Here is a 55,294-nt window from a genome sequence, read left to right as displayed (position 1 = left end):
TGCCCGTGTTCTTGGTCAGCCAGACACGCGGATCGCTGATGCCCGACCGCTCGGCGTCGGTCAGGCCGTACCACCGCCGGTAGGTCTCGGTGACGGCTTCTTCGGCCGTCGTCCCGGCGCCCAGCATCCAGCGAGCGACGTCGATCAGATGCTGTCGCTCGTCCAGCAGCTCCGCGAGCGGTGTCGTGTCACCGGTTCCACCCATGAGGTGTCCTTCCTCTACCGGCACCACAACGCCACCACCGCGGTCGGCTGGCCGTGCCCTCGGCAGAGCAGACCGCACAAGCACGGATCATGTGACAACAGGAGACCGCGACAGAGGCGGAAACGGAGGCGGAAACGGAGGTGGAGGCGTGACGGAGGCGGAGGCGGAGAGGGCGGCGCAGGTGGAGAGGGCGGCGGAGACGAAAGGACGATACAACCGTGTGACACCATGAGATGTCGCCGACCGCACGCGACCTCGTCCCACCGACGAAAGGGTTCACCATGCCCGCGATCCTGATCCACGGCGTTCCCGACACCCACCATGTGTGGGACGGTGTGCGCCGTCGTCTGACCAGATCCGACGTGGAAGCCTGGGACCTGCCCGGCTTCGGCGCCGAGCGCCCCGCCGGCTTCGGCTCCACCAAGGAGGAGTACGTCGACTGGCTCGTGCGGCGACTGGAGCGGGTCGGTGAGCCGGTGGACCTGGTCGGGCACGACTGGGGTTGCATCCTCACCCTCCGCGTCGCCTCCCTGCGCCCCGACCTCGTCCGCACCTGGGCCGGAGGCAACGGGCCGGTCAACGCCGGGTACGTCTGGCACCCGCTGGCCAGGATCTGGCAGGACCGGGTCGAGGGCGACCGGTACATGGCCGAACTGCGCGCCGAGCCCTTCGCCGAGGAAGTGGCGGCCGGCTTCGACGTACCCCTCCACCTGGCCAGGGAGATGGCGAGCCGCGTGGACGAGCCGATGAAGGACGCGGTGCTCAGGCTGTACAGGTCGGCGCTCACCATGGGAGCGGAGTGGGAGCCGGAGCTGTCCTCGGTGTCCGCGCCGTGCGTCGTCTTCTGGGGAGCCCGGGACCCCGCCTGCCAGATCGAGTTCGGACGCCGGCTGGGTGACTCCCTGCACTCCAGCGAGGTGGTCGAGATGGACTGCAACCACTGGCCGGTGCTCCAGCGCCCGGCGGAGGTCGCGGAGATCCTGGAGAAGCACTGGAGCGCGCACGCCGTCGCCTGAGGGCCGGGCGGGGACGCCGGGACCGGTCCCGGCGCTGTCACACGGGGCGGTGCCGGCCGGTCTTGAAGGGTGAAACCAAGAGAAACAGAGGACACCGTGCGTGAGATCCTGATCGTGGGCGGCGGATACGCGGGCTTCTACACCGCGTGGGGCCTGGAGAAGAAGTTGCGGCGGGACGAGGCACGGGTCACCGTCGTCGACCCGCGCCCCTACATGACGTACCAGCCGTTCCTTCCCGAGGTGGTCGCCGGGTCGGTGGAGGCCCGTCATGCCGCGGTCTCGCTCCGACGGCACCTGCACCGCACCCGCCTGATCGCGGGTTCGGTCACCGAGATCCGCGACAGCGCGCACACGGTGACGGTCCGGCCGCAGTCCGGGCCGGAGTTCGACCTGCACTACGACATCCTGGTGATGACCGCGGGAGCCGTCACACGCACCTTCCCGATCCCGGGACTGAGTGACCAGGCGTACGGGCTCAAGCACGTCGAGGAGGCCGTGGCGATCCGCGACCGGCTGCTCACCTCCTTCGACCGCGCGGCGACCCTGCCCCACGGGCCCGAACGCCGTCGGCTGCTCACCGCCACCGTCGTCGGTGGCGGCTTCTCCGGGGTCGAGGGTTTCGGTGAACTGCTGAGCCTGGCCTCCGCGTTGCTCAAGCACTATCCCGAGATCGGGGCGGAGGAACTCGCCTTCCACCTGGTCGAGGCACGGGGGCGCATCCTGCCCGAAGTCACCGACCGGCCGGGGGAGTGGGTGGTGCGCTCGCTGGAGAAGCGTGGCGCGCGGGTGCATCTGAACACCCAGCTCGTCTCCGCGAAGGACGGCCGCGTGGTGCTGTCGGACGGAACGGAGTACGACTCGGAGCTGCTCGTGTGGACCGCGGGCAACGCCGCCAACCCGATCGTGCACAACCACACCGACCTCCCCGTCGACGCACGAGGTCTGCTGATGGTGCGCGCGGATCTCCGCGTCGGGACGGAGAACGAGGTCGTGGCGGACGTGTGGGCGGCCGGTGACGACGCCTCCGTGCCCGATCTCGCCGCCGGCCGGCCGGACGCCCGGACGGTGCCCAACGCCCAGCACGCCGTCCGTCAGGGCAAGCTGCTGGCGAAGAACATCCTGGCGTCACTGCGCGGCCGGCCCGTCAAGGACTACGTGCACCACAGTCTCGGCGTGGTGGCCACCCTCGGGCTGGGCCGTGGCATCTTCCAGTACCGGCGTCTGGTCATCAAGGGGTTCCCGGCGTGGCTGATGCACCGTGGCTACCACGTGCTGGCCGTACCGAGCTGGGAGCGGAAGGCACGGGTGTTCGCCGTCTGGGTGACCGCCGCCTTCTTCGGCCGCGACGTCATCTCCCTCGCCTCGGTCCAGCACCCGAGGGAGGCCTTCGTCTCCAGCGGTGACCCACGGCGAGGCGAGAAGTCCGCGGACGCGGACGCCGTCGCCGGATGACTCCCAACGGGCTCCGTGGACCCCGGGGAGACCGCAGGGCGGCTCAGCGCTTGGCGGCGCGGTACAGACCCCGGCCCACCCGGCGGACGCGGGACTGGCCGACCAGACGGTCGAGCGTGCTCCGGACCGCGTTGATGCTGCCGCTGTCGGTGTCGCGGCCCAGTGCGGACGCCACATCCCTGGCACGGACGTCGGTGTTTCCGGCGTCCGCGAAGTAGGCCAGGATCTGTTCGGTCAGCTTGCCGTACGACTTCGAGCCGTCGGCGTCACCGGCGCCGGAGGCGTCCTCCGCGCGGTTCCCGTCACCGTCAGCGGCACCGTCCTCCGCCTCGTCGGCGGACGGCACGGGTGCGGGTGCCACCGTCGCCGGCGCCTCCGCGACCACGTCCGCCGGACGGGCCGCGGGGGCCGGGGGAACGGACTCCGGCATGAGGGCCTGAAGGGCACCGAGGGCCCGTTGCACGGAGTCGAAGTGAGCGGTGACCGCGGCCAGTTCCCGCTCCAGTGCCTGCTTCTGGATCTCCAGCCGAACCAGGTCCTCCTGGAGGCCCTCGGCGGTGATCTCGATGTTGCGAGCCTTGGGGGTCACGGAGACCATGCGTTCCTCTCGTTCTCACCCCTCGTTCCGGCGGGGCCGCCCGATGCGGGCTCCGTCACTCGGCCCGGCACCGGGGGCAGGATACCCGTACTGGCGGGAAACGGCCCACGTCGGGCGACGAGCGCGGCGGACCGGCGGCGCGACGACCACGGTGTCCGTCGCGACGCGCCACCGGGCCCGCCCGTCCGCTGTGTCAGGCACTGCCCCGCTTAGAGCGGTCGGGCCCGGTGCCGCTCTTTGCGCTCCTCGGGCGTCTCGCCGTCGGTGGGCCCGGTCGCCGGGCGCTGCAGTCGCCGCAGGGTCTCGGAGACCGCGTCGATGCGTGCGTCCACCGAGTCGATCGCCTCTCGGAGCAGGCTCAACCGCCCTTCGAGCAGGGCGGCCTCCGCCGCCAGCGACGCGGTGGCGGCGGCGGGATCGGTCTGCCGGTCAGTGCTTCGGGACATCCCTCGTCCTTCCTCAGCTCGTGCCGTCGGCTCGGGAACCGTCGACATCGCATTGACCGGACAGTGACGAGCGCTGTGACAGCCCGGTGCGAGGCCCGCGCGTCACCGCGGTGTGCAGCCGGACCCGGGGCGGCCGGCGGGTCCGACGACACAGGCTCCCGCGGCTGCGGCGCGCGTCATGTGGGGCATGCCGATTCCTTCCCGGAAGCGGGTGTGCGAGAGGCCGCCACGGGTAGGAGGCCCGCAAAACCTGTCCGTGCGACACCACACGCTGTACTGCCCCGGACGCAACGTCGGGCAGAGTGTGACCGTGTGAAGGCTTGTGGTGTTGTGTGGGTGGGAGGTTTCCGCGCGGCCCCGGGGACATGGATGCGGCCGTTGCGGTGCCGCGGGTAACGTGGCGATGCGCGCGATGCGGGAACCGCATGCGGGAGGCGAGTCGTCACAAGGACGGGTCGTTCAGGATGAGGAGACGGTATGGAGCCAGTGGTTGACACCATGCCGATCGGGGAGCTGCTCGACGAGCGGCGTCACCTGCTGGACGTCGCGCACTGGATGCTGGGCAGCGGCGTCGTCGCCGAGCACGTCACCGATGAGGCGTACCGGGAGTGGTACGCGCTCTCCGAGCGCCAGCGGGACGGCATAGGCGCCCCGCGGGCCTGGCTGACCCGTGTCGTGGGCAGCATCTCCCTGGCACGGCTGGCCCTGTCCGATCGTGACCGGGGCCCCCAGGGTCCCGAGGGAAGCCATGGAGCCTCCGGTCCGGCTCTGGAAGACGATCTCGACGCGCTGTGGGCCGGGGCGTTGGACGCGCTCACACCCGCCGAGCGGGCGGCCCTCGTACTCAACGAGGCACTCGGCGGCGCGGCCGGAGAAGCCGTGGGCACCGCGGGACCGGCACGCCGGGACCGGCCGGGACCGGTGGACACCGAACCGTTCGACAGAGCCCGGCACAGCCTCCGGGCCAGGGCCGCACGTCCCACGCCACCGCGCGTCGAGGACGAACTGGTCGACGCCGTACGGCAGGCGTGCGCCGACGAGGACGCGGACCGTCTGGCCACGCTGCTGGACCCCGACGCCGTCGCGTTCTACGACGGCGGAGGCAAGATCCGCACACTGACACGGCCCGTCGTCGGCGGCCCACGGGTCGCCCGGAGTCTCCTGACCCTGCTGGCCCGGCACCCGCGCACCACTGTGCACACCCGCCCCGTCAACGGGCGCACGGGTCTGGTCGCACGCTACGACGGCCAGGTCGCCGCCGTGATCTGCCTCGACCTGGCCGGCTCGCGCGTCGTACAGGTGTGGGCCGTCCTCAATCCCGACAAGTTGCGCTCCTGGAACCGCCCTCGCGCCTGACCTGCCCCGTCCCACGCCCGGCACAACGCGTCAGCGGCCCGCTCAGACGCAGAGGGCCGCCACGGACCGGTGACGGGTGCGGGACTGCAGGAAAGCGGCGATCTTGGCCGGGTTGAAGACCCACATCACCTGGTGAATGCCGCGGGACGTGGCCGCGACCGTCATGAAGGTGGCGGGCCGGCCGTCCCGGTGGATCAGGATGCCGCCGCGCCCGTTGGCCTCGACCGGTTCGGCCTCGACCGTGGGCCAGAACCGCGGGTGCGCGGTGGACAGGTTCGCCACGCGGGCACGGCCCAGGACGGGCACCCGCGCCGCTCCCCTGATGCCGTTGCCGTCGGACAGACTGACCGCGTTCGGGGTGAGCAATGCCTCCAGTCCGGCGACGTCGCCCTGCCGGGCGGCGGCGACGAACGTCTGGAGCAGCGTCCGGTGCTCGGCCGCGTCGACGCTGTCCCGCTGGTCCTCGGTGAGGTGTTTGCGGGCCCGGCTCACGATCTTGCGGACATTGACGGGGCTGAGACCCAGGATGCGCGCGATGTCGGGGTAGGCGTAGTCGAAGGCCTCCCTCAGGACGTAGGCGGCGCGCTCGGTCGGGGAGAGCTTCTGCAGCACCAGGAGCAGGGCGAGTTCCAGTGCCTCCGCCCGCTCGGCACCGACCTCCGGGTCGTTGCTGGTGTCGACGGGCTCCGGCAGCCACGGACCGATGTACGTCTCTCGGCGGACGCGGGCGGACTGGGCCACGTTGATGGCCAGCCGGGTGGTGGTGCTCGACAGGAACGCCACGGGGCTGATCACGAGGGTGCGGTCGGTGCGCTGCCAGCGCAGCCACACTTCCTGGACGACGTCCTCGGCCTCCACCGCACTGCCCAGCACGCGGTAGGCGATGCCGAAGAGGCGGGGCCGGAGTTCGACGAAGACGGAAACGGCCTCGCTCAGGCCGCCTGCCACGGGGGTCGCCTCTGAATGCATGATCCCGGGTCTCCGTTTCTCTGTTGCCGGTGTGTGCGGAGGCGGTCGGACGACCCTTCGTCGTGACCGCCGGAGCGCTGGCCCGGCGTACTGAGGGATCGGCAGGGCGCGGTGCTCACCTTCGCTCCGTACGACCGGCGGTGCCGACGTTTCGTTACACCTGTGCGCGGACTTCTTTACGGATCTTGCGGACCGGTGCACGGCCCTGCCCGGAGGCGGTCTCGCCGCGCCGGCGCACGGCACGGCGGGATGTCACATTCGCACCGACCGTCCGGTCTTCCAGAGAAAGCGGCGCTGCGCGACCCGAATTATTCCCGCAATACCTTGTTCGACGAGCCACCCCCCCCGAACCGGTATCCGTTTCTCATACAGGAGACAATTCATGGACTGGCGTGTAAGGGGCCTCTGCCTGACCGAGGACCCGGATCTCTTCTTCCCGATCGGCGGTCTCAACAGCGGGCCGGCGGCGATACAGACGGACGAGGCGAAAGCGGTCTGCCGTCATTGCCCCGTCACCCGGCAGTGCCTGGCCTGGGCCGTCGACGTCGGGCCGGTCGAGGGGATCTGGGGAGGCACCACGGAAGGGGAGCGTCGCGCCCTGCGACGGCGCGCTGTGCGCGCGTCGCGCGCGACGGAGAGCGCCGCCTGAGCGGCCTGCCGACGCGCGGGCGTCGGACGCGGCACACCGATGGGGTGGGTTGTCCGGAGACCGATGCGATGTGTCGTCCGGAGACCGGTGCGGGTGAGCGGGGCTGCTCCACAGCCGGGGCCACCACCGCCCACCCGCATCGGTGTCCGTCAGGCCGCCGCCTCCTGCTCCGTCCGGATGGCCGAGATGTCCAGGGTCAGCGTCACCTTGTCGCTGATGAGCACACCTCCCGTGTCGAGCGGTGTGTTCCAGGCCAGCCCCCAGTCCGAACGCCGCAGGGTGGCGGAGCCCGCGAAGCCGACTCGGTGGTTGCCGAAGGCGTCGTCACCGGCCCCGCCGAAGACGACGTCGATGTCCAGGGGCAGTTCGATGTCCTTGATGCGCAGGCTGCCCGTGAGGCGGAACTCGTCGTCGCCGAGCGGGACGATGCCGGTGGAGTGGAAGGTCATCAGGGGAAACGTCGCGGAGTCGAAGAAGTCGGGCCCCGCGAGGTGGGCGTCGCGGTCCGCCGCGCCCGTGTCCATGCTGTCGGTCTGCACACTCACGTACGCCTTGGAACGGGACGGGTCGGAGCCGTCCAGTACGAGCAGGCCCTCGAACCGGTCGAACCGGCCGCGCACATTGGTGATCATGGCGTGCCGGACGGAGAAGCCGATCGTGCTGTGGACCGGGTCGATGGTGTAGGCACCGGTCGCGGCCGGGTGCGCACCGAGGACCGGGGGAGTGGCGTGGTCGCGTTGGATCATGATGGTGGGTCGGCTTTCTGTGACGAGAGGGGCCTGCCGCGCCGCGGTGCGGACGACAGGCCCCCTGTGGTGGGTGCGGACCCCGCTCAGGGACCCGCCCCCGACGACTCAGCGCTGCTGCGCGAGCCAGTCGGCGAACCGGGTCTCGGCGATGTGCGCGTCCGGGCCGGGGAGCAGCGTGGTCTCCTCCAGTTCCGCGCCGAAGTACGGGGCGTGCACATCGGTCACGACCTGGCGCGGGTCCTTCTTGGCGGCCAGCCCCTTGCGGATCAGCTCGTCGAGCTGGAACTCCTCGGGGCCGGCGACCTCCACCACCCCGCCCACCGGGGTGCCGACCGCGGTACGGCCGACGGCGGCGGCCACGTCGTCGGAGAAGATGGGCCGGATCTTGACCGGGGCCAGCCGGACGGTGTCACCGTCGGTCGCCGCCTCGGCGATGCCCTTCATGAACTCGAAGAACTGCGTGGCGTGCACGATCGAGTACGGGATGCCCGAGTCCTTGATCAGACGCTCCTGCGCCTGCTTGGCGCGGAAGTAGCCGCTGTCCTGGAGCCGCTCCGTGCCGACCACGGAGAGCGCCACGTGGTGGGTCACACCGGCGTTCGCCTCCGCCTTGAGGAGGTTGGTGGTGGCGGTGCGGAAGAACTCCATGACGGCGTCGTCCTCGAAGGAGGGCGAGTTGGAGACGTCGATCACGACCGAGGCGCCGGTCAGGACCTCGGCCAGGCCCTCGCCCGTGAGCGTGTTGACACCGGTGTTGGGAGCGGCCGGCACCGCCTCGTGACCGTGCTCGTTGAGCTTGGCGACCAGCTTGGAACCGATCAGTCCGGTACCGCCGATGACTACGATCTTCATGTGAATATCCTTTCGAGATGTGCGTTGTCGCCTGCACCAGACAAGACCGAATGCTCACCCGCTCTGTGACAAGGCGAACCGATTCATCGGTGTTCTGGCGTTTCTGGCGCTGCCGGAGTTCAGGTGTTCCGGCTTTTCCGGTGATCGGAAGCCTTTTACTCGACGAGCTTTCCGTCGGTGGACACGTCCGCCATGAGGGAAGCGATCTCGTCCGGGACATCGGGAATGCGCTCGTGGGTGATTCCGGTCGTCGGCGACCAGACCAGGTTGACGCGGAAGGCGGGGTCCATCTCGGGGAAGTCGCTGCGGTTGTGGCAACCACGGGTCTCCCGGCGTTCCAGTGCCGCTTCGAGGGTGGCGCGGGCCGCCAGGGCGGCCGACTTGAGGTCGAAGGCGTGGGCGAGGTCCTGGAAACCGGCGATGTCGGGATGGACACCGACGTTCTGCATGCGCTTCTCGACGGCGTCCAGCTCCGCCAGGCCGGCGCGCAGACCCTCTTCGTCCCGGACGACGCCGGCGTGCTCGGTCATGGTGTTGCGGATCGCGCGCTGGAGCGCCCGGACGTTCTCGGGGCCGTCGGCGGCCAGCAGCTCGTCGACCTCGGCGCGTGCCTCGGCCACGGCGGTCGCGGACCGGGGCTGCGCGGTGAGGGACTCCGAGTAGGCCGCCGCGGCCCGGCCGGTGATACGGCCGTAGACGAGGAGTTCGATCAGGCTGTTGCCGCCGAGGCGGTTGGCGCCGTGCAGACCGCTGGCGGCCTCGCCGATGGCGTACAGACCGCGGACGTCGGTGCTGTGGTCCTCGGGACGGACCCAGACGCCGCCCATCGAGTAGTGGGCCGTCGGGGCCACCTCGATGGGTTCACGGGTGATGTCGAGCATCTGCAGGTCGAGGAGCGTCTGGTAGACCCGGGGCAGCCGGTTCATGATCGTCTGGCGGGGCAGGTGGGAGACGTCGAGCCAGACCCCGCCGTTCGCGGTTCCCCGGCCCTCCTTGATCTCGGTGTACGAGGCGAGGGCCACCCGGTCGCGCGTGGACAGTTCCATGCGCTCGGGGTCGTAGCGGTTCATGTACCGCTCGCCGAGGGCGTTGCGCAGGATGCCGCCCTCACCGCGGGCGGCCTCGCTGACCAGGGTGCCCGCGGCGTTCTCCGGTTCGATGATGCCGGACGGGTGGAACTGCACCAGCTCGGGGTCGCGCAGGCGGGCCCCGGCCTCGACGGCCAGGCGGAAGGAGTCGCCGGTGTTCTCGTCCCGGCGCGACGAGGTCCGCCGCCAGATGCGCGTGTGCCCGCCGGCCGCGAGGATCACGGCGTCCGCGTGGACGAGGTGTCGGGTGCCGTTGGTCAGGTCGAAGCCGTAGGCCCCGAAGACGGCACCCTCGTGGACCAGCAGACGCGTGATGTACACGCTGTCGAGTACCGGGATGTCCAGCTGGACCGCGCGCCGGATCAGGGTGCGCTGGATCTCCAGGCCGGTGTAGTCGCCGGCGAAGGCGGTACGGCGGAACTTGTGGGCGCCGAAGAAGCGCTGCGAGATCCGGCCGTCCCCTTCACGGGCGAAGGCCATGCCGTACCGCTCCAGGTCGTCGATGCCCAGGGCCGCGCCCTGGGTGACGATCTCCGCCGTACGGGGGTCGCCGAGCAGATAGCTCTCCTTGAGGGTGTCCGCGGCGTGCTGCTGCCAGGAGTCCTCGGGGTCCATCGTGGCCAGGGCCGCGTTGATGCCGCCGGCCGCCAGGGACGTGTGGGTGTCCTCCTTGGGACGCTTGCCGACGGCGATGACGTCGACGCCGGCCTCGGCCAGCTCGATCGCCGCCCGCAGGCCGGAACCGCCGGTACCGATCACCAGCACCGTGGTGGAAAGACGTTGTTCGGTGAGAGGCACGCTTGCTCCCGTCGCTCAGGGTGGTCACTGACTAGGACCACGTCGGGCGGCGGTTTGTGACATCGGCGGCGCACGCGTGTCACACCGTGCCGGGGTCCCCGGTCATCTGGACGAACCTGACGACCGTGCGACAAGGCGCCGGGGGATGTCCGACGGCCGAAGAGGAGAAGACGGATGACGTACGTCATCGCACAGCCCTGCGTCGACATCAAGGACCGGGCGTGTGTCACCGAATGCCCCGTGGACTGCATCTACGAGGGCGCGCGCACGCTCTACATCAACCCGGCGGAGTGCGTCGACTGCCATGCGTGCGAACCCGTCTGCCCGGTGGAGGCGATCTTCCACGAGGACGATCTGCCGGGGCACTGGTCGCACTACCTCGCCGTCAACGCGGAGTACTTCGACGAGGCGGCTTCCCCGTCGCGCGCAGGGCGTGACACGGTCGGCGACCACCCGGCGGTCGAGGCACTGCCCCCGCAGAGCGGGCCGCACAAGAAGGAGATCTCCTTCTTCACCGTCCGCAAGGAGGAAGCGGCCGACGCGGATCTGTGGTTCCCCTCCTGACCGGCCGCCGCCACCGAGCGTGCCCGGTCAGGAGGCGAGTGTGATGGTGGTGGGCGTCCCTCTCCACGCCATGCGCGCGTAGGGGCACAACGCGTCGGCCCTCCCGATCAGCTCGTCGGCCGTCGCGGGATCGACACCGGGCCACCGCACCACCAGATCGACGCGCAGCAGATAGCCGCCGTCCTCCGGGTCCCGGCCGAAGGCGACGGTCGCCACGACGGAGATCGCCGCGGGGTCCAGCGCCTCCTGCCGGGCCAACAGGCTGAGCGCGCCGTGGAAGCAGGCGGCGAAACCGGCCGCGAAGAGCTGCTCGGGGTTGGTTCCCCGGCCGTCACCGCCCAGCTCGGCCGGCATCCGCAGATCGAGGTCCAAGGCTCCGTCGGCCGAGCGTGCGTGGCCGGAGGTCCGCCCGTGCGAGGCCGCACCACCGTGGACGGTCACCGTGGTGGTGTAGATGGGCGAGAACTCCTCCCCGTCGAAATCCTTCTCGGTCGACAGGGTGGGCAACTTGATCCGCTCGGTCATGGCAGGGCTCCGGTGTCGTCGTGGTACGCGGTCCCGGCAGACGTCCGGGACGACTGGATGACCGGCGAGCGACCGTTGTTGTGACGCCTGCCCGTCGGCGCCGGAGGACCCCCGACTCCAGGTCAGTCCCGCAGGGAAGCCACGTAGGGCGCCAGTTTGGCCGGGTTCATCACCCACATGAGCCGGTCGATGCCGTCCGCCGAGATGTCGGCGGTCAGCAGGGCGACGGCCTCCTCGCCGGAGAGGACCAGGACGGCCGGCCGTCCGTTCGCCTCGACCCACCGGACCTGCGACTGCGGCCAGAAGCGCGGAGCGAAGGCCACGAGGTAGTGCGAGACGTGCGGCAGCCCGATGACCGGAATCCTCGACGCGCCGCGGATCCCGTTGCCGTCCGTGTAGCTGACGACGTCGGCGGTGAGCACGTCCTCCAGGCCCGCCAGGTCGCCCGTCCGCGCCGCGGAGAGGAAGACCTCCAGCAGCCGCCGATGGGCTGTCGGGGTAACGGCCTCCTTGCGCTCGGCGGCCAGGTGCTTGCGGCCGCGGCTCACCAGTTGACGGGTGTTGGCCTCGCTGGTCTCCAGGATCTCGGCGATCCGTCCGTAGGGGTAGTCGAACGCCTCCCGGAGCACGTAGGCGGCGCGCTCCACGGGGTTCAGCTTCTCCAGGAGCAGCAGGACCGCCATCTCCAGGGCCTCGGCCCGCTCCGCGCCCAGGTGCGGATCCTGCGTGGTGTCGACGGGCTCGGGAAGCCAGGGGCCGACGTAGGACTCCCGGCGCACCCGCGCGGACTGGGCCACGTTGATCGCCAGCCTCGTGGCGACGGTGGTCAGGAAGGCGGTCGGTTCGTGCACCTTCGAACGGTCGGTGCTCTGCCACCGCAGCCAGGCCTCCTGCACGATGTCCTCGGCCTCCGCCGCGCTGCCCAGGACCCGGTACGCGATACCGAAGAGCTGCGGGCGCGCCGAGAGGAAGTCCTTCGTCGCCTGGTCAAGGGTGCCGGGTGGGGCGCCAGCGTGCATGGAACATCCCTTCTGGCTTCGTGCTCCCCATGCTACAAGCGGGCGCGGAGGGGCGCGTCGGCGGAGGGGCGCACGCGCGCGCATGGATCCCACAGGTGGCACACGGTGGCAACGGGCCACCGTCCGACATGCACGGTCGTCGGCGCCCGGCCCCGCTGACGTGCCCTGTCACGGATCGATCGCGCACCCGGTCAGGACAGCGAACCGCCAGGGACCGGAAGGGGCACACCGTGTCGGACAGGACGCCGGCTCTCGATGCCGTGCACGGCATGCTGACGCTGTTGTTCGCCGCAGTGGCCCTGCACGTGCTGTGGCGCGGTGTCCGGTCACCGGGTGCGGGCCGCCGTGACCGCCTGGATCTCCTCCTGCACTTCACCATGGCGGCGGCCATGGCGGCGATGCCCTGGAGTCTCGGCCCGCCTCTGTCCGACCGGGCCGCCACGGTGTTCTTCACCGCCGCCGCGCTGTGGTTCCTGCTGACCGCCCGTACCGCGGAGCTGTTCACCGACCGGCTGACGCCCGCCGTCGGCATGGCGGCGATGGCCTGGATGTCGCGGCCCCCGTCCGGCGCCGTCCCGGTCTCCGCCGCCGCCCGGGAGACCGTGGCCGCCGCGGGCGTCCCGGCCGCGCACCACACCGCGGCCCACGGCCATGCCGCCGACGCCTCGACGACGGCGACCCTGGTCACCGTCGTACTGACCGTGTATCTCCTCGGCTGTGCCCTGCGGTCGTTGACGCGCCCCATGCCCGCACTGCGGACCGCCACGGACCACGCGCACCGCGCCGCCGCCACGAACCCGTACGGGCACGTGCGCGACGGCGCGATGGCGCTGGGGACGGCCGTGATGCTGCTGCTGCCGCACTGACCCGGCCGTCACTCGATCCCGACCACGGCCTTGCCGCGCATCAGGAAGTCCGACAGGTAGCCGTCGTGGGGCACTCCCGGAGCCATCCAGTACGTCGGGTGGTCACCGGCGTACACGTTGGCGATGGAGGGTTCCGCCACCAGCGTGTCGAGCAGCGCACGGTCGCGGGAGAGGACCGAGAGCACGAGTGTCCCGCGCAGCGGGGCGATCCCGTCCGAGCGGCTCCAGGGCGCCACCCACACGCACGGGAAGGGGAGTTCGGTGCCCACCTGCGGGGCACCGGCGGCGGCGACCTGGTGGACGGCCGGCCGCAGGACGGCGCTTCCGTCCCCGAGGTCGTCGACGACGCCGTCACCGCCGAGCCAGGCGCGGGTCCCCGCCGCCACCGACCTCAGGTAGGAGTCGACGGCCAGGGCCCGGTCCAGCGGGCACACCGGGAGAACCGCCCGGGTGTCCTGGGGCGGCAGACCGGGGAGTTGGGACAGGCGCGCCGCGAGGGCCTCCGCGAGCGGTGCCGGGTCGCCCTCGACGAGGACGGCGGTGGCGTTGACGCACGCGGTGCCGGCCTCGTCGGCGACGGAGGCGACGATCGTGTCCAGGTGCTCCCGCCAGTCCGTGTCCGCCGTGACGAGGATCTTCGTCCGGCCGGGCCCCTGGGGCAGCACACGGGCGTCGTGGGCGTATCCGGCGACGACGTCGTCACCGCCGTACACCACCGCACGGTCGGCGCCGCGGATCAGCGTCCGCGCGGTCCGGTGGTCCGTGGGCAGCAGCGCCAGCCGGTCCTGGCCGACGCCCGCCCGGCGCAGCGCGCCGACCAGGCGGTGCGGGGTGAACGGCTCGCGCCGCGACGGCCGTACGGCCACGCGGTAGCCGAGGGCCAGCGCCTCCAGCCACAGCCGGTGGACCCCCGGATGATTGCCGGACGCGTTGACGGCGAACACCTCGCCCCGGCGGGCCCACACGGCGTGCCCGGCCCCGAGGGAGGGGTCCAGGCGCTGCCGGACCGTGCCGCGCGGTCTGCCCTGCTCGGCGGAGGCACGGGCGCGGGTGACGAACCTCGCCGTGCCGCGGGTCGCGTCGCGCACCACGGTCAGCGGGGTACCGGAGGTGCGGCTGACCAGGTACTCGTACTCGCGCACGCCCAGCCCGCCGACGGTGCCGGTGGCGAACTCCTCGGCGGCCGCTTCCAGCAGCGCGTCCAGGCCGTCCGGCGGGACCGGCCCGGCCTTGCGCAGTGCGGCCAGCGCCCGGTCGACGTACACCGGCGGCACCAGGCTCAGCCGCGCCACCTCGGCACCGGACACATCCGTGACGATGTCCGGGACGCGGGTGCGGTAGGGACCGCGGGGGCCGAGGGCGTCCAGGTACACCGGCTCGGCGGCATCGGCGGCGGCCATCAGTACACGCCCTCGATCACGGTCTCGCCCCGCACCGTGGGCACCGGTGCCACGTCCGCCACGGCGTCGCCGGCGTGACCGCCCGCGGGCCGGACGCGCACGGCCGTGTCGCGCTCGGCGTTGTGGGGGATGAGCATCGACTTGCTGACGTGGCTGACGATCACCTGGCCGCGCTCGCCGACCGCGACGGGTTCCCCGGTGGCGGGGTCGACGACCGACAGGAACACGTACGGCGACACCGGGTCGAAGACACAGGGCTGCGAGGCGTCGAGACCGGCGCGTTCGAGCAGCGCGGTGAGCATCATGGTGTTGCCGTACATGCCGATCAGCGGCACCTCGGGGAAGACCTCCGTGGCCAGCAGGTGACGGGTGTCGGGGTCCATGTGGGTGCCGCCCCAGACGATCGCCCGGACCGAACCGTTGATCCGTTCCAGGAGGTCCTCCTCGCGGGCGAAGCGCTCCAGCAGGGGCGTGGTGGCGGCCAGGACACCGATGTCCTGGGTCAGCAGGATCCGCCGGCACTGTTCGACGAGGTGGTCGGTGTAGGACTCGACCTCGTCGGCGCGGCCCGTGGCGATCAGCTTCCGCACCCACCGGGGGTCCATGTCGATGCTCAGTCCCGGGCCGCCCAGCGAGGCCGCCGCCCGTTGCAGCACGTCCCCCACCAGATGCGGACCCGTGGGCGCCACGGTCAGCCACTGGGCGCCGACGGGCAGCCCGTGCTCCCGCAGACGCATGTCGACCTGTGCGGTGCTGTGCCGCATCCAGTCGTCGAGCTGGACGACCCGCTTGGGCGCCCCGGTCGTCCCGCCGCTGTCGAAGACGTTGAGCAGCCGGGCGTCGCCGCCGTAACCCCGGGGGATCAGGTCCGCCACCGGGACCTGGCGCAGTTCGTCGCTCAGGTCGGGGAAGAGCGCCAGGTCGTCCACGCCCTTGACGTCCCGCCGCGGATCGAAGGCGAGCCGTTCGGCCCGGTCCAGCCAGTAGCGGGAGCCGGTCTCCGGGTCGAAGTGCCAGCGCACGGCGGCGCGCACGAACTCGTCCGGATCGACGCCGTCGGACGGTCCGGCGTCCAGGACGGCGGGGGAGTCGTACGTCATGATCGGTCCTTCCTCGGCACGGGCCCGTGCGGCGCGTGCGGCTGGCGGGAATGGCGACGAGGGGCGCACGGGCGCCCGGTCATCGGCTGAACAGTTCGAAGGCGACGGCGGGAGCGCCGTCGAACCGTGCGCGGTGGACGCCGGTGCTCTCGCCCAGGAAGCGGCGCGCGTACGTCTCGGGGTCCTCCCCGGTCAGGGCTTCGAGGTAGGTCCGGTGCCGCAGCAGGGACTGGACACCCTGTTCGAAGCCCGGCTCGGCGGACACCGCGTGGGACGGCGCCGGTGAGTTGGCGACGGCCACCCAGCGGACGCCGTTCCAGGGCGGCAGCCCCTGTTCGGCCAGTTCCGGGAAGATCCAGCGGTTGCCCGCGTCCGCCGCCGCGTCCAGCACGGCGCGCCCCACCGCCACGTGGTCCGGGGTGTTCCAGGCCCCGGCGGCCCAGGTGTCCCGGTGGTTCAGTGTGATCACCAGCTCGGGCCGGTGACGCCGTACGGCGGCGGCGATGTCGCGGCGCAGGGAGACGCCGTACTCGATCACACCGTCCCGGTGGTCCAGGAACTCCACCGCGCGGACACCGACCGCCGCGGCGGCGGCCCGCTGTTCCGCCTCCCGCAGGGGGCCGGCCCGTCCGGGATCCAGGGTGTCGATGCCGGCCTCGCCCCGGGTGGCGAGCAGGTACGTGACCTCCCTGCCGTCGGCCACCCAGGAGGCCACGGCCGCCGAGCACCCGTACTCGAGGTCGTCGGGGTGGGCCACCACGGCCAGGGCGCGCCGCCAGTCGTCGGGCATCGGGCGCAGCGGCGCGGGAGCGCTGCCGGTCACGCCTGGTCTCCCGTCGGCCGCACGTGCGGGGGAAGCAGGCTCTCCAGCGGGACCGAGGGGTCGGCGAGGGCGGCGTCGTCCGTCTCCGCGCCCGACTCGATCAGGGCGCGGATCGTCCCGATCACGTCCCACAGATTGACGCTCATCCCCGCCAGCACCCGGTTGCCGGACATCCAGAACGCCAGGAACCGCCGCTCCTCGCGCGACCCGCGGAAGACGACGCGGTCGTAGCCGCCCGGTTCGGCGTACCCGGTGTACTCCATGCCGAGGTCGTACTGGTCGGTGTAGAAGTACGGCAGCCGGTCGTACACCGCGTCCTGGCCGAGCATGCTCAGCGCGGCGGTACGGGGCTGGTGCAGCGCGTTGGCCCAGTGCTCCACGCGCAGGTGCCGGCCGAGCCGGGGGTGGTAGGCGTTGGCGACGTCACCGGCGGCGTGGACACCGGCGGCGGAGGTCCGCAGACGGGCGTCGGTCACGATGCCGTTGCGCACGTCGAGACCCGCCTCCTCGGCCAGGCGGACGTTGGGCGTGATGCCGACCCCCACGACCACGGCGTCCGCGGGCAGGTGGGTGCCGTCGGCCAGCCGGACCCCGTCGACGCGGCCCCCGGTGCCGGTGACGGCCTCGATCCGGGCGTGGGGACGCAGGTCCACACCGTGATCCCGGTGCAGACCGGCGAAGACCTCGGCCGCCTCCCGGCCCAGGACCTTCAGCAGGGGCAGCTCACCGCGCTCCAGCACGGTCACCTCCGCACCGGCCGCCCGGGCCGCCGCCGCCGTCTCCAGCCCGATCCATCCGCCGCCGACCACGACGATCCGGGCGCCCTCGGTGAACGCCTCCTTGAGGCGCTCGCTGTCGCCCACGCGCCGCAGGTACAGCACGCCCTCCAGGTCCGCGCCCGGCACCGACAGGCGGCGCGGCGAGGAACCGGTGGCCAGCAGCAGACCGGCGTAGGGCACGCGACGGCCGTCGTCCAGCGTCACCGCCCGGCCGTGCGCGTCGATGGACGTCACACTCGTGCCCAGGAGCAGATCGACGTCGTGCTCCCGGTACCAGCTCTCGGGGTGCACGTGGATGGACTCGCGGTCCTCCTTGCCCAGCAGGTAGCCCTTGGACAGCGGCGGCCGGATGTACGGCCGTTCCCGCTCGTCCCCGATGACGACGAGCGGCCCGTCGTGGCCGTGCTCGCGCAGTTCCTCCGCGGCCTTGCCGGCGGCCAGGCCGCCCCCGACGATCACGAACGTCTTCGCACGCGGCATGAGATCCCCGTCCAATTCTGTGAGGCGCACACGGACCGAGTGGTCCGGTCACCCTTCAGACCGGGCGCGGACACGCGTTGTGACACGGTGGCACGGGCCTACCCGGCCCCTGTGCTCCGGGAGTTCGCCGCCCGCCCCGCCCGCCGGTTCACCGGCGGGCCGGCCGCGTCACGGCAAGAACACGCGGATCGTCGTGCCTCGCCGTCGGGACGAAGCCGTGCCGCGCCAGGTCGTCGGTGAGCCGCGTGCGCGAGGCGGGCCACATCCAGAAGGACTCCGTGTGCTCCCGCAGCACATGCCGTCCGCTGCGCACCCAGTAGTCGACACGGGTGTGGATGCGGTATCCCGCCGCGGACATCGTCATGCGTCCCCCGTACACGTGCGCGCCCACCCGCTGCTCCGGCAGGCGGTGCACGATGTCGCGAGGGGGCAGCAGCGCGGGCGGCGGTTCCAGCAGGAGCGTGCCTCCGGGGGCCAGGGCCGCGTGGATCGCGGGCCACAGCGCGTCCCGCGCGGCCGGGGGAAGACAGGCGACCGTGTTGTGGCACACGGCCACGTCCGCGGCCGCGTACAGCGCCGCCTCGTCCAGGGCGTACGGGTGCACGGTCACCCGCTCGCGCTGCCGCGCGGGCAGGGTGGCGAGGCGGGTGAGCAGGGAGGTGCGCATGGCTCGGGCGGGCTCCACCGCGTGCACGTCGGCCGCGGACTCGGCCAGGCTCATCAGCGTGACCCGGCCGGTCCCGGCACCGATGTCCAGCACACCGAGACGGGCTCGCGCGACATGCCGGCCGTAGAGGTCGCGGACGCGTGCCGCGTCCCGGTCGGCCTGAAGGATGTCGTAGAACTCGGCGGTTACGGCGTAGGAGTCCGGGTCCGGCCGGGACACCGGTGCTCCGGTGATGACGGGGTGCATGTCCAGCTAGACAACGTGTGAGCCAGGCCTGTGACAGCGGGTGCCCCGCGAGGGACCCGTACCGAACGGGCCCGAGGTGAGGCCCGTCACGGGGGCGGACTGTCACAAGTGCGTGGCACACGCAGTCAGTTCTCCGGTTCCGACTCGCGGAACCCGGAGGGAAAGCAGAACACGCCGTCATGACCGTGAGAACCCCGCAGGTATGGCTGCCCGCCCAGTTCGCCGAGCTCACCGGCCTGCCACCGGGACTGGAGTACGTCCGCTGGGACGGCCGTTCGGCCTTCCCGTCGGACCCGTCGGAGGTGGAGTTCTACGCCCCGCCGCTGACCAAGGACATCGATGTCATCGGCAGCCCCCTGCCCCGCATGACACGTCTGCGTGCGGTGCAGGCCCTGAGTTCCGGCACGGACGAACTGCGCGCGGAGCTGGACCGGCTGCCTCGTCCGGTGACCCTGTGCAACGCGGGCGCGGCCCCCGCTCCGAGCACGGCCGAGCTGGCCCTCACCCTGATCCTCGCCTCGCTGCGGGGCATACCGGAGGCGGTCCGCGCCCAGGACGGCGGGGCGTGGAGACCGGAGGTCTTCCCGTCCCTGTACGGGCGGTCCGTGCTCGTCGTCGGCTACGGCGCCGTCGGCTCCGCGCTGGAGGAGCTTCTGGTGCCCTTCGGATGTGCGGTGACCCGTGTCGCCGGGGCGGACCGGGACGCGCCCCGGGGCTCCGTCCGCTCCGCCGCACACCTGCCCCGGCTCGTGGGCGACGCCGATGTCGTCGTGCTGTCCGTCCCGCTGACCCCGCAGACCCGTCAGCTCTTCGACGCGGGCATGCTGGCCCGCATGAAGGACGGCGCCCTGCTCGTCAACGTGGCACGCGGGGCCGTAGTCGACACCGACGCCCTGCTCAAGGAGACCCACGAGGGCAGGCTGCGGGCCGCGCTCGACGTGACCGACCCCGAGCCGCTCCCGCCGGGGCATCCGCTGCGAGAGACACCCGGCGTGCTGATCACGCCGCACGTCGGCGCGTTCACGTCGTCCCTGTGGCCACGTCTCGAACAGCTCATCCGGCACCAGTTGAGCCGCTTCGCCGCAGGTGAGGAGCTGGAGAACGTCGTGTCCCGCTGACGCCCGGGCCCGGGCGTCAGCCACGCCGGGGCCGACCCGCCGCCGTCCTGCCCGGCGGCACCGCGCATGTCACACCCGCACCGGCTCGCCGGTCATGGTGACGACAGCAGTACACGAATCATGCCGAACAGCACAGCGTCGGACGAGTCGGATTCGTCGCGCCATTCGTGTGCCGACGGTCTTCCCGGCGGGCGATCCGCGGGGGCGTCCCCCCACCCCCACCACGGCCGCCCGGCGGTCGAAAGCCCTCGCGCCGCGCCAGTGCCGCGGATCCACGGCGGAGCGCGCCACAGCGGCGCCGGTGAGCCGCGGGTGACGCAGAAACGAAGGGTGAAGAGATGGGCCACGACAGCCGGCCGGTGGAGCCGGAGCAGGAGCGCACGGGGGAGAGGCTCGCCCGATGGACGGACAGCCGACTGGGGCGCCGCCCCGTCGCGCGCTCCGTCCGGCGCCTGGTCTTCCCCGACCACTGGTCGTTCATGCTCGGCGAGATCGCGCTCTACAGTTTCGTGATCCTGCTGATCACCGGTGTCTATCTGAGCTTCTACTTCCACCCCTCCTCCGACCTCGTGGTCTACCAGGGCGACTACGCCCCCTTGCGCGGGCAGTGGGTGTCCGAGGCCTTCGACTCGACCCTGCACATCTCCTTCGACGTCCGCGGCGGCCTGCTCGTCCGCCAGGCCCACCACTGGGCGGCCCTGGTCTTCGTCGCCGCCGTCCTCGTCCACCTGCTGCGGGTCTTCTTCACCGGCGCGTTCCGCAAGCCGCGGGAGCTGAACTGGGTGCTGGGGTTCGGACTGCTCGTCCTGGCGATGTTCGGGGGCCTGACCGGCTACGACCTGCCGGGCGACCTGCTGTCCGGCACCGGCCTCCAAGTGGTGAACGGCACGATCCTGTCGATTCCCGTCGTCGGGACCTATCTGTCGTTCTTCCTCTTCGGCGGTGAGTTCCCCGGCGACGACCTGATCGCCCGCTTCAACACCCTGCACGTCCTGGTCATCCCCGCGCTCATGGTCGTCCTCATCGCCGGCTACGTGCTCCTGGCCCTGCGCCACCGGCCCGCGCAGTACCCCGGACCCGGCCGTACCCGCGACAACGTCGTCGGCCTTCCGGCCAAGGTGTACGCCGTGAAGGCCGCGGGCTACTTCTTCCTCGTGGCCGGCGTGGTCTTCTTCATGGCCGCCGTCGCCGAGATCAACCCCGTCTGGGACTACGGGCCCTTCCGTCCCGACCAGGTCTCCGCCGGGTCCCAGCCCGACTGGTACATGGGCGTCGCCGACGGACTGCTGCGCGTCATGCCCGGCTGGGAGATCGACTTCTGGGGCCACACCCTGGCGCTGGACAACTTGCTGCCGCTGCTGGCCGGGACGCTGCTCTTCCTGGCCATGGGGGCCTATCCGTTCCTGGAGGCCTGGGCGACGGACGACGACAGCGAGCACCACCTGCTGGACCGCCCCCGCAACCGCCCGGTACGCACCGCCCTCGGCGTGGCCTGGCTCAGTGTCTACGCGGTGGCCCTGATCGGTGCCGCCAACGACATCATCGCCACCCGCCTGCACATGTCCGTCAACGACGTGACCTGGGCCGTGCGCGTCGGCCTCTTCGTCGTCCCGGTCCTGGCCTTCGTCGTCACCAAGCGCGTGGCGCTGGCACTGCAGCGCAGGGACCGCGACCTGGTGCTGCACGGCCGGGAGACCGGCGTCGTCAAGCGCCTGCCGCACGGCGAGTACGTCGAGGTCCACGAGCCCCTCGACCCGGCCCGACTGCACACCCTGACCTCGCACGAGCAGCACCGGCCCCTGGACGCCGTACCCCCGCGCGACGGCGACGGTGCCGTGGCTCGGGGCACACAGCGCCTGCGCACCGGGCTCAGCGGCTTCCTCTACGGCCCCGGCACGCAGATCCCCAAGCCCACGGCGACCGAGCACGAAGAGATCACCGGTCGGCACGGGTCCTGAACCGCGAGGCGACACAAGGGCGGAGAATGTCTTCACACCATGTCACGCATGTGGTGGGTCTCCGGTCTCAAAGGTGAAAAGGCGACACAACGTGCCGCGAACACCGATCACGATCCCGCCCGAAAGGCATGCGACATGAACCGCACCTCCCGCACCTCCCGCACCAGCCGGATCCACACGACGATGACCGTCCTGGCCGGCGCCGGTGTCGCCGCCGGTCTGCTCGCCACCACGATCGCCCCGGCCTCCGCCGACAAGGGCGGCCCCGCCGACCGCGGCGACAAGCCCACCGTCGTCCTGGTCCACGGTGCGTTCGCCGACTCCACGAGCTGGAACGGCGTCATCGACAGACTCCGGCACGACGGCTACCCGGTCGTCGCCGTCGCCAACCCGCTGCGCTCCCTGAGCGGCGACTCCGCCTACCTCAAGGACGTCCTGGCCGGAATCGAAGGCCCCGTCGTGCTCGCCGGTCACTCCTACGGCGGTTCGGTCATCAGCAACGCCGCCACCGGCAACAAGAACGTCAAGGCGCTGGTGTACCTCGCCGCCTTCCTCCCCGCGAAGGGCGAGAGCGCGGTCGACCTGTCAGGGCGGTTCCCCGGCAGCACCCTCGGTGACGCGCTGCGCCCCGTGCCGGTGACGAACGCCGACGGTTCCCCCGGCACCGACCTCTACATCCAGAACGACAAGTTTCGCCATCAGTTCGCGGCCGACGTGCCGCGCAACAAGACCGACCTCATGACCGTCACCCAACGACCGGTCACCGAGGCGGCCCTGGGCGAGGGAGCGGCCGAACCGGCCTGGAAGACCATTCCCTCCTGGGTCCTGGTCGCCACCCAGGACCGCAACATCCCGGCCGCCGCCCAGGAGTTCATGGCCCGGCGGGCCGGTGCCCACACCACGGAGGTGCGATCGTCCCACGCGGTCAGCGTCTCGCAGCCGGGAAAGGTCACCGGCGTCATCGAGGACGCCGCCCGTTCGGTGCGCTGAGAGCGCACCGGTGATCGAAGGGCCGGTGGTTCGCCACCGGCCCTTTCCCGACCCCGCGCCGTGTGCGTGTCGCGCACCGGTTCCCGGCCGCCCAAGGACTGACTCATGCGCCGCGAACCGCGGATCATCCCGATAGGCCCCGGTCAGGTCGCCCGCACCGTGGCGATGCACCGCCGCTGCTCGCCGCAGACCCTGTGGAGCCGCTACCACCGGGCGATGGCCGACCCCCGCACGTATGTGCCCACTCTGCTGTCCCGCCCCGGATCGGTACATCTGGCGGCTCTGGGCGCCACCGGCCGCATCGTCGCCGTGGGCCACCTGATGCCGGATCACACGGCGGCCGAGGCGGCGCTGCTGGTCGAGGACTCCTGGCAGGGCCGCGGACTCGGGACCCGTCTGCTCCAGCACCTGGGCGAGCACGCGCGGGTCGGCGGCTGGACGACGCTCTACGGCCTCTTCCTGGCCGGCGACGAGCGGATCGACGCCATGCTGCGCCACGCGCCCGTTCCGGTACAGCGCACGGAGGAGGGCGGCGCCGTCACCGCACGGGTCCAGGTCCACGACTTGACGGCCCACGCGTCCGTATCCCGTCAGTGACGCGTGCCGGCACCCTCACACACCGCGTCCGCGGCCACCGCCGCCAAGGGAAAAGCCGGTGCGGGCATCGCCCGCACCGGCTTTCCTCGTTCACGCAGCGGCGTCGGGGTACAGGTCGTCCTCGAACGCCGCCGACTCCAGGAGCGCCTTGACCGCCGCCAGGTAGCGGGCCGCGTCCGCCCCGTCCACCAGCCGGTGGTCGTACGACAGCGACAGGTGCACCAGGTCCCGGACGCCGATGACCTCCTCGTCACCGACGCGCACGACCCCCGGCCTCCTGACCGTGGCGCCCACGCCGAGGATCGCGGCCTGGTTCGGCGGCACGATGACCGTGTCGAACAGCGCACCGCGCGAACCGGTGTTGGAGATCGTGAAGGTCGCGCCCGACACGTCGTCCGGGGTCAGGTGACCACCGCGGGCCCGGTCGGCGACGTCGTGGACGGCCCGGGCGAGCCCGGCGACGGTGAGGTCACCGGCCGCCTTGACGACCGGGGTCATCAGACCGGCCTCCGTGTCGACCGCGATCCCGATGTTCTCGGTGTCGAAGTAGGTGATGGTCCCCTCGTCCTCGTTGATGCGGGCGTTGACCACCGGATGCGCCTTCAGCGCCTGGGCGGCTGCCTTGACGAAGAAGGGCATGGGGGAGAGCTTGAGGCCCTCGCGGGCCAGGAAGCCGTCCTTCGCCCGGTTCCGCAGGCGCATCAGCCGGGTGACGTCGGCCTCGACCGTCGAGGTGAGCTGCGCCTGCTCCAGCAGCGCCTTCTTGAGGTTGTTGCCGATGGCCCGGCGGATACGGGTCATCGCGACCGTGCGGCCGCGGAGCGAGGACGCGTCCTCCGCCGGGGCGGCGCGCACCGGCGCGGGAGCGGGCGCCGACGCGGGCGGAGTCGCGGGCGCCGTCGCGGGCGCGGGGGGAGCCGGAACAACGGACGCGGCAGGCGGGACGAAAGGCTCGGCCGGAGCAGGAGCAGGAGCAGGAGCAGGAGCAGGGGCCGGGGCCGGGGCCGGGGCCGGGGCCGGGGCCGGAGCCGATGCCGGTGCCGCCGACGCGGGCGGGGCCGCGGGGGCGGTGTCCGGCGCGCCGATGATGCCGAGTCCGGCGCCGACCTCGACGGTCTCGTCCTCGGCGGCGAGGATCTCCAGCAGGACGCCTGCGGCGGGGGAAGGTATCTCGGTGTCCACCTTGTCGGTCGACACCTCCAGCAAGGGCTCATCGGCCTCGACGCGGTCACCGACCTGCTTCAGCCAGCGGGTCACGGTGCCCTCGGTGACGGACTCGCCGAGAGCCGGCAGGGTCACGGAAACGGTCATGATGACGTTCAACTCCTCACGGAACGGCGGGGCGCGTGGCCCCGCCGGACCTGTCGTGCAGGGCCCGCGTCGGACGACGCGGGCGGCAGGGGTGCCTCGTACCCCGGTTCAGCGCTCGAGGCCGTACTGCGCGCGGGCCCGCGCGACGGTCTCCGGCGGGACCTGCCCCGCCCGGGCCAGCCGGTCCAGTGCGCTCACCACGATCGACTCGGCGTCCACCCGGAAGTAGCGGCGCACGTCCTCACGGGTGTCGGACAGCCCGAAACCGTCGGTGCCCAGGGAGTAGTAGTCCTGCTCGACCCACTGGCTGATCTGGTCGGGCACCTGCCGCATCCAGTCGCTGACGGCCAGCACCGGCCCCGGTGCCCCGGACAGGGCCCGAGTGACGAACGGGGTGCGTTCCTCGCCCCGCGTCCGGGCGTCGTCGGCACGCATCGCGTCCCGGCGCAGCTCCGTCCAGGACGTCACCGACCACACGTCGGCGTGCACGCCCCAGTCGGAGGCGAGCAGTTCCTGTGCGCGCAGGACCCAGTGGATCGCCGTACCGGAGGCGAGCAGCTGGAGCCGGGGCCCGGCCGCGGGCGCCTCGGCGGGCCGGTACCGGTAGATGCCCCGGACGATGCCCTCCTCGATGCCGGGAACCGGCGGCATGGCGGGCTGGTGCTTGGGCTCGTTGTACACGGTCAGGTAGTAGAAGACGTCCTCGGGCCGCTCGCCGTACATGCGGCGCAGACCGTCCCGGACGATGACCGCGATCTCGTAGGCGAACGCCGGGTCGTAGCTGACGGCCGCCGGATTGGTGGCGGCGAGCAGGTGCGAGTGGCCGTCCCCGTGCTGGAGGCCCTCGCCGGTCATCGTCGTGCGCCCGGCCGTGCCGCCGACCACGAAGCCGCGGCCCATCTGGTCGCCGAGCGCCCAGAACTGGTCGCCGGTCCGCTGGAAACCGAACATGGCGTAGAAGATGTAGAAGGGGATCATGGGTTCGCCGTGCGTGGCGTACGACGTCGCGGCGGCGGCGAACTCGGCGACGGAACCGGCCTCGGTGATGCCCTCGATGAGCAGCTGCCCGGTCGTGCTCTCCAGGTAGTGGAGCAGTTGGTCCGCGTCGACCGGGTCGTAGGTCTGGCCCTGGGGCGAGTAGATGCCGGCGGTGGGGAACATCGACTCCATGCCGAAGGTGCGGGCCTCGTCGGGGACGATCGGCACCCAGCGGGCCCCGCTGCGCGGGTCGCGCATCAGGTCCTTGACCAGCCGGACCAGTGCCATCGTGGTGGCCATCTCCTGGTGGCCGGACCCCTTCTCCAGGTCCTCGAAGGGCTTGGCGGGCGGTTCCGGCAGCGGCTTGGCGGCCACCCGGCGCACGGGTGCGGGCCCGCCCAGCGCGGCCCGGCGTTCGCGCAGGTAACGCACCTCGGGCGAGTCCTCCCCGGGGTGCCAGAACGGCACCTGGTCACCGGCGAGCGCGCTGTCGGGGATGGGGAGCTCCAGCAGGTCGCGCATGGCACGGAACTGCTCCATCGTGAGCTTCTTCATCTGGTGGTTGGCGTTGCGCGACTCGAACGCCGGGCCCAGCGTGTGGCCCTTCACCGTCTGGGCGAGGACCACCGTCGGGGCGCCCCGGTGCTCCACGGCGGCCCGGTAGGCGGCGTACACCTTCAACGGCTCGTGCCCGCCGCGCGAGTTCTCGAACAGGTCGACCACCCGCGCGTCGCTCAGGGAGGCGGAGAGCGCCGACAGGGCGTCACCCGTGAAGAAGTGCTTGCGTATGTAGGCCGCGTCCCGCGCGGCGAGCGTCTGCATCTGGGCGTCGGGCACCTCGCCCAGGCGCCGTACCAGGTCGCCGGTGGTGTCCTGCGCCAGCAGCGGGTCCCAGGCCTCGCCCCAGAGCGTCTTGACCACGTTCCAGCCCGCGCCCCGGAACCGTGCCTCCAGTTCCTGCACGATCTTCGAGTTGGACCGTACCGGGCCGTCCAGGCGCTGGAGGTTGCAGTTGATGACGAAGGTGAGGTTGTCCAGGTTCTCGCGCGAGGCCAGGGTCAGGGCGGCCGTCGACTCCGGCTCGTCCATCTCCCCGTCGCCCAGGAACGCCCACACCCGTGAGGCGGAGGTGTCCTTGATGCCGCGGGCGTGCAGATAGCGGTTGAAGCGGGCCTGGTAGACGGCGCTGAGCGGGCCCAGTCCCATGGAGACCGTCGGGAACTCCCACAGCCACGGCAGCCGCCGGGGGTGCGGATAGGACGGCAGTCCGTGACCGCCGGCCTCCCGGCGGAAGGAGTCCAGCCGGCTCTCGCTCAGCCGCCCCTCCAGGAAGACCCGGGCGTAGATGCCGGGGGAAGCGTGTCCCTGGACGAAGAGCTGGTCGCCGGAGCCGTCGGCGTCCTTGCCCCGGAAGAAGTGGTGGAAGCCGATCTCGTAGAGCCAGGCCGCCGACGCGTAGGTGGAGATGTGACCGCCCAGCCCGAGGCGCGCGCCGCGGGTGACCATCGCCGCCGCGTTCCACCGGTTGAGCGCGGTGATCCTGGACTCCATCTCCAGGTCGCCGTCGAACTCCGGCTGCGCGGCGGCGGGAACGGTGTTGATGTAGTCGGAGTGCAGCAGCCCCGGCAGGGACATACCCGTACTCGCGGCGAACTCGTGCACCCGCCGCATCAGGTACACCGCGCGTTCCGGCCCCGCGTTGCGCACGACGGCGTCGAGGGAGGCCCGCCACTCGGCGGTCTCCTCGCGGTCGCGGTCGGGCAGTTGGTCCAGCTCACTGATCACAGGGTTCTCGGTCGGCCGGGAGGGTTCACTCATGGCAGCCTTCTTTTCACGGCGTGGTGTCGGCGACACCGGCCGCGGACACGGTGGGTGTCGCGGGGCGACAGGTCTGAGGGGGAGATCCGGGCGACGGGCAGCGCCGCCCGGCGGGGTCAGCGGCTCTTGAGCCACTGGGTGAACGTGTGATGGCCCAGCCGGGCGTCCGGCCCGGGAAGCAGGTCCCGCTCCTCGAGCACCGCGCCGAAGAACGGGGCCAGCGCGTCGGCGATCACCGGGCTGGGCCGGCCGAGGAGAGCGAGTACGTCGGCCGTCATGTCCTCCAGCCGCAGCTCCTCGGGCCCGGCTGTCTCGACCACGCCGAACTGCGGCAGCCCCACCGCGACATGGGCGAGGAGCGCGGCGACGTCGTCGGCCGAGACGGGCCGCAGCAGCAACGGCGGCACATGTACGCCGTCGGGCCGGGTGCCGGCCGCGGCGGCGGCCTCCACGGACTCGTGGAAAGGCGTGGCACGTACCACGGAGTACGGCACGGTGGTGTGCCGGGCCAGGTCCTCCTGCGTCGCCTTGGCCTGGAAGTAGCCCGACCCGATCCGGTCGGCGCCCACCACCGACAGCGCCACGTAGTGCTCGACGTCCGCGGCGGCGGCCGCCTTGAGGACGTTGCCCGTCGCGGTGGTGAAGAACGCCGTGCCGGCCTGCTGTCGCCGGGAGGGCGCGTCGGTGACGTCCACGATCACATCGGCGCCGCGCAGCGCCCGGTCCAGGCCCTGGCCGGTGCTGACGTCGACTCCTTCCCCGCGCGACACGGGCACGACCTCCACCCCGTGGTCCCGGAGCCGCGCGACGGTCCGGGAACCGATCAGTCCGGTGGCACCTGCAACGACGACTCTCATCTGCGTCTCCTCCGTCGGGGGCCGATGACCCCGCTGGGTGTTCTGGGCGGACGGTGGCGGATGCCGAAGTGCCAACGTGCCCGTCTCACCTAGACAGAACGCGGGTCCTCCGTGTGACACCGTGCGGCCGGGGCGCGGCCCCGACCGGCCGTGGCGCGGTGTCACAGACCCGCCCGTTGTCCGGTCAGGAGGGCGAGCGGTCATCACGACCGGAGACGACCCCGTGACGGCGGACGATGTGCCGCCCGGTCACGGCGGAACCACGGAAGGTGCGACTCGATGTCGGAGAATGCACAGCACGCCCACCACGGACATGGAACCGGCGACGAGGACGGTCCGAGCTGGACCCGCGCGGCGAAGATGATCCAGGACGCCTCGCCGGTCGTCGTCCCCGAGGGCGCCTCGGCGATGACCATCCACGTCGAGTGGGAGCCCGGCGACCCCGGCACCCCGCCGCACCGCCACTCCGGCCCGGCGTTCGGTTACGTCATCAAGGGCGCCGTCCGCTTCGAACTGGAGGGTGAGCCCGAGCGCGTCGTCGAGGCCGGCGGCACCTTCTGGGAGCCGGGCGGCGACGCCATCCACTACCAGGACGGCAACGCGCTCAGCGACGAGAAGACGGAGTTCGTCGTCACGATGATGTGCGCGCCCGGCAAGCCCATGCTCGAACTGGTCGACGAGGCGGAGCTGAAGGAGCGCGCCCACCTGCGCGCCCCCCGGCCCACCGCCTGACCTCGGTCGGGCACTCACGACGGGGCCCCGCACCCGTGACACCGGCCAGGCCGGGAAGTCACGTATGCGGGGCCCCGTCGTCGTGCGGTGTCAACGGCTCCCGCTCCCATCCCTGCTCCTGCTCCTACTCCACGAAGTACGAGTCGTGCCGGTCGAAGAACGCGGCACGCTCCTCCTCGGAAGCGTGCCCCAGCTGGGAGACCTGCTCGAAGTACTCCTCGCGCGGGGCGCCCGGGGTGAACAGCAGCAGCATGTCGGCCGGTGCGTCGGAGTCGTTGCGGAAGGCGTGCAGCCCGCCCTGGGGGACATGCAGGAAGTCACCCTTGCGGGCGTCGACCCACTGCACACCGTCGAAGACGCGCACGGTGCCGTCCAGGATGAAGAAGGACTCCGAGATCCGCTTGTGGAAATGGGTCTTGGGGCCGCCCGCCCGGGGCCGCATCTCGACGCGGTACAGCCCGAACTCGCCCCGTGTGGTGGCCGTGGTGGCCAGATAGTGGGTGGCGTCCTTTCCGGTACCGCTCTCACCCAGGTTCGGCGGTGTGGTGGCCGGCCGGAAGACGGCGCTGACCTCACCGTCCTCACCCCAGTACTTCTGCTCCGGGTACGGGTACGACATGTCTGGTTCCTTTCGTACGGCAAACGCCGCGCGCGGCGCCGGTTGTCATTCGACGGCTTGATGATGGGCGAAGCGGGACACCAGCGGCGGTTCCGTCAGCCAGCCGTGGGTGTGCCCGTGCGCCGGACGAGGGGCGGTGGCGGACCGCCGCAGCGTGACAAGGGCGACCGACGCGCCGACGGCGAGCAGGACCGCGCACAGCGGCATGGCCCGGCCGAACGAGGTGTCGAAGGCCGCGTCCGACCGGTAGGCCTCCGGCCCCATCCCGACCAGCAGCGGGAGCGCCGCGACGGACACCAGCCCCGCCGCCCGGGCCGCGGCGTTGTTGATGCCGCTGGCCAGCCCGGCGTTCGAGGCGTCCACCGAGGCGAGCAGGGTCACGGTCAGGGGGGCGACCATGACGACCATGCCGGTGCCCATCACCAGGAGGGCCGGGAGGACGTCCTGGACGTAGGACGCGCCCGGACCGACCCGCAGCATCAGCAGCATCCCCGCTCCGCACACCAGCGGGCCGACGGTGAGCGGGGCCCGCGGCCCCAGCCGCTGGGCGAGCGTCCCGGCGTGGGACGAGAACAGCAGCATCAGCACGGTGTTCGGCAGCATCGCCGCTCCGGCGGCCAGCGCCGAGTACCCGACGACGATCTGCAGTTGCAGCGCGGTCAGGAAGAAGAACCCGCCCGTCCCCGCGTAGACGCACAGGGTGATCACGTTGACGGCGGTGAACTGCCGGGACGAGTAGATCGCCAGCGGCATCATGGGGTCGCCGCTGCGTCGTTCGACGCGGAGGAACGCGGCCCCCGCGACGACACCGCCGACGGCCGCGGCGACGGCCACGGTTCCGCCGTCGCGCGCCTCCGTCAGCGCGTAGGTGACCAGCGCCAGGGCCAGAGCTCCCAGGACGGCGCCCGGCACGTCGAAGCCGACCCCGCGCCGGGCCCTCGCGCCGGCCGTGGACACCGCTTCCCTGCGCGGTGCGCCCACGGACTCCGGAACATGGCGCAGGGCCACGGGGACGCACAGCAGCGCCGGTACGGCGCTCAGTACGAAGGTCCAGCGCCAGCCGGGCCCGTCCACCAGCCACCCGCCCACGAACGGCCCCAGGGCGGCGCCGATGCCGCCGAATCCGGACCACAGGCCGATCGCGCGCGGCCGGTCGTCCGGATGGAAGGAGGCCTCGATGATCGCCAGTGAACCGGGCGTGAGCAGCGCGCCTCCGACGCCCTGCAGGGCCCGGGCGGCGATGAGCGTGGTGGTGTCCGGAGCCACGGCGCACAGCAGCGAGGCGACCGCGAACCACACCAGGCCCAGGACGAAGACGCGCCGCCGCCCGAAGCGGTCGCCCAGGGAACCGCCCAGCAGGATGAGTCCCGCCAGGGTCAGCATGTAGGCGTTCACCGTCCACTGGAGGACGCCGAGATCGGCGTCGAAGTCCTGGCCGATGCGCGGGAGCGCGATGTTGGTGACGGTCGAGCCGAGCAGTACGACGCCCGAGCCCAGGACGGTGGCCAGCAGGGTCCACCGCCCACGGGCGCCGGCGATGCGGAGGGAAGCGGTGCTCTCGGGAGCGGGGGAGGGGGTCATGTCGTAGTCCTGGGGTGGCGTGGCCCGAGCGGTCCGTCGCCTGCTCGGGGGTCGGGGTGAGCAGGCGACGGACGGCACGCGTCCGGCCGGGCTGCCGCGCGGCCGGAGCGGCTGCGTCAGCCGAACATGCCGGGCTTGTAACCGCCCGCGGGCTGCTGGTTGATGACGTTGATCCGGTTGTAGGCGTTGATGACGGCGATCAGCGAGATCAGCGCGGCGAGCTGGTCCTCGTCGTAGTGCTTCGCGGCCTCGGCCCACACCTCGTCCGAGACACCGCCGGAGGCGTCCGCGATGCGGGTCCCCTGCTCGGTCACCGCCAGGGCGGCGCGCTCGGCGTCCGAGAAGACCGTGGCCTCGCGCCACACGGCGACCAGGTTCAGTCGCTGCTGGTCCTCGCCCGCCGCGGCGGCGTCCTTGGTGTGCATGTCCGTGCAGAAGCCGCAGCCGTTGATCTGGCTGGCCCGGATCTTCACCAGTTCCTGAGTGGCGACCGGCAGAGCGGCCTGGACCGCCGCTCCGGCCGAGTTCAGGTGCTTCATGACCTTGCCCGCGAGGGCGTTGCCGAAGTAGTTGATGCGCGCGTCCATGACGTATCTCCTCAAGGGTGGAACGGTTACGGACCATTGACCGGGCGCCCGCGCGTTCTGTGACAGCCGGATGCGCCCGCACGCACGGCACCTTCCGTTCCCGGCCCCGCAGTCCGCAGGCATGACACGACTCTGGGCACACCGTGTGAAGAAGAGTGCATCGCGGTCCGCGTTCGGTGTGGTCGCCGGGTGCGGGCGTTAGCATCGAGGAAGAGGACCGGGCCCGTCTGGCCCGAGTCGGCGCCGCACTCCCGGGCCCCGGGTACGGCGAGCGCACCATCAGCGAACCCCAAGGTGATCACCATGGCTACCGAGAGCATCCTGCACCCCAGCCTCATCGTCCCGATCGGACACGTCGAGCCCGTTCCCCGCCGCATCCGGGGAATGGTCGGGGGCCGTGTCGCCTTCGACACCCGCCGTGCGCTGTACGTGTGGGAGTGGCAGGCGTACCCGCAGTTCAGCATCCCGATCGAGGACTTGGCGGAGGGTGTGCTCGACGACGACAAGCACACCGAGCAGCTCGGTGCCGGGCCCGCGCACCGCCACACCCTGCGGGTCGGCCCGGAGGTCCGCGCGGGGGCTGCCTGGGTCTGGGGGGAGGGCGCCCCCGAAGCCCTGCGCGACACGGTGCGTTTCGAATGGGAGGCGCTGGACGCCTGGTTCGAGGAGGACGAGCCGGTCTTCGTCCATCCGCGGAGCCCGTACTCGCGGGTGGACGCGCTGCGTTCGCGCAGCACCGTCCGGGTCGAGGTGGACGGCGTCGTGCTGGCGGAGGCCTCCGGCTGCGTGAAGCTGTTCGAGACCGGTCTGCCGACCCGCTACTACCTCGACCCCATGAACATCGACTGGACCCGGCTGCGGCACTCCGACACGGTGACCCGGTGCCCCTACAAGGGAACGACGAGCGACTACTGGTCGTTCGACGGCGACACCGGCGCCCACGAGGACATCGCCTGGACGTACGACTTCCCGACCATCCACGCCAACCGCATCGCCGGACTGACCGCGTTCTACAACGAGCACGTCGATCTGTACGTCGACGGCTTCCTGCTGCCGAGGCCGGTGGATCCCACCCGGGTCGCCGCCGACTAGCGACATTGTTGTGCGGGCTCGACACGTCACACATCGACTCCTCACGCGGTCTCATGAGGTGGAAAGTCATCCAAAAGCCTCATCACCGCAAGGAGTGACCATGAGTGACTTTGTTCTCGAGCCCGCCGCGCAGGACTTCGCCGACGCCACCGCCAAGCCGCCGTTGCTGTACGAACTCGGTGTCGAGGGAGCCCGCAAGCTGCTCGACGACGTCCAGTCGGGTCCGGTGGAGAAGCCGGACGTGGACGAGAAGTGGATCACCGTGCCCGCCGAGGTCGGCGATGTGCGGGTGCGCATCGTCAAGCCCGCCGGCACCACCGGCGTGCTGCCCGTCGTCCTCTACGTGCACGGCGGCGGCTGGATCCTCGGAAACGCCGGCACCCACGACCGTCTGGTGCGGGAACTGGCCGTGGGCGCGGAGGCGGCCGTGGTCTTCGTCGAGTACGACCGCTCCCCGGAGGCGAAGTACCCCGTCGCCATCGAGCAGGCCTACGCCACCGCCCAGTGGGTCACCACCAAGGGCGCCGACGAAGGCCTGGACGGCTCCCGCATGGTCGTCGCCGGTGACTCCGTCGGCGGCAACATGAGCGCCGCCCTCACCCACATGGCCAAGCGGCGCGGTGACGTGACCTTCCTGCACCAGTCCCTCTACTACCCCGTCACCGACGCCGGGCAGGACACGGAGAGCTACCGACTCTTCGCGCACGGACCGCACCTGACCGCGAAGGCCATGGAGTGGTTCTGGAACGCCTACGCCCCCGATCCGGCGGAGCGGGACCAGATCACGGCCTCGCCGCTGCGCGCCACCCCGGAGGACCTCCAGGGGCTGCCGCCGGCGTTCGTCGTGGTCGACGAGAACGACGTGCTGCGCGACGAGGGCGAGGCGTACGCCCGCAAGCTGATCCAGGCCGGGGTGCCGACCACGAGCGTCCGCTACAACGCCAGCCTGCACGACTTCATGATGCTGAACCCGGTCCGCGGAACGCAGGCCTCCAGCGCGGCGATCGAGCAGGCGATCCACGTTCTGCGCAAGGCCCTCGGCACCGACTGATCCGGAAAGGCCACACTCATGAGTGCACAGAAACCGACCGTCGTCCTCGTGCACGGCGCGTTCGCGGACTCGTCCAGCTGGAACGGCGTCGTCGAGAAACTCCGGTCGCACGACTACCCGGTGGTGGCCGCGAGCAATCCGCTGCGCGGGCTGACCGAGGACAGCGCGTACGTCAGACAGCTCCTGGAGTCCATCGACGGGCCCGTGGTCCTCGCCGGGCACTCCTACGGCGGCTCGGTCATCAGCAACGCCGCGACGGGACTCGGCCACGTCAGGGCTCTCGTGTTCGTCGCGGCGTTCCTGCCGGACGAGGGCGAGAGCGCGCTCGACCTGTCCGGCAAGTTCCCGGGCAGCACCCTCGGGGAGACGCTCCGCCCGGTACCGGTCACGCTCCCCGGCGGCGGCCGCGCCGCGGACCTCTACATCGAGCAGAGCAGGTTCCACCAGCAGTTCGCCGCCGACGTCCCGGAGGAGACCACGGCGGTGATGGCGGCCACCCAGCGGCCCGTGGCCGACGCCGCGCTGGCGGAGGGCGCCTCGGCGCCGGCGTGGAAGGACATCCCGTCCTGGGTCCTCGTGGCCGCCGAGGACCGCAACATCCCGGCCCAGGTGCAGACGTACATGGCCGAGCGCGCGAAGGCCACGGTGGTGCACGTCACCGCTTCCCACGCGGTCAGCGTGTCCCGTCCGGGCGACGTCGCCCGGCTGATCAACGAGGCGGCGCAGGCGACCGGCTGAGCGGAGGGTGGGCCGCCGCCCCCGGGAGGACCGGCGGCGGCCCACCGGCACCGCGCCCGCCGCGGCGCCGCGTCACGTCCCACCGGAGTGACACGGGAGTACCTCATGAACACGAGCAAGCAGGCCGCTCGCGGGCTGGCCGACATACAGGCGTTCCTGTACCGCGAGGCGCACCTCAGTGCCGCTCGCCGAAGGGTGTCCGCCTTCGCGGCGAGGGCCGACGGGCTGACCCACGGGCAGCGGACGGACCTGGAGCGGTGGTACCTGGAGGAACAGAAGTACGTCGCCCGCATGGTGACCGAGCACATAGCGGAGCGCATCGGCGAGGCCGAGGCGGCACACCGCCTCCGGTTCGGCCGCTGGCTGCGAGGCACGATGATCGCCATGACCGCGATCGGTCTGACGATCTTCGTGTGCACGGCGGTCGTCGTGGGATCGATGACCTGATCCACCGACGCGTCACCGCGTCACCGCGGAATCCGTAGCGGCGGCTTCCGGCCAGTGCGCCCCGGCCGGAACGCGAGGTCGGGACGACGGGCACGCGCCCCGGCAATCAGTTTGAGACAGGTCTACGGAAAGTGAAACGCCGGGGTATCGTGACAGCCGGGAGGCTGCCATGGTGAGGGACGGCGCAGGGACCGAGCTCATCGGGCGGCAGGACGAGTGCAAGGTCCTCGACGACCTCCTCGCGCAGGCCAGAGCGGGTCGCAGCGGAGTACTGGTGGTGCGCGGTGAGGCGGGCATCGGCAAGACCGAGCTGCTGAACCACCTGCTCGACCGGGCCACCGGGTGCCGCGTCGTCAGAGCGGTCGGCGTGCAGTCCGAGATGGAGCTCTCCTACGCCGGGTTGCACCAGCTCTGCGCACCTCTGCTCTCCCACTTGGAGAGTCTCCCCGAGCCACAGCGCAACGCCTTGCGCACGGCTTTCGGCATGCAGGTCGGTGACGCTCCCGACCGATTCCTGGTCGGCCTGGCCACGTTGAGCCTCCTCGCCGCCGCAGTCGGCGAGGAGCCGTTGCTGTGCATGGTCGACGACGCGCAGTGGCTGGACCGCGTCTCGGCCCAGACGCTGGAGTTCGTCGCCCGACGGCTGCTCGCCGAGCCTGTCCTGCTGGTCCTGGCCGTTCGCGAATCCGGCTCGGGCGAGGTGCTCGCAGACCTTCCGGAGCTGGCCCTGCGCGGACTCGGCGAGCGCGATTCCCGCGAGCTCCTCGACTCGGTCGTCACCGGCCCGCTCGACCAGCGGGTCCGCGACCGCATCGTCGCCGAGACGCGCGGCAATCCGCTGGCCCTGGTGGAGCTGCCGCGAGGCCTGACCCTCCTCGAGATGGCCGGGGGATTCGGCGTACCGGAGAGCCGTCCCCTGTCCGGCCAGATCGAGGCGGGTTTCCTCCGCCGCATCCGGTCCCTCTCCGCGCAGACGCAGCAGATGCTCCTCATCGCCGCCACCGAACCGGTCGGTGACGTGTCCCTGCTGCGGAGCGCCGCCGAACGCCTCGGTATCGACGTGGACCGCGCCGCGACCGAAGCCGAGGCGTCGGGTCTGATGACCCTCGGCACCTGGGTCCGCTTCCGTCACCCACTGGTGCGCTCCGCGGCGTACCGCGCCGTCGGGCTCGAGGAACGCCGGCGCGTGCACGCGGCCCTGGCCGAGTCGATCGACGCCACGCTCCATCCCGAACGCCGTGTCTGGCACCTCGCCAGTGCCGCGACGGGCCCGGACGAGAACGTCGCCGCCGAACTGGAGGGCTCCGCCGGGCGAGCGCACGCGCGCGGTGGTGTCGCCGCGGCGGCGGCCTTCCTGGACCGGGCCACCGCGCTGACCCCCGATCCGGTGCGCCGCGGAGCCAGGGCGCTGGCCGCGGCGCGGGCGAAGTACCAGGCGGGCGCCTTCGACACCGCGAGGGAACTGGTCGACGCGGCGGAGCTGAGCCATCTCGACGAGGCCGGAGCCGGACGCGCGACCTTGCTGCGCGGGCAGATCATGTCGGCGGCCAAGAGCGCCAGCGCCGGACTGCCGCTGCTGCTCGAGGCGGCGAAGCGGCTCCAGCCGTTCGACTCCGCACTCGCCGACCAGACGTACCGGGACGCGATCTACGCGGCTCTGACCGCGGGCCGACTGGCCACGGGCGGGGTCCGTGACGTCGCCGACGCGGTGCTCAGCACGCCGGGCCACACCGGCACCGAGAGCCGGGAGACCAGCCTCCTGACCGGTCTCGCCCGGGTGGTGACCGAGGGTTACGCGGTGGGCGCGCCGATTCTCCTGGACGCCGTGGCGGCGTTCCGGGAAGGGGAACTCTCCCGGGAGGACGGCCTGGGCTGGCTGCCGTTCGCGTGCCGCATGGCGCACAACACCTGGGACTTCGCCGCCTGGTCCGAACTGTCGGCACGGCTGGTCGACCTCGCCCGCGGCAACGGAGCGCTCGCCGTGCTGCCCTCGGCCCTCCTGCTGCGCCTGTCGAACCGGGTGTTCGCCGGCGACCTGCGCGGGGCGGCCTCCCTGACCGTGGAGGCGAGCGCGATCGGCGAAGCCACGGGCAGCAGCTTCTTCGCCCACTACGGCGCACTTGTCCTGGAGCCCTTCCGAGGGCGGGAGCCGGCCACCCGGCAAGCGATCGAGACCCTTACCCAGGACCGCCTCCTGCGCGGGGAGGGCAAGGTGACGACGGCCACCCAATGGGCCGCCGCCGTCCTCTACAACGGCCTCGGCAGATACGAGGAGGCCTACGCCGCGGCCGAGCGGGGCTGTGAGAACCCGCAGGAGTTGGGCCTGTCCCTCCAGTCCCGGGTCGAACTCGTCGAAGCGGCCGTGCGCCTCGGCCGTACCGAGCGGGCCGCCGGGGCCGTACGCACGATTGAGGAGATGGCCCAGGTCAGCGGCACCCCCTGGGCGCTCGGCACCTCCGCGGCGGCGCGCGCCCTGGTGAGCGAGGGCGAGACGGCCGACGCCCTGCACCGGGAGGCGATCGAGCGGCTCGACACGGCCGGGGTCCGGATGGAGAGCGCCCGCGCACGGCTTCGGCACGGTGAGTGGCTGCGCCTGGAACGGCGCCGGGCGCAGGCGCGTACCCGCCTGAGCGAGGCACACGAGATGCTCGACGCCGCCGGGGCCGAGGCGTTCGCGGAACGCGCCCGGCGTGAGTTGAAGGCCGTCGGCGTCAAGGTGCGGGGCCGCGCCCCGGCGGAGACCGCGGTCCTCACCGTGAAGGAGGCAGAGATCGCCCGGCTCGTGCAGGGAGGCTTCACCAACCCGGAGATCGGCGCGCGGCTCTTCCTCAGCCCGCACACGGTCGAATGGCATCTGCGCAAGGTCTTCGCGAAACTCGGCGTCTCCTCCCGCAAGGAGATCGGCTCGGTGCGGTTGGAGGCGATGGCGACCGCGCCCTGACCCGCCCGCCGAAGGCCGGCTCAGACGTGCGACGCCTCCGGTTCCGCCAGCAGCGCGGGCACCGTGACGATCTTCGCCTCCCGGGCCAGCAGGCGGTGGACGGGACAGCGCCCGGCCGCCGCCAGCAACTGCTCCCGCTGAGCGGGCTCCAGGTCGCCGGTCAGCCCGACGTTCTTGACGATCTCACCCTGCTTCCCGAACCGCACGGCCACGTCGATCCGCTCCAGCGGCCAGTCGTGCCGGTCCGCCAGAGCCCGCACGGCCATGGAGGTGCAGGACCCCAGCGCGGCCAGCAGCAGCTCGCCCGGGGTGGGGCCCTCGTCGGCGCCGATGGGCTCGGGCTCGTCGGCAGTCAGGTGGTGCGTGCCGATCGAGACGGAACGGGTGAGCCGGACGCCTTCGGCGACGGTCACGATGCGCGTGGTCATGGGTCTTCCTCTCGGCCGAGGTACGGGGACCGGGTGGGGCCCGTCAGATCCCTCTTCCGCAATGACCGAGCGGTGCGGGCGGCTGTGACAGTCCTGCCGGCGAGGGGGTGTCGGGGTGTCACAGACGGGGCGCGCGTCCTGTCACCCGGGTGTAGCGCACGAACCATGTCGGCGGGAAGAGGCAGCACATGCGGGTGGCCGTGGCCGGAGGAACCGGTCTGGTGGGGAAGTACGTAGTCGCCGAGTTGCGGGCCGCCGGGCACACACCGGTGGTCCTCGCCCGTTCGCACGGCGTGGACCTCACCACCGGCGCGGGTCTGGGCGAGAAACTGTCCGGCAGCGACGCGGTGATCGACGTGGCGAACATCGTCACCACGAGAAGGAGGACCGCCGTCGAGTTCTTCTCCCGCACGACCGGCCACCTGATCGCCGCCGCGCGCGCCGGCGGGGTCGCGCATCTGGTCACCCTGTCGATCGTCGGCAGTGACGAGGTCGACTTCGGTTACTACTTCGGCAAGCGCGCCCAGGAGGAACTGGTCCGCGACTCAGCCGTGCCGTGGACGGTGGTGCGCGCCACCCAGTTCTTCGAGTTCCCGGAACCGCTGCTGAACAGTGCGTCACCGGTGGTCATGGTGCCGAGAATGCTGACCCGGCCCGTCGCCGCCCGGGACGTCGCCCAGACGCTCGTCGAGCACGCCGTCGAGGGCCCGGCGGGCATGGCACCCGAGATCGCGGGACCCGACCAGCTGGACATGGTGGACATGGCGCGTCGCATCGCGCGAGCGCGGGGCCGCCGCCGCCTCGTCGTGCCGGTGACGCTCCCGGGCAAGGCCGGCAAGGCCATGACCACGGGCGGCCTGCTGCCACGCGGCGAGTACCTGCGCGGCCGCCGGACGTTCGACGCGCACCTCGCGTCCCTGAGGGCGGCCTGACACCCGGTCAGGCGGTGCCGCTCACAGGACCGTGCTCAGGAGGCGCCGGGAGGTGATGCCCAACTTGGCGTACACCTTCCGCAGATGCCATTCCACGGTGTGCGGGCTCAGGAACAACTGGGCGCCGATCTCGGAGTTGGTGAGCCCGTCCCGGGCCAGGCGCGCGATCTGGCTCTCCTGAGGCGTGAGCGCCGCCACGGCGGCAGCGTCGCGGCGGGCCACCGTCTCACCGGTGGCCCGCAGTTCGCGGACGGCGCGTTCGGCGAACGCCTGCGCGCCGAACCGGGCGAACTGGGCGTGGGCCATCCGCAACTGCGTTCGGGCGTCGGCGCGGCGGCCCTCCCGCCGGAGCCACTCCCCGTACAGCAGACGCGCCCGGGCCGTCTCCATGGCGGCCTGAGTGCGGCCGAGTCGCTCGATCGCCTCCCGGTACAACTCGTCGGCCGCCGTTCCGTCACCGAGCAGGGCGCGGCAGCGCAGCTGGACGCCCAGTGCCCAGTCCGTGGCAGCGGCGTCCGTGTCGCTGGTCAGCCGGACCAGTGCCGCCTCGGCCACATCGAGCCGGCCGCTGCGCGCCCCGGCCTCCACCACCTCCACCAGTCCCCAGCCGGCCGCGACCAGGTCCTGCGGGTGCGCGCTCGCCCGACGGGCGGCTTCGAGCGCTTCCTCGTACCGGCCCAGGCCGTTGAGGAGCAGGGCCTGCGCCCGGCTCGCGACGGCCACCCCGATGCCCTCACCGCGGCCGAGGGCCTCCTCCGTGCCGGCCTTGATCAACGGTGCGGCCTCGCTCGCGCGCCCCTGCCAGGCGGCGAGCGTCATCGTGCCGTACGGCGTGAAGCCGTCACCGACCGCCTCCTGAACCCGGCCGGTCTCCGCGAGGAGCAGCGCCGCCGCGTCCAGTTCACCGGCGGTCGTGTGGACGACCACCCGCGAATTGAGCGCCAGCGGCAACTCGGTCAGCGCGCCGACCGCACGGGCGGTGCGCACATGACGGGTGACCAGTTCCGTCCAGGCCTCGTGGTCCCACATGTCGGCCGCCAGTGCCGAAGCCACCCACGACCAGCGCAGTACCTCGTCGGGCTCGGTCTCCCGGCGGAACGTGCGTACCGCCTCGCGCGAGACGGTGACCGCGTCGCGATACCCGTCGAGGAAACGGGTGGTGAGCGCGTCCAGCAGGAGATCGGCGTTGCGCGGCGGTCCTGTGCGGGGCGGGGCCGTCCCGCGCGCGGCCGCCGCCACCTCGCGTACGAGCGCCTCCGACGTGAGGCGTCCGGCGAACATGGCGGCCGACAGGGCGTCCAGGAACGTCTCGCGGGCCAAACCCACATCGAGCGGGACCAGGCGTCGCGCGGTGGCCAACAGCCTGGGGAGCACTTCGTCCAGGCGGCTGGAGGCGAAGGAGATCCGGGCCTCGACGAGATCCGCACGGGCCCGGCCGAGTTCGTCGAGCGGGCCGGCCCGTGCCAGCTCCAGCAGGTCGCGCGCCGCGGCGGGCGCACCGGCACGCAGCTTCGCCTGGGCCGCGGCGAGGGCGCGCGTCGCCTTGCGCCGCGGGTGCGGCGTCAGCACGGCCGCGTGGGCGAGGAACGCGGCCGCCGCGGCGGTGCCGCCCCGCGCCCGCGCTCGTCCGGCCGACGACTCCAGCTCCGCGGCGATGACCTCGTCCGGCCGGACCGTGGCCCGCGCGAGGTGCCAGGCACGGCGGTCGGGGTCGACGCCGGGGTCCGTCGCTTCGGCCAGCACGCGGTGCACCTCCCGCAGCTCCGCGAGCCCGGCCGACCGGTAGATCGCGGAGCGCAGCAGCGGATGCCGGAAACGCACCAGCGTGCCGACGTCGAGCAGCCCCGCCGTCACCGCCGGCTCCACCGCGTCCGGGGCGACGCCCAGTCGCTCGACGGCGCTCCGGAGCAGCGACACGTCACCGACCGGCTCGGCGGCGGCCGCCAGCAGCAGGCGCTGCGTCGGCTCCGGGAGCGAGCGGACCCGCGCGAGGTAGCTCCGCTCGATACGACCGGTCACCCTTCCGGGACCGTGCGGAGCGGACCCCTCGACCGCTTCCGCATCGACGTGGCCGTGGGGGAGTTCCAGCAGCGCCAGGGGGTTGCCGCGGGCCTCGGCGAGGACGCGGTCGCGGATCCGCTCGTCCATCGGGCCTTCGGCGCTCGCGTCCAGCAGCGCGCGGGCGTCGGTGTCGTCCAGCCCGTGCAGTGTCAGCTCGGGCAGGCCGGCCAGGTCGTCGCGGCCCCGCTGCTCACGGGTGGCGAAGATCAGGGCCAGCGGTTCGGCGAGCATCCTCCGCGCCACGAAGGCCAGCGTCTGCGCGGAGACCCGGTCGAGCCACTGGGCGTCGTCCACGAGGCAGAACAGCGGTCGCCGGGCGGCCACGTCGGTCAGCAGCCCGAGCACGGCCAGACCGACCAGGAACCTGTCCGGAGGCGGCCCCGCGCTCACCCCGAACGCCGTGGCCAGCGCTTTTGCCTGCGGCGGCGGGAGGGAGCCGGTGTGCCCGAGGAAGGGAGCGCACAATTGGTGCAGTCCCGCGAACGGAAGCTCCATCTCCGACTCGGCACCCGCTCCCCGGGCGACCCGGTGCGCGGTGACGCGTGCCGCCAGGTGATCCAGAAGGGTGGACTTCCCGATGCCGGCGTCGCCACGCAGCACCAGCACCGCGCTGCGACCTGCCTCCACCTCCGAGACCAGCCCGTCCAGCACGTCGCATTCACGGCGCCGGCCACGCAGCCGCTCAGGACCCTCCCCGCTCACGCTGCCCCCCACACGCGGCGAGCATAACAACACGGCGTGCGGCCGGGGCAGGGGTTGCCGCCGAGGTCGCCAGCGGCGGCGGCTGTCACAGAACGGAGAGCCGTCTCATCAAGAGGGCAGAACGCCTTCTTTCCCATACTCGCGCCGGTGTCCCGGCGCCGGACCCGTCCGGCCCGGCATCGCAAGCCGAGAGGAGACGACCTCACATGCTGACCGCGATGGACCGTTCCAGCCCTTCGGGGACCACGGAGACAGGAACCCACGGGTACGTACAGCACGAGAAATGGCTGATCGGCGTGCCGTTCCGAACCACCGCTTCCCGCGTGGTCCGGTTGTACTACGTGGTGGGTGAGGCCGGTGACGTCTCCCGGGCGGTGCGCGTCGCCTTGGCGCGCGCCAACAGTGCCCGGGAGAGGCAGGCGCGGGGTGGCGGGTCCGTCACGGCGGAGGACCTGGAGGTCCGCAGGATCACGCTGGACGCACTCGGGCGCACGGGTCTGGACGGCCCCGGCGACCGGTCGGCGGCGCCCTCGTGGTGAGGGCCGGGAGCGTCGGGCGGCGCCTCGCGCCGCGGCCGCGACGTCCCACGGCAGTGCCACGCGCGCACGGTTCTGTGACCCGGATCATGGGCACGGGAGGGCATGGATGTCCCGCGCCGCGCGGTGTTCGCTGGGCGACATGAACGAAAGCCCCAGGACTCCTTTCCCGACTCCTTCCCACTGGATCGACGGCCGTGCCGTCACCGGCTCCGGACCGCTGATCGACGTGGTGAACCCCGCCGACGAGTCGGTCGTCGCCCACTTGCACGAGGCCACCGCCGAAGACGTGGACATGGCAGTCGACGCCGCGGTCGCCGCCATCCCCGGATGGGCCGCGACGCCCCCGCGGTACCGGGCGGACGTCATGCGACGCCTGGCCGAGGGCCTGCAGAAGCGGAGTGAGGAACTGGCGGCCGCCATCACCCTGGAGATGGGCGCCCCCATCGCCTTCTCCCGGCAGGCGCAGGTCGGCTTCCCGGTCGCGTCCACCCTGGCCGCGATCGCCGCGGCCGAGCGGTTCGAGTGGAGCGAGACGGTCGAGAACTCGCTCGTCGTCCGCGAGCCCGTCGGAGTGGTGGGCGCCATCACCCCGTGGAACTTCCCGCTCCAGCAACTGGTGACGAAGGTGGTCCCGGCGATGCTGGCGGGCAACACTGTCGTCCTCAAGCCCTCGGAGCTGTCTCCCCTCAGCGCCCGGATGTTCGCGGAGATCGCCACGGAGGCCGGGCTGCCGAACGGTGTGTTCAACGTGGTGCAGGGAACCGGCCCGGTCGTCGGTGAGGCCCTGTCCCGCCACCCGAAGATCGACATGATCTCCTTCACCGGATCCACCCGCGCCGGCAAGAGCGTCTCCAGTGCCGCCTCCGGAACGGTGAAGCGGGTCGCACTCGAACTGGGCGGCAAGGCGGCCCACATCATCCTCCCCGAGGCCGACCTCGACTCGGCCGTCGCCCGCGGACTCGCCTTCGCCTGGGCCAACGCCGGCCAGGCCTGCGGTGCCTACGTGCGCATGCTCGTGCCGGAGGACCTTCAGACAGCCGTGGTCGACAGGCTCCGGACCGCCGCCCAGGAGTACGTGGTCGGTGATCCGACGGCCGAGGGCACGCGGATCGGACCACTCGCCTCGGAGACCCAGCGCCGACGCGTCGACGACTACATCCGGCGCGGCATCGCCGACGGCGCCACCCTCGTGACGGGCGGCCCCGGCCGGCCCGAGGGGTTCGAGACCGGTGCCTACGTCAGGCCCACGATCTTCTCCGACGTCGCACCGGAGTCGGTCATCGCCCAGGAGGAGATCTTCGGCCCCGTCCTCGTCGTCATCCCCTACACCGACGACGAACACGCCGTCGAGATCGCCAACGGCACGGTCTACGGCCTCAACGCCGCGGTGACCGGGGACGAGGACCATGCCATGGCGATCGCCATGCGCCTGCGTGTCGGCCAGGTCGACGTCAACGGCGGCCAGCACAACTTCCAGGCGCCGTTCGGCGGGTACAAGCAGTCCGGCAACGGCCGGGAGATGGGCCGTGCGGGCCTAGAGGAGTTCCTGGAGACCAAGGCGATCACACGCTGACGCACCACGCCACCGTGTCCGCGCAACACACTGTTCGCCGGGAATGACGCACCCCGGAGACGACGTTCACGCCGTTGACCCACCGAAGGGACGACCATGGCAGACCGCGCGGCGCTGGCCGCTTTCCTGCGGGCACGCCGCGAGGCGCTGCAACCCGAGGACGTCGGGTTGCCCCGCGGCCGCCGCAGGCGTACCGGAGGACTGCGCCGGGAGGAGGTCGCGGCCCTGTGCGACATGTCGGTGGACTACTACAGCCGGCTGGAGCAGCCGCGGGGTCCGCACCCCTCGGAGCAGATGCTCACCGCGATGGCCCGCGGCCTGCGCCTGTCACTGGAGGAACGCGATCTCCTCTTCCAGCTCGCCGGTCACGCCCTGCCGCGCCGTGCGCGACGCGGCGATCACGTCGCCCCCGGGACGATGCGCATCCTGGACCGGCTGGAGGACACTCCCGCCCAGGTGATGAACCACCTGGGCGAGACGCTGAGCCAGACACGTCCCGCGATGGCCCTGCTGGGCGACCAGACGGCCTACACGGGACTGGCGCGCAGTTCCCACTACCGCTGGTTCACGGACCCCGCCGCCCGTCTGCTCCACCCCGCGAGCGATCACGCCGAGCAGAGCCGTCTCATGGTGGCCGACCTCCACAGCGCCTACTCCCGCGACGGGGGCGACTCCGGTGCCGCCGCGCTCGTGGACGCGCTGAACCGGGAGAGTCCGGAGTTCGCCGGCCTGTGGCGGCAACGCCCCGTGCTGGGACCGTACTGCGCCTCCAAGCGCTTCGTGCACCCACAGGTGGGGACACTCGAACTGCACTGCCAGACACTGATCGATCCCGACCACGGCCAGCGGCTCGTCGTCTACACCGCGACACCCGGGACGGAGAGCCACACCAACCTCCGACTGCTGTCCCTGCTGCCGGTCCCGTGACGGTGCGGCTCTCACGCCCGCCGGGGGTCAGGCCCAGTCGAGGGCGTGCTCGTGGGTCAGGCGCGGCATGCGGTCGAACGCCGGGGGGCCGGCCGGGTGCCCGATGTTGACCACGAGGATGGAGTGCCAGTCGCTGTCGGCGAAGAACTCCTTGTCGATCCCGGCCGGGTCGAAGCCGGCCATCGGACCCGCGGCCAGGCCGAGGGCGCGGACGGCGAGGATGAAGTATCCGGCCTGAAGCGGTCCGTTGAACGAGGTGATGGCCTCGCGCTGGGCGGGCTCGCCCTCGAAGTACTCCTTCATCTCCGGGCGGACGGGCAGGACGTGCGGGAGGTGCTCGTGGAAGCGGTGGTCCACGGCGAGGACCGCGACGACGGGCGCCGAGGCCGACTTCGGCCGGTTGCCCTCGTCGAGGTGCGGCAGCAGGCGCTCCTTGCCCTCGGCCGTGCGGATGTACAGGACGCGCATCGGCTGGGTGTTCGCGGCGGTCGGTGCCCAGCGGGCGAGCTCCCAGATGCCGGAGAGCGTCGCGTCGTCGACCGGAGTGCCGGCGAAGGAGTACGCGGTACGGGCGTCGGTGAAGAGCGCGGCGCCGGCCTCGGCGGGAATGCGGGGGAGAGGTCCGGAAACGGACATGGGGATGCTCCTGGCTCGTTGTGCGCGTGGTGCTCGTTATGTGGGAGTAACTACGATAACCCTGGTCACTAGGAAAAACAGAGCGACCTTCGGCAGAGTAGCACCCGGTTACCCTGAGGGCATGGAGAAGGCGAAGGGCACTCGATCGGCCGACGCGGACGGCGCGGCGGCGGAGCAGCACCATCCGGCGGCTTGCGACGGTGCGCTGAGCAAGGCGTTCAGCTTCCTCGGCAAGCGGTGGAACGGCGTCATCCTGGCCACCCTCCAGCACGGACCCCTGGGCTTCGCCGAGTTGCGGCGCGCGGTGGAGGGCATCAGTGACTCGGTCCTCTCGGAACGGCTTTCCGAGCTGTCCGCCGCCGGTCTCGCATACCGCGAGGTGGAGCCCGGCCCGCCCGTCACGGTGCGCTACCGCCTCACTCCGGACGGGACTGCTCTGATGCCCATCCTGAGCGAGCTGGCCGGATGGGCGTCCCGGCATCTCCCGGACACGCCGACCGCCCGGCGCGGCGGCCGGGGTTAGACCGTCGCCGCCTCGGTCGTACGAGAGGACCGACCGGCTTGCGGGGCCCCGTGTGACAACCTTGGCGCCATCTCACATGTGGAGTGTGTCACAAGGTATGGACACAAGGTGTGCTCTGTGCTCCGGGTATTGTGAAAGGGATTGCTCCCGGCATTCGATGCGGGAGTTCGCCGTCCCCGGAGCACCTGAGGAGCCACGCGCATGATCGCCAGCCCGCTTCCGGACCTGGTCGGCCGGCACCGCGAGTGCGAGGCACTCGACGATCTACTGGCAGACCTGCGTGAAGGCGGTTCCCGTGTGCTGGTGATCCGCGGCGAAGCGGGCATCGGGAAGACGGTGCTTCTGGAGTACCTGGCCGCGCAGGCGTCACGGACGAAGGTGACCCGGGCGCAGGGCATCGAGGCGGACATGGAACTGCCCTACGCGAGCCTGCACCAACTGTGCGCGCCGTTCCTCGACCAGCTGGACGACCTGCCGGCACCCCAACGGGAAGCCCTGCGCGTGGCGTTCGGCATGGCGGCCGGTGATCCGCCCGACCGCTTCCTGGTCGGCCTCGCCGTACTCACGCTGCTCACCCGCGCCTCGGAGGCGCGACCGGTGCTCGTCCTGATCGACGACGCGCAGTGGCTGGACCAGGTCTCCCTGCAGACGCTGGAGTTCGTCGCGAGGAGACTGCTCGCCGAGGCGGTCGCGATGGTGTTCGCGGTGCGCGACCCCGAAGGGCAGGAGGCGTTGACCGGTCTGCCGGCCCTGCGCATCGGCGGCCTCGACGCCACCGCCGCGGGGGAACTCCTGGAAACCGCCGTCGGCGGCCGACTGGAGAAGCGGATCCGGGACCGGTTCGTGGCCGAGATGCACGGCAATCCGCTCGCTCTGCTGGAGTTCTCCCGAGGCCGCAGTGCCGCCGAACTGGCCTACGGCCTGGACTCGTCCGGTCACCCGATCGTCCAGGGCCCGGTCGCGAGCCGGATCGAGCGGGACTTCGCCCAGCGGCTCGGGTCGCTGCCGGAGGCGACGCGGACGCTGCTGCTGATCGCCGCGGCGGAACCGGTCGGTGACGCGAGGCTGTTGGCCCGCGCGGCCGCCACGCTCAAGATCACCCCCTTCGCCGCCCCGGCCAAGGTCGCCGGCCTGATCGAGCTGGGCGAGTCCGTCCGGTTCCGGCATCCGCTGGTCCGTTCGGCGGTCTACCACCAAGCCGCACCCGAAGCACGCCGATCGGTGCACCGGGCCCTGGCCGCCGCCACGGACCCGGTCCTGGACCCCGACCGGCGCGCCTGGCACGCCGCCGAGGCCGCGAACGGACCGGACGAGGAGGTCGCCGCGGGACTGGAGCGCGCGGCCGGCCGCGCCCGGCAACGCGGCGGCATCGCGGCCGAGGCGGTACTGCTGGAACGCGCCGCCGAGGTGACACCGGACCGCCGGTCGCGAGGGCGCCGCGCCCTGGCGGCAGCGGAGGCGCACTTCTCGGCCGCCGCGCCCGACCGGGCCACGGAGCTGGCCACAGTGGCCGAACTGTGCCCCCTGAGCCCGCTGGACCGCGCTCGCCTGGCGCGGCTGCGGGCCAGGATCCTCTTCGCCCGCAGCCGCAGCGACGAGGCGGCGCCCCTGCTCCTCGACGCGGCCGCGCAGTTCACGGCCGCCGGTTCGCCGCTGGCGCGGGAGACGTACCTGGAGGCGATCAGCGCCACCATTTTCGCGGGCCGCGTACACGGCCCCGCCGGGGCCCGCGCCGCCGCGATCGCCGCCCGCGCGTCCGGTGCACCCCCTTCCGGCTCCGAGGCCGCCGACCTGCTCCTGGACGGTGTGGCCGCGCTCCTCACGGACGGTTACGAGACCGGTGTGCCGGCGCTGCGCGGCGCCCTGGAACTGCTGGCCGGCGAAGAACTGCCCACCCGGGAGGCCACCGTGCGGTGGCTCCTGCTCGTACCGGTGGCGCTGGAGGCGTTCATCCACTACGCCTGGGACCTGCACGCGTGGGACACACTGTCCAATCGTGCGGTGCGCCTGGCCCGTGACATCGGCGCGCTCGGCGCACTGCCGCCGGCCCTCGTCTACGCCGGTGGAGTGCACATCCACTACGGCGACTTCGCCGAGGCGGACAGGATGATCGACGAGGCCGACGCCCTGGCCGCCGCGACCGGTCACGCGCCGCACAAGTACGCCACGCTGGTCCTGGCCGCCTGGCGGGGCGAGGCGGACGTCGCCTCCGGGATCATCGAGGAGGCCAGGCAGCGGGCCGACCAGCGGGGTGAGGTCTCCCTGCTGGGCGCCATGGGCTACATCCAGGGAGTGCTGTACAACGGCCTGGCACGGTACGAGGAGGCCCTGGAGGCCGCGCGTACCGGCATCGAGCACGACGGGTTCAACTTCGCCGGTCTGTCACTGATCGAGCACATCGAGGCCGCCACCCGGTGCGGTGAGCTGGAACAGGCCAGAGCCTCACTGGACCGGCTGGTCGATCTCACCCGCGCGGCCGACTCCGGCTGGGCCGGCGGTGCCACGGCCCGTAGTCGGGCCCTGCTCGCCGACGGCGAGGAGGCCGACCGTCTCTACCGTGCGGCGATCGAGGAGTTCGAGCGCGGCGGCGTCACCGTGGAGGTGGCCCGTAGCCACCTGCTGTACGGCGAGTGGCTGCGCCGCACCCACCAGCGATCGCTGGCCCGCGGGCACCTGCGTACGGCTCACGAGATGTTCGACGGCATGCGGGCGCACGCCTTCGCCGAGCGGGCCCGCCGCGAGCTGCTCGCCACCGGGGAGCACGTCCGGGTGCGGGAGGCCGCGGTGACCAGCGCGCTCACCCCCCAGGAGTCACAGGTGGCCACGCTCGCCGCCGACGGCATGACGAACGCGAAGATCGGCGCGGAGCTGTTCATCAGCCCGCACACCGTGGAGTGGCACCTGCGCAAGGTGTACACGAAGCTCGGGATCAATTCCCGCCGCGCCCTGCCCGGGGCCCTGGCGAGCAACCCGCCCACGGACCGGGACGACGAGGGCTTGGTGCGTGCGGGCTGAGTCCGTAGGCCCTGGCCCCCGGGGCCCCACGGACTCGACTACGGACAACAAGGGCGCGACGAGGGGTGCCGCGGACGGAGGGTGGACCCATCGCCCCTGAAGGGGCGCCCGTTCACCCGAAGGAGTCCCGATGTCCGCGCCCAGTCCGGAGACCACCACGCCGGCCGGCACCCCGGCCGCCCGGCCTGCCGAGGGGGACCTGGACACCGCCCTCCACGTCTTCCTGGCCCAACGCAACCGGCTGTTCCGGATCGCCTACCGGATCGTCGGGGACGCCGCGGGAGCCGAGGACGTGGTCCAGGAGGCGTGGGTGCGCTGGCAGCTCACCGACCGCGCGGAGGTCAAGAACCCGGTCGCCTTCCTGACCACGACCACGACCCGCCTGGCCATCAACGTCATCCAGTCCGGGCGGCGCCGGCACGAGACGCCGTCCGAACCGCGCTTCGCCGACCTCGGTGACCTCGCCTCGTCCGACGACCCGATGCTCCGCGCCGAGCGGACCGCGGCGATCGAGTCGGCCCTGGCCCTCCTCATGGCCAGGCTGACGCCGGACCGGCTGGCCGCCTATGTGCTGCGCAAGGGCTTCGACTACACCTATACGGAGCTGGCGAAGCTGCTGCGGATCAGCGCCCCGAACGCACGCGTGGTGGTCCACCGCGCCCAGGCCCGACTCGACAGCGAGCGCGAGCGGCCGATCCCCATCGAGTCGCACCGTCGTCTCGTCATCGCGTTCCGGACCGCCGCCGACACCGGCGACCTCGACGGTCTCGTACGACTGCTCGTCCCCGGGGAGCCGGTGCGCCGCCTGGCACACCCGTCCCGCAGACCGGTCGGCCCGGCGCACGTCCCGGCCCGTCAGGCCGCGTGACGGCGAGCGGCGAAGCGGCTCGCTCCGCCCTGGGCCGGTGCGTTCGCGCCGCCAGACCTCGCCCGGCCCCCTGTTGTCACATCCGAGGCCTCCGTCTTGTCTCCCTTGTGCGGGCAAGCGGGTGCGGCTCACCTGCCGCGCCCTCGCGCCGGGAGACCGCCCCGGCACCGAGCAGTCGGACCGCCGGGGACAGCAGGGAGGTCACCACCCATGAGCGACGATGCCAGGTTGATCGCACAGTGGAACAGGCTGACCCGGGTCCACCGTCGGATCGAAGCCCGTATGGAGCGACACCTGCACCGGCAGCTGGGCCTGGGCGTGAGCGAGTTCTACGCCCTGCGCACGTTGAACGAGGGGGTGGCAGCCGGTACGGGACTGCTCTATCTGAGCGACCTGGCCAACGGGACGGGGCTGAGCCAGTCGGCCACCAGCCGCCTGGTCACTCGCTTGCAGGAACGCGGCCTGATCACCACGCACACCGCGTCCAACGACCGCCGGAGCATCGAGATCGAGCTGACCGCCGTCGCGCACGACGTGTTACGGCTGGGATCTCCCCTGCTGAGCCAGGCGGTCGAGGAGGTCGTGCGCCAGCTCCACGTCGAGGAGACCGACAAGGACCTGCTCCGCTACCTGCGTGGAGGAGGGAGCGACGGTGCGGGAACCCATGTTCGAGAGTCGCCGAACGTTCGGTAGCATGGCCGTATGCCGGATCACCACGCGTCACCCGCGGACAGCGAGATCTCCCTGCCTCGCCTCCTCGGGGTGCTCAGCGATCCGACGCGGCTGGGCATCGTCCGGATCCTGTCCGACGGCACCGAGAAAGGGTGGGGGCAGTTCAGTGCTCCCGTCGCCAAGTCCACGCTCAGCCATCACCTCAAGATGCTGCGCGAGGCGGGCGTGACCCAGACCCGCCAGGAGGGCACGCGCTGCTTCGTGAAGCTGCGGGGCGATGCCCTGGAGGCTCGCTTTCCCGGCTTCCTGCCGGCGCTGCTGTCCGCCGCCGTCGCCGACCACATCGGGGACCACGTCACCGAGCGGGACGAGCAGGCCTGACCCCGTAAGAGCACTGCGTGCCGCACGCGTACTGCCCGTGTCACACCTTGTTTTGGCGTGTGCATGAGTATGTGAAGCGGGCGCCCGCGACGCGCTGCGGCAACTCCCGTGCGCACGGACAGCTTTGACTCCGCGCGCCCCGGCCGCCGTCGCCACCTCCTCATTTGACGTCCTCGCCGACCCCTGCCCATAGTGTTCTATGTACATCGAACATCGAACAAGGAGTTCCTGATGTCCGTAAACCACCCCCACCAGACGTTCTCCGGTCACGTCGTGATCGTCACCGGTGCGGGAACCGGCATCGGCCGAGCCACCGCCGTCGCCTTCGCCGAAGCGGGAGCGCGCGTGCTCGGAGTAGGGCGTCGCGAGGAGCTGTTGAAGGAGACCGCCGCGGCCCACACCAACATCGGCGTCCTGGCGATCGACATCCGCGACGACGACGCGCCCGGCAAGGTGGTGGGTGCGGCCGTTGAGCGGTGGGGGCGCCTCGACCACCTGGTCAACAACGCCGGTGCGACAGCGGTCATGCCACTGGCGGAGGCCGAGAAGCAGACGATCGTCGATCTGCTGGCGCTCAACGTCGTCGCGCCCAGTCTTCTGGCTCACGAAGCCCTGCCGCACCTGCGCCGGACCTCGGGGTCCATCATCAACCTCTCCAGCACTTACGGGCACCGCCCGATGGCTGGAGGCGCGCACTACGCGGCCACCAAGGCCGCCATCGAGCAGATGACACGGAGCTGGGCTCTGGAGCTGGCCGGCGAGGGCGTCCGCGTCAACTCGGTCGCTCCCGGCCCCACCCGCACCGACGTCATGCTGCACGCCGGTCTGACGCCGGAGGCGGCCAACGACATGTACGCCTATGAGCGCGACCGCATCCCGACCCACCACATCGCACACGCGGACGAGGTGGCTCACTGGATCCTCCGCATGGCGGACCCGGCCGGACGCCATGCGACCGGTCAGGTGCTCACCGTCGACGGCGGCCTGGAACTCATCTGACGAATGGCGCGTCGGGTCGGCTCCGGACACGAGGCGGTACCGCGTTCCCGGTCCACCGAAGCCGGGTCGTCGCATTCCGCCGAGGGCGGTCACCGGTGTCACGAACCGGCCGCCGACCCGGTCACATCTCGCAGGCGCATGCGGGTGCGACGACGGCACCCGCGCGGACGCCGGCGGGCCGGACGTCCGGAGCCGACCCGTGACTGCTCGGGCTCATGAAGGGACGACGGGTCGATGACACCACCGGGGAAGCTGCCCGCACCGCAACACGGCCTCCTGCTCACGCACTTCCTCACGGTGCGCGACGTCGCCGTCTCCCGGCGCTTCTACGCCGACGTCTTCGGCGGAGAGGTGGTGATGGCGGAGAACCCGGCGATGGTGAAGGTCGCCAACAGCTGGATCATCATGAACCCCGGTGGCGGCCCCACCCCCGACAAGCCGGGGGTCACGCTGGAGCCGCCCCGAAGCGGTGAGCGCGTGTCCAGCTTCCTCAACGTGCGGGTGGCCGACCTGCCCGCCTTCTACGCGCACGCGGTCGCTCGGGGCGCGGACTTCCTCACCGAGCCCGTCGATCGTGGTGCCGAGCTGCGCTGCTACCTGCGCGACCCCGACGGCTACCTCATCGAGGTGGGCCAGTCCACCGGCCTGCTGCGGGGCATCCAGGCAGAAGCTGCCGCCGAGTCCGGTTGAGGCCCGCAGACCGGCGAAGTCCGCCGGCGCGGGTCGTTCACGGCCGCTGCCGGTCGCGCTGCCGGAAAGAGGTCGGCACCGAGGTCCGGGCGGTCCGTGGCGCCCCGTCCCATGAGGTACTGGCGGAAGTTGGCGAACACGGATCCCGTGGCTGGGGAGGCCGCCGCGCCGTCCTGGATCCGCACTGCGTCGTGCGACGTACCGGCCGCGCCGGTCGAGTCCACCAGTGACACTGTTCCCTTCGCTTCACATCGATGTCGTTCCGCTCAGTGTGAGCCATCGCCGACCGGGGCGTTCTCCGTGTCACACATCGGCCGCCCGCCCGGTCAAACGCTCAGCCGATCGCCGGCGGGCGCACCGACACCGTCCCGTGGCTGCTCGCACGGTCCGGTCGGTGGCACAAGGCCAGGAGGGTTACTCGTATGAAGGTCGTGGTGGTCGACGGTGGAGGCCTCATGGGCGTCGAGACCGCGCTCTGCGTCAGGGACCACGGACACGAGGTCGCCCTCGTCCAGGCCCCCGGCGATCCGCACGCGCCCGTCTGCGACGAGGTCGCCGAGGCGCTGCTGGGCTGCTCCGTGCTCGTCGACCTCGCCCATCAGCCGTCCGCCGACATCGGCACTCTCTCGGAGGACCGGGGCCTGGTCGTGGACGAGGCGACCCTCGTGGACTCCTGGGCCGCATCCACCGGCGCACTCCTCAGAGCCGGGGCCGCCGCCGGCGTCCGTCACCATGTGTGCCTCTCCGTCGTCGGCGTGGACCGTATCGGCAGTGAGGGTGTCTTCCGGGCGCTGAGGAACCGGGAGGCCATGGTCCGGCGGTCCGGGATCCCGTACTCCATCCTTCGCGCCACACAGACCTTCGACGCGGCGGAGGACATCGCGACGGCGGCCACCGAGGACTGGATCGTGTGGGTTCCGCCCGCCGAGGTGCGCCCGGTCTCCCTCACCGACGTGGCGACGCTGCTCGCGCACACCGCAGTGACGCGGCCTGTGAACGGAGTCCGTGAGATCGCGGGTCCCGAGCAGTTCCGGCTGGACGCGTTCGTGCGCACGGCCCTGCTGACGGAGGCGGAGTACCGGCAGGTCCGTACTGACGCCCTCAGCCCCTTCTACGGCGCGCGGCTCCGGCCCCGGGACCTGCTGCCGGGCCCCGACGCCTTCATCGCGCGAACCACCTACCGGGAATGGTTCGCCGGCCGGCCCGCGCCGGACACCACCTCCTGACCCCGACGACACGAACGGCACGAGAGAGAACCGCTGATGACGACCCTCAACCTCACGCTGCTCGGCGCGCTCCGCGAGATCACGGCCGCCGAACTGCCTCCCGTCACCTCCGCCCACAGCGGTCGGCCCCTGCGCCGGTACGCCCTGCAACTGCACGTACCCGACGAGCGGCACCAGGAACTGGACGCCGAACTCGAGGCGGCCGCCACGCCGGACGGAGACCACCTGCAAGGAAGCGACGCGGCCTGGCGCGTCTCGCAGGGCTGGACCGCATCCTCCCAGGGCCGCCGTCCCGAGATCTACGTCTACCGGATCGAGATCCAGGAGGTCGAGATCCTGTACGCCGAAGCTCTCGAGGTCGAGGGAGTGCGCATCGTCCCGGGCATGTACAGGGAACGGGCCGACGAGGACACCATCACGGTGACGGTCGTCGCGGAGCTGAGCGGCGAGGACGACGAGCACCTGGAGGAACTCCTCAGGGAGCCCGGGGCCTGGTACGACGTCACGCGCCGGGGCATCAGCGACACACCGGTGCGCATGCGCTTCGGACGTTGTGTGTGGCAGCGGACCGAGGAAGGGGCCCGGCGTCATCACCTGGAACTCGTCGGCGACGAGGGCAGCCCCGAGAAGGCACCCTCCGCGCTGGACCTCGCAGCCCGGCCGCGGCTGGACCGGGCCCTGGAACAGGTCGCGGCGCACACCGACGCCCTGTCCCGGCTCCTTGAGGCACTGGGCGCCGGGGGAGTACTGAGCGAGGACGCGGTCAAGGCAGTCGAAGCGGCCGCCGCCCCGCGCCCGTTGACCCCGCGGGAGCAGCGCGAACTGTCCCGTACCGATCGACTGAGCGACTACTGGAGCTGAGTCCGTCCTTCGGGGGACTGGCTCCGACACACTTCGCGCAAAGCGGAGCATATGTGTCACATCGGTCGGGTGAAGACGGTCTTCAGGGACGAGAGTTCGCCCATCCGCCCCGGCAGCGTTGCCGGTAGCCCGAGGAGTACACGTGGCCAGCACATCGCAGGCACCCAGTCCAGGAGCCAGGACGGCTCATCCCGATCAT

General features: G+C 71.8%; 52 protein-coding genes (1 of these 52 cut by a window edge). 29 read left to right on the top strand and 23 right to left on the bottom strand.

Annotated features, from left to right (window positions below):
* Window positions 1–205 carry the beginning of an RNA polymerase subunit sigma gene (locus ACFYZ3_RS37430; protein WP_388527592.1) on the bottom strand. It extends 704 nt beyond the left edge of the window, so the window shows 205 of its 909 coding nt (coding positions 1–205); it begins with the start codon at window positions 203–205; its stop codon lies beyond the left edge, outside the window.
* Window positions 206–438: 233 nt separating this feature from the next.
* Between ACFYZ3_RS37430 and ACFYZ3_RS37425 the strand changes: the two genes are divergently transcribed.
* Window positions 439–1,221, top strand: a complete 783-nt coding sequence (locus tag ACFYZ3_RS37425; RefSeq protein WP_388527589.1) for an alpha/beta fold hydrolase — start codon at window positions 439–441, stop codon at window positions 1,219–1,221.
* Window positions 1,222–1,317: 96 nt separating this feature from the next.
* Window positions 1,318–2,673 (top strand): NAD(P)/FAD-dependent oxidoreductase, encoded by a 1,356-nt coding sequence (locus tag ACFYZ3_RS37420; protein ID WP_388527586.1) that lies wholly within the window; start codon window positions 1,318–1,320, stop codon window positions 2,671–2,673.
* Window positions 2,674–2,716: 43 nt separating this feature from the next.
* Here the strand turns inward: ACFYZ3_RS37420 and ACFYZ3_RS37415 are convergent, their stop codons facing one another.
* Entirely contained in the window at window positions 2,717–3,271 is a 555-nt protein-coding gene (locus tag ACFYZ3_RS37415) for a hypothetical protein (RefSeq protein ID WP_388527584.1), read from the bottom strand.
* Window positions 3,272–3,480: 209 nt separating this feature from the next.
* Window positions 3,481–3,717 carry a hypothetical protein gene (locus ACFYZ3_RS37410; RefSeq protein WP_388527582.1) on the bottom strand — a complete coding sequence of 79 codons (237 nt, stop codon included), beginning with the start codon at window positions 3,715–3,717 and terminating at the stop codon, window positions 3,481–3,483.
* A gap of 477 nt (window positions 3,718–4,194) precedes the next feature.
* On the opposite strand from ACFYZ3_RS37410, the gene ACFYZ3_RS37405 reads away from it, so the two are divergent.
* Window positions 4,195–5,073: an RNA polymerase subunit sigma gene (locus ACFYZ3_RS37405; protein WP_388527580.1), complete on the top strand. Its 879-nt coding sequence runs from the start codon at window positions 4,195–4,197 to the stop codon at window positions 5,071–5,073.
* Between the two features lie 42 nt (window positions 5,074–5,115).
* Here the strand turns inward: ACFYZ3_RS37405 and ACFYZ3_RS37400 are convergent, their stop codons facing one another.
* Entirely contained in the window at window positions 5,116–6,042 is a 927-nt protein-coding gene (locus tag ACFYZ3_RS37400) for an RNA polymerase sigma-70 factor (protein WP_388527578.1), read from the bottom strand.
* 382 nt (window positions 6,043–6,424) lie between these two features.
* Between ACFYZ3_RS37400 and ACFYZ3_RS37395 the strand changes: the two genes are divergently transcribed.
* Window positions 6,425–6,691 (top strand): WhiB family transcriptional regulator, encoded by a 267-nt coding sequence (locus tag ACFYZ3_RS37395; protein WP_003972036.1) that lies wholly within the window; start codon window positions 6,425–6,427, stop codon window positions 6,689–6,691.
* Window positions 6,692–6,840: 149 nt separating this feature from the next.
* Here the strand turns inward: ACFYZ3_RS37395 and ACFYZ3_RS37390 are convergent, their stop codons facing one another.
* From ACFYZ3_RS37390 to ACFYZ3_RS37380, 3 genes are all read right to left on the bottom strand, one after another.
* Window positions 6,841–7,437, bottom strand: a complete 597-nt coding sequence (locus ACFYZ3_RS37390; RefSeq protein ID WP_388527574.1) for a YceI family protein — start codon at window positions 7,435–7,437, stop codon at window positions 6,841–6,843.
* A gap of 108 nt (window positions 7,438–7,545) precedes the next feature.
* A complete protein-coding gene (locus tag ACFYZ3_RS37385) occupies window positions 7,546–8,292 on the bottom strand; it encodes an SDR family oxidoreductase (RefSeq protein ID WP_388527571.1) in 747 nt (248 codons plus the stop codon).
* Window positions 8,293–8,447: 155 nt separating this feature from the next.
* A complete protein-coding gene (locus tag ACFYZ3_RS37380; RefSeq protein ID WP_388527568.1) occupies window positions 8,448–10,178 on the bottom strand; it encodes an FAD-binding protein in 1,731 nt (576 codons plus the stop codon).
* Window positions 10,179–10,352: 174 nt separating this feature from the next.
* Here ACFYZ3_RS37380 and fdxA point away from each other — a divergent pair, with 174 nt between their 5' ends.
* Window positions 10,353–10,742 carry a ferredoxin gene (gene fdxA, locus ACFYZ3_RS37375; RefSeq protein ID WP_388527565.1) on the top strand — a complete coding sequence of 130 codons (390 nt, stop codon included), beginning with the start codon at window positions 10,353–10,355 and terminating at the stop codon, window positions 10,740–10,742.
* Between the two features lie 27 nt (window positions 10,743–10,769).
* Here the strand turns inward: fdxA and ACFYZ3_RS37370 are convergent, their stop codons facing one another.
* Window positions 10,770–11,267, bottom strand: a complete 498-nt coding sequence (locus tag ACFYZ3_RS37370; protein WP_388527562.1) for an Ohr family peroxiredoxin — start codon at window positions 11,265–11,267, stop codon at window positions 10,770–10,772.
* A 122-nt stretch (window positions 11,268–11,389) separates the two neighbouring features.
* Complete coding sequence (locus ACFYZ3_RS37365) at window positions 11,390–12,286, bottom strand: RNA polymerase sigma-70 factor (RefSeq protein ID WP_388527559.1); 897 nt, start codon at window positions 12,284–12,286, stop codon at window positions 11,390–11,392.
* Between the two features lie 230 nt (window positions 12,287–12,516).
* Here ACFYZ3_RS37365 and ACFYZ3_RS37360 point away from each other — a divergent pair, with 230 nt between their 5' ends.
* Window positions 12,517–13,152 carry a DUF5134 domain-containing protein gene (locus ACFYZ3_RS37360; protein WP_388527556.1) on the top strand — a complete coding sequence of 212 codons (636 nt, stop codon included), beginning with the start codon at window positions 12,517–12,519 and terminating at the stop codon, window positions 13,150–13,152.
* An 8-nt stretch (window positions 13,153–13,160) separates the two neighbouring features.
* On the opposite strand, the gene ACFYZ3_RS37355 is transcribed toward ACFYZ3_RS37360, so the two are convergent.
* From ACFYZ3_RS37355 to ACFYZ3_RS37335, 5 genes are all read right to left on the bottom strand, one after another.
* A complete protein-coding gene (locus tag ACFYZ3_RS37355) occupies window positions 13,161–14,552 on the bottom strand; it encodes an aldehyde dehydrogenase family protein (protein WP_388527553.1) in 1,392 nt (463 codons plus the stop codon).
* Complete coding sequence (locus ACFYZ3_RS37350; protein WP_388527550.1) at window positions 14,552–15,652, bottom strand: phenazine antibiotic biosynthesis protein; 1,101 nt, start codon at window positions 15,650–15,652, stop codon at window positions 14,552–14,554. The genes ACFYZ3_RS37355 and ACFYZ3_RS37350 overlap by 1 nt, the downstream gene beginning before the upstream one ends.
* A gap of 79 nt (window positions 15,653–15,731) precedes the next feature.
* A complete protein-coding gene (locus ACFYZ3_RS37345) occupies window positions 15,732–16,475 on the bottom strand; it encodes a PIG-L deacetylase family protein (protein ID WP_142198172.1) in 744 nt (247 codons plus the stop codon).
* Window positions 16,472–17,734 (bottom strand): NAD(P)/FAD-dependent oxidoreductase, encoded by a 1,263-nt coding sequence (locus ACFYZ3_RS37340; RefSeq protein WP_388527547.1) that lies wholly within the window; start codon window positions 17,732–17,734, stop codon window positions 16,472–16,474. The genes ACFYZ3_RS37345 and ACFYZ3_RS37340 overlap by 4 nt, the downstream gene beginning before the upstream one ends.
* A gap of 148 nt (window positions 17,735–17,882) precedes the next feature.
* On the bottom strand, window positions 17,883–18,647 hold the full coding sequence (locus tag ACFYZ3_RS37335; protein WP_388527544.1) for a class I SAM-dependent methyltransferase: 765 nt from the start codon (window positions 18,645–18,647) through the stop codon (window positions 17,883–17,885).
* A gap of 179 nt (window positions 18,648–18,826) precedes the next feature.
* Between ACFYZ3_RS37335 and ACFYZ3_RS37330 the strand changes: the two genes are divergently transcribed.
* The 4 genes from ACFYZ3_RS37330 (at window position 18,827) to ACFYZ3_RS37315 (ending at window position 23,310) form a co-directional block, all read left to right on the top strand.
* Window positions 18,827–19,765 carry a 2-hydroxyacid dehydrogenase gene (locus ACFYZ3_RS37330; RefSeq protein WP_388527542.1) on the top strand — a complete coding sequence of 313 codons (939 nt, stop codon included), beginning with the start codon at window positions 18,827–18,829 and terminating at the stop codon, window positions 19,763–19,765.
* Window positions 19,766–20,103: 338 nt separating this feature from the next.
* Window positions 20,104–21,723: a cytochrome bc complex cytochrome b subunit gene (locus ACFYZ3_RS37325; protein WP_388527539.1), complete on the top strand. Its 1,620-nt coding sequence runs from the start codon at window positions 20,104–20,106 to the stop codon at window positions 21,721–21,723.
* A gap of 135 nt (window positions 21,724–21,858) precedes the next feature.
* Window positions 21,859–22,713, top strand: coding sequence for an alpha/beta fold hydrolase (locus tag ACFYZ3_RS37320; protein WP_388527537.1), 855 nt, complete (start codon window positions 21,859–21,861; stop codon window positions 22,711–22,713).
* Between the two features lie 105 nt (window positions 22,714–22,818).
* Window positions 22,819–23,310: a GNAT family N-acetyltransferase gene (locus ACFYZ3_RS37315; protein WP_388527534.1), complete on the top strand. Its 492-nt coding sequence runs from the start codon at window positions 22,819–22,821 to the stop codon at window positions 23,308–23,310.
* Between the two features lie 90 nt (window positions 23,311–23,400).
* Here ACFYZ3_RS37315 and ACFYZ3_RS37310 read toward each other — a convergent pair whose 3' ends face one another.
* The 3 genes from ACFYZ3_RS37310 to ACFYZ3_RS37300 form a co-directional block, all read right to left on the bottom strand.
* Complete coding sequence (locus ACFYZ3_RS37310) at window positions 23,401–24,621, bottom strand: 2-oxo acid dehydrogenase subunit E2 (protein WP_388527531.1); 1,221 nt, start codon at window positions 24,619–24,621, stop codon at window positions 23,401–23,403.
* A 108-nt stretch (window positions 24,622–24,729) separates the two neighbouring features.
* Complete coding sequence (aceE, locus tag ACFYZ3_RS37305) at window positions 24,730–27,417, bottom strand: pyruvate dehydrogenase (acetyl-transferring), homodimeric type (RefSeq protein WP_388527528.1); 2,688 nt, start codon at window positions 27,415–27,417, stop codon at window positions 24,730–24,732.
* A 116-nt stretch (window positions 27,418–27,533) separates the two neighbouring features.
* On the bottom strand, window positions 27,534–28,274 hold the full coding sequence (locus ACFYZ3_RS37300) for an SDR family oxidoreductase (protein WP_388527525.1): 741 nt from the start codon (window positions 28,272–28,274) through the stop codon (window positions 27,534–27,536).
* A 279-nt stretch (window positions 28,275–28,553) separates the two neighbouring features.
* Here ACFYZ3_RS37300 and ACFYZ3_RS37295 point away from each other — a divergent pair, with 279 nt between their 5' ends.
* Window positions 28,554–29,006 (top strand): cupin domain-containing protein, encoded by a 453-nt coding sequence (locus tag ACFYZ3_RS37295; protein ID WP_388527522.1) that lies wholly within the window; start codon window positions 28,554–28,556, stop codon window positions 29,004–29,006.
* 124 nt (window positions 29,007–29,130) lie between these two features.
* On the opposite strand, the gene ACFYZ3_RS37290 is transcribed toward ACFYZ3_RS37295, so the two are convergent.
* From ACFYZ3_RS37290 to ACFYZ3_RS37280, 3 genes are all read right to left on the bottom strand, one after another.
* Entirely contained in the window at window positions 29,131–29,625 is a 495-nt protein-coding gene (locus tag ACFYZ3_RS37290) for a cupin domain-containing protein (RefSeq protein WP_059296912.1), read from the bottom strand.
* A gap of 45 nt (window positions 29,626–29,670) precedes the next feature.
* Window positions 29,671–31,206 (bottom strand): MFS transporter, encoded by a 1,536-nt coding sequence (locus ACFYZ3_RS37285; protein WP_388527519.1) that lies wholly within the window; start codon window positions 31,204–31,206, stop codon window positions 29,671–29,673.
* 116 nt (window positions 31,207–31,322) lie between these two features.
* Window positions 31,323–31,793, bottom strand: coding sequence for a carboxymuconolactone decarboxylase family protein (locus ACFYZ3_RS37280; RefSeq protein WP_159324460.1), 471 nt, complete (start codon window positions 31,791–31,793; stop codon window positions 31,323–31,325).
* A 303-nt stretch (window positions 31,794–32,096) separates the two neighbouring features.
* Here ACFYZ3_RS37280 and ACFYZ3_RS37275 point away from each other — a divergent pair, with 303 nt between their 5' ends.
* The 5 genes from ACFYZ3_RS37275 to ACFYZ3_RS37255 all read left to right on the top strand — a co-directional run bounded on the left by ACFYZ3_RS37275 (window position 32,097) and on the right by ACFYZ3_RS37255 (window position 38,062).
* Entirely contained in the window at window positions 32,097–32,885 is a 789-nt protein-coding gene (locus ACFYZ3_RS37275; protein ID WP_388527516.1) for a DUF427 domain-containing protein, read from the top strand.
* 100 nt (window positions 32,886–32,985) lie between these two features.
* Window positions 32,986–33,936, top strand: coding sequence for an alpha/beta hydrolase (locus tag ACFYZ3_RS37270; protein WP_388527513.1), 951 nt, complete (start codon window positions 32,986–32,988; stop codon window positions 33,934–33,936).
* Between the two features lie 18 nt (window positions 33,937–33,954).
* The gene (locus ACFYZ3_RS37265) at window positions 33,955–34,674 is read left to right on the top strand and encodes an alpha/beta fold hydrolase (RefSeq protein WP_388527510.1); all 720 of its coding nucleotides are present in this window, start codon (window positions 33,955–33,957) and stop codon (window positions 34,672–34,674) included.
* A gap of 105 nt (window positions 34,675–34,779) precedes the next feature.
* A complete protein-coding gene (locus tag ACFYZ3_RS37260; RefSeq protein WP_388527507.1) occupies window positions 34,780–35,121 on the top strand; it encodes a hypothetical protein in 342 nt (113 codons plus the stop codon).
* Window positions 35,122–35,290: 169 nt separating this feature from the next.
* Window positions 35,291–38,062, top strand: coding sequence for an ATP-binding protein (locus ACFYZ3_RS37255; RefSeq protein ID WP_388527504.1), 2,772 nt, complete (start codon window positions 35,291–35,293; stop codon window positions 38,060–38,062).
* A gap of 20 nt (window positions 38,063–38,082) precedes the next feature.
* Here ACFYZ3_RS37255 and ACFYZ3_RS37250 read toward each other — a convergent pair whose 3' ends face one another.
* Window positions 38,083–38,490 carry an OsmC family protein gene (locus ACFYZ3_RS37250; protein ID WP_388527501.1) on the bottom strand — a complete coding sequence of 136 codons (408 nt, stop codon included), beginning with the start codon at window positions 38,488–38,490 and terminating at the stop codon, window positions 38,083–38,085.
* A 188-nt stretch (window positions 38,491–38,678) separates the two neighbouring features.
* Between ACFYZ3_RS37250 and ACFYZ3_RS37245 the strand changes: the two genes are divergently transcribed.
* Window positions 38,679–39,422 (top strand): SDR family oxidoreductase, encoded by a 744-nt coding sequence (locus tag ACFYZ3_RS37245; protein ID WP_388527498.1) that lies wholly within the window; start codon window positions 38,679–38,681, stop codon window positions 39,420–39,422.
* Window positions 39,423–39,443: 21 nt separating this feature from the next.
* Here ACFYZ3_RS37245 and ACFYZ3_RS37240 read toward each other — a convergent pair whose 3' ends face one another.
* Window positions 39,444–42,185: an ATP-binding protein gene (locus ACFYZ3_RS37240; RefSeq protein WP_388527623.1), complete on the bottom strand. Its 2,742-nt coding sequence runs from the start codon at window positions 42,183–42,185 to the stop codon at window positions 39,444–39,446.
* 206 nt (window positions 42,186–42,391) lie between these two features.
* Here ACFYZ3_RS37240 and ACFYZ3_RS37235 point away from each other — a divergent pair, with 206 nt between their 5' ends.
* From ACFYZ3_RS37235 to ACFYZ3_RS37225, 3 genes are all read left to right on the top strand, one after another.
* Window positions 42,392–42,724, top strand: coding sequence for a hypothetical protein (locus tag ACFYZ3_RS37235; RefSeq protein WP_388527495.1), 333 nt, complete (start codon window positions 42,392–42,394; stop codon window positions 42,722–42,724).
* A gap of 106 nt (window positions 42,725–42,830) precedes the next feature.
* Window positions 42,831–44,297, top strand: coding sequence for an aldehyde dehydrogenase family protein (locus tag ACFYZ3_RS37230; protein WP_388527493.1), 1,467 nt, complete (start codon window positions 42,831–42,833; stop codon window positions 44,295–44,297).
* A gap of 96 nt (window positions 44,298–44,393) precedes the next feature.
* Entirely contained in the window at window positions 44,394–45,224 is an 831-nt protein-coding gene (locus ACFYZ3_RS37225) for a helix-turn-helix transcriptional regulator (RefSeq protein WP_388527490.1), read from the top strand.
* Window positions 45,225–45,251: 27 nt separating this feature from the next.
* On the opposite strand, the gene ACFYZ3_RS37220 is transcribed toward ACFYZ3_RS37225, so the two are convergent.
* Complete coding sequence (locus ACFYZ3_RS37220) at window positions 45,252–45,860, bottom strand: malonic semialdehyde reductase (protein WP_388527487.1); 609 nt, start codon at window positions 45,858–45,860, stop codon at window positions 45,252–45,254.
* 121 nt (window positions 45,861–45,981) lie between these two features.
* On the opposite strand from ACFYZ3_RS37220, the gene ACFYZ3_RS37215 reads away from it, so the two are divergent.
* From ACFYZ3_RS37215 to ACFYZ3_RS37175, 9 genes are all read left to right on the top strand, one after another.
* Window positions 45,982–46,383: a winged helix-turn-helix transcriptional regulator gene (locus ACFYZ3_RS37215; RefSeq protein ID WP_388527484.1), complete on the top strand. Its 402-nt coding sequence runs from the start codon at window positions 45,982–45,984 to the stop codon at window positions 46,381–46,383.
* A 201-nt stretch (window positions 46,384–46,584) separates the two neighbouring features.
* A complete protein-coding gene (locus ACFYZ3_RS37210; RefSeq protein WP_388527481.1) occupies window positions 46,585–49,398 on the top strand; it encodes a BREX system ATP-binding domain-containing protein in 2,814 nt (937 codons plus the stop codon).
* 130 nt (window positions 49,399–49,528) lie between these two features.
* Window positions 49,529–50,266 carry a sigma-70 family RNA polymerase sigma factor gene (locus ACFYZ3_RS37205; protein WP_388527478.1) on the top strand — a complete coding sequence of 246 codons (738 nt, stop codon included), beginning with the start codon at window positions 49,529–49,531 and terminating at the stop codon, window positions 50,264–50,266.
* Window positions 50,267–50,548: 282 nt separating this feature from the next.
* Window positions 50,549–50,959 carry a MarR family winged helix-turn-helix transcriptional regulator gene (locus tag ACFYZ3_RS37200; protein WP_388527475.1) on the top strand — a complete coding sequence of 137 codons (411 nt, stop codon included), beginning with the start codon at window positions 50,549–50,551 and terminating at the stop codon, window positions 50,957–50,959.
* Between the two features lie 9 nt (window positions 50,960–50,968).
* A complete protein-coding gene (locus ACFYZ3_RS37195; RefSeq protein WP_388527472.1) occupies window positions 50,969–51,319 on the top strand; it encodes an ArsR/SmtB family transcription factor in 351 nt (116 codons plus the stop codon).
* A 231-nt stretch (window positions 51,320–51,550) separates the two neighbouring features.
* Window positions 51,551–52,318 (top strand): SDR family NAD(P)-dependent oxidoreductase, encoded by a 768-nt coding sequence (locus tag ACFYZ3_RS37190; RefSeq protein ID WP_388527469.1) that lies wholly within the window; start codon window positions 51,551–51,553, stop codon window positions 52,316–52,318.
* 234 nt (window positions 52,319–52,552) lie between these two features.
* Window positions 52,553–53,008 (top strand): VOC family protein, encoded by a 456-nt coding sequence (locus ACFYZ3_RS37185; protein WP_388527466.1) that lies wholly within the window; start codon window positions 52,553–52,555, stop codon window positions 53,006–53,008.
* Window positions 53,009–53,430: 422 nt separating this feature from the next.
* A complete protein-coding gene (locus tag ACFYZ3_RS37180) occupies window positions 53,431–54,234 on the top strand; it encodes an SDR family oxidoreductase (RefSeq protein ID WP_388527463.1) in 804 nt (267 codons plus the stop codon).
* Window positions 54,235–54,270: 36 nt separating this feature from the next.
* Window positions 54,271–55,095, top strand: coding sequence for a hypothetical protein (locus ACFYZ3_RS37175; RefSeq protein ID WP_388527460.1), 825 nt, complete (start codon window positions 54,271–54,273; stop codon window positions 55,093–55,095).
* Window positions 55,096–55,294 lie beyond the last annotated feature (199 nt).

Source organism: Streptomyces sp. NPDC001599, assembly GCF_042893535.1.
Taxonomy (GTDB): Bacteria; Actinomycetota; Actinomycetes; order Streptomycetales; family Streptomycetaceae; genus Streptomyces.
This window is presented reverse-complemented; position numbering and strand designations above follow the sequence as displayed.

Bases quoted from the DNA above. Each gene is read 5' to 3' on its own strand.
- ACFYZ3_RS37245 (WP_388527498.1), top strand. From the start codon at position 38,679: ATGCGGGTGGCCGTGGCCGGAGGAACCGGTCTGGTGGGGAAGTACGTA.
- ACFYZ3_RS37425 (WP_388527589.1), top strand. From the start codon at position 439: ATGTCGCCGACCGCACGCGACCTCGTCCCACCGACGAAAGGGTTCACC.
- ACFYZ3_RS37290 (WP_059296912.1), bottom strand. From the start codon at position 29,625: ATGTCGTACCCGTACCCGGAGCAGAAGTACTGGGGTGAGGACGGTGAG.
- ACFYZ3_RS37330 (WP_388527542.1), top strand. From the start codon at position 18,827: ATGACCGTGAGAACCCCGCAGGTATGGCTGCCCGCCCAGTTCGCCGAG.
- ACFYZ3_RS37390 (WP_388527574.1), bottom strand. From the start codon at position 7,437: ATGATCCAACGCGACCACGCCACTCCCCCGGTCCTCGGTGCGCACCCG.
- fdxA (WP_388527565.1), top strand. From the start codon at position 10,353: ATGACGTACGTCATCGCACAGCCCTGCGTCGACATCAAGGACCGGGCG.
- ACFYZ3_RS37385 (WP_388527571.1), bottom strand. From the start codon at position 8,292: ATGAAGATCGTAGTCATCGGCGGTACCGGACTGATCGGTTCCAAGCTG.
- ACFYZ3_RS37370 (WP_388527562.1), bottom strand. From the start codon at position 11,267: ATGACCGAGCGGATCAAGTTGCCCACCCTGTCGACCGAGAAGGATTTC.
- ACFYZ3_RS37350 (WP_388527550.1), bottom strand. From the start codon at position 15,652: ATGACGTACGACTCCCCCGCCGTCCTGGACGCCGGACCGTCCGACGGC.
- ACFYZ3_RS37280 (WP_159324460.1), bottom strand. From the start codon at position 31,793: ATGGACGCGCGCATCAACTACTTCGGCAACGCCCTCGCGGGCAAGGTC.
- ACFYZ3_RS37215 (WP_388527484.1), top strand. From the start codon at position 45,982: ATGGAGAAGGCGAAGGGCACTCGATCGGCCGACGCGGACGGCGCGGCG.
- ACFYZ3_RS37175 (WP_388527460.1), top strand. From the start codon at position 54,271: ATGACGACCCTCAACCTCACGCTGCTCGGCGCGCTCCGCGAGATCACG.
- ACFYZ3_RS37320 (WP_388527537.1), top strand. From the start codon at position 21,859: ATGAACCGCACCTCCCGCACCTCCCGCACCAGCCGGATCCACACGACG.
- ACFYZ3_RS37270 (WP_388527513.1), top strand. From the start codon at position 32,986: ATGAGTGACTTTGTTCTCGAGCCCGCCGCGCAGGACTTCGCCGACGCC.
- ACFYZ3_RS37365 (WP_388527559.1), bottom strand. From the start codon at position 12,286: ATGCACGCTGGCGCCCCACCCGGCACCCTTGACCAGGCGACGAAGGAC.
- ACFYZ3_RS37310 (WP_388527531.1), bottom strand. From the start codon at position 24,621: ATGACCGTTTCCGTGACCCTGCCGGCTCTCGGCGAGTCCGTCACCGAG.
- ACFYZ3_RS37325 (WP_388527539.1), top strand. From the start codon at position 20,104: ATGGGCCACGACAGCCGGCCGGTGGAGCCGGAGCAGGAGCGCACGGGG.
- ACFYZ3_RS37410 (WP_388527582.1), bottom strand. From the start codon at position 3,717: ATGTCCCGAAGCACTGACCGGCAGACCGATCCCGCCGCCGCCACCGCG.
- ACFYZ3_RS37285 (WP_388527519.1), bottom strand. From the start codon at position 31,206: ATGACCCCCTCCCCCGCTCCCGAGAGCACCGCTTCCCTCCGCATCGCC.
- ACFYZ3_RS37265 (WP_388527510.1), top strand. From the start codon at position 33,955: ATGAGTGCACAGAAACCGACCGTCGTCCTCGTGCACGGCGCGTTCGCG.
- ACFYZ3_RS37275 (WP_388527516.1), top strand. From the start codon at position 32,097: ATGGCTACCGAGAGCATCCTGCACCCCAGCCTCATCGTCCCGATCGGA.
- ACFYZ3_RS37225 (WP_388527490.1), top strand. From the start codon at position 44,394: ATGGCAGACCGCGCGGCGCTGGCCGCTTTCCTGCGGGCACGCCGCGAG.
- ACFYZ3_RS37300 (WP_388527525.1), bottom strand. From the start codon at position 28,274: ATGAGAGTCGTCGTTGCAGGTGCCACCGGACTGATCGGTTCCCGGACC.
- ACFYZ3_RS37185 (WP_388527466.1), top strand. From the start codon at position 52,553: ATGACACCACCGGGGAAGCTGCCCGCACCGCAACACGGCCTCCTGCTC.
- ACFYZ3_RS37220 (WP_388527487.1), bottom strand. From the start codon at position 45,860: ATGTCCGTTTCCGGACCTCTCCCCCGCATTCCCGCCGAGGCCGGCGCC.
- ACFYZ3_RS37395 (WP_003972036.1), top strand. From the start codon at position 6,425: ATGGACTGGCGTGTAAGGGGCCTCTGCCTGACCGAGGACCCGGATCTC.
- ACFYZ3_RS37190 (WP_388527469.1), top strand. From the start codon at position 51,551: ATGTCCGTAAACCACCCCCACCAGACGTTCTCCGGTCACGTCGTGATC.
- ACFYZ3_RS37400 (WP_388527578.1), bottom strand. From the start codon at position 6,042: ATGCATTCAGAGGCGACCCCCGTGGCAGGCGGCCTGAGCGAGGCCGTT.
- ACFYZ3_RS37195 (WP_388527472.1), top strand. From the start codon at position 50,969: ATGCCGGATCACCACGCGTCACCCGCGGACAGCGAGATCTCCCTGCCT.
- ACFYZ3_RS37200 (WP_388527475.1), top strand. From the start codon at position 50,549: ATGGAGCGACACCTGCACCGGCAGCTGGGCCTGGGCGTGAGCGAGTTC.
- ACFYZ3_RS37340 (WP_388527547.1), bottom strand. From the start codon at position 17,734: ATGCCGCGTGCGAAGACGTTCGTGATCGTCGGGGGCGGCCTGGCCGCC.
- ACFYZ3_RS37315 (WP_388527534.1), top strand. From the start codon at position 22,819: ATGCGCCGCGAACCGCGGATCATCCCGATAGGCCCCGGTCAGGTCGCC.
- ACFYZ3_RS37210 (WP_388527481.1), top strand. From the start codon at position 46,585: ATGATCGCCAGCCCGCTTCCGGACCTGGTCGGCCGGCACCGCGAGTGC.
- ACFYZ3_RS37230 (WP_388527493.1), top strand. From the start codon at position 42,831: ATGTCCCGCGCCGCGCGGTGTTCGCTGGGCGACATGAACGAAAGCCCC.
- ACFYZ3_RS37250 (WP_388527501.1), bottom strand. From the start codon at position 38,490: ATGACCACGCGCATCGTGACCGTCGCCGAAGGCGTCCGGCTCACCCGT.
- ACFYZ3_RS37205 (WP_388527478.1), top strand. From the start codon at position 49,529: ATGTCCGCGCCCAGTCCGGAGACCACCACGCCGGCCGGCACCCCGGCC.
- ACFYZ3_RS37335 (WP_388527544.1), bottom strand. From the start codon at position 18,647: ATGCACCCCGTCATCACCGGAGCACCGGTGTCCCGGCCGGACCCGGAC.
- ACFYZ3_RS37260 (WP_388527507.1), top strand. From the start codon at position 34,780: ATGAACACGAGCAAGCAGGCCGCTCGCGGGCTGGCCGACATACAGGCG.
- ACFYZ3_RS37295 (WP_388527522.1), top strand. From the start codon at position 28,554: ATGTCGGAGAATGCACAGCACGCCCACCACGGACATGGAACCGGCGAC.
- aceE (WP_388527528.1), bottom strand. From the start codon at position 27,417: ATGAGTGAACCCTCCCGGCCGACCGAGAACCCTGTGATCAGTGAGCTG.
- ACFYZ3_RS37255 (WP_388527504.1), top strand. From the start codon at position 35,291: ATGGTGAGGGACGGCGCAGGGACCGAGCTCATCGGGCGGCAGGACGAG.
- ACFYZ3_RS37355 (WP_388527553.1), bottom strand. From the start codon at position 14,552: ATGGCCGCCGCCGATGCCGCCGAGCCGGTGTACCTGGACGCCCTCGGC.
- ACFYZ3_RS37235 (WP_388527495.1), top strand. From the start codon at position 42,392: ATGCTGACCGCGATGGACCGTTCCAGCCCTTCGGGGACCACGGAGACA.
- ACFYZ3_RS37405 (WP_388527580.1), top strand. From the start codon at position 4,195: ATGGAGCCAGTGGTTGACACCATGCCGATCGGGGAGCTGCTCGACGAG.
- ACFYZ3_RS37415 (WP_388527584.1), bottom strand. From the start codon at position 3,271: ATGGTCTCCGTGACCCCCAAGGCTCGCAACATCGAGATCACCGCCGAG.
- ACFYZ3_RS37180 (WP_388527463.1), top strand. From the start codon at position 53,431: ATGAAGGTCGTGGTGGTCGACGGTGGAGGCCTCATGGGCGTCGAGACC.